Raw genomic sequence first — 41,207 nt, 5'->3', positions numbered from 1 at the left:
GCCGGCGGGCGCGCCGTGGCCGCGCACGACGACGGCGCGGGAGCCCGGCCCGCGCCTCGCGGAGAGCCCGGCGAACAGCCCGGCGATGAGGCGCGCCCCGGGCACGAGGCCGACGCCGCGCTCGCCGGCGCCGAGCTCGTCCTGGACGGCATCACCGGCATCGGCGGCAGGGGCGGCCTGCGTCCGGCGGCCGCCCGGCTGGTGCGCCGGATCACCGCACCCGTCCTCGCCGTCGACCTGCCCAGCGGCGTCGACGCCGACACCGGCGAGGTGGACGGCGAGGCGGTGCGGGCGTCCGCCACCGTCACCTTCGGGGCCTGGAAGCCCGGCCTGCTCATCGAACCGGCCCGCGGCCACGTGGGCGCCGCGCGGCTCGTGGACATCGGCCTGGCGCCGCACCTGCCGGACACGCCCGACGCGCAGGCGCTCCAGCACGCCGACGTCGCCGCCCTGCTCCCCGTGCCCGGGGCGGACACGGACAAGTACCGTCGCGGCGTCGTCGGCGTCGCCGCCGGCTCGGCCCGGTACCCGGGCGCGGCCGTGCTGGCCGTCTCCGGGGCGCTGCGCGGCGGGGCCGGGGCCGTGCGGTACGTGGGATCGGCCGCCGCCGAGGTCATCGCCCGGCACCCCGAGACGCTGGTCACCGGCGGGGCGCCGAAGGCGGCCGGGCGCGTGCAGTCCTGGGTCGTCGGCCCGGGGCTGGGCGCCGGGGAGCAGGCCGAGCGCGCGGCGCGGGAGGTACTGGAGTCCGAGGTGCCGGTGCTGGTCGACGCCGACGGCCTGCGGCTCGCCGACCCCGACCTGGTGCGGGCGCGCCGGGCCCCGACGGTCCTCACCCCGCACGCGGGCGAGGCCGCCGCGCTGCTGGACACCTCCCGGGACGCCGTCGAGGCCGGGACGCTGCACGCCGTGCGGGCCCTCGCCGACCGCTACCAGGCCACCGTGTTGCTCAAGGGCGCCGCCACGCTCGTCGCCGGGCCCGGGAGCGGGCCCGTGCGCGTCAACCCGACCGGCACCGGCTGGCTCGCCACCGCGGGCAGCGGTGACGTGCTCTCCGGGCTGATCGGTGCCCTCCTCGCCGCCGGCCTGCCCGCCCGTGACGCCGCCTGCGCGGGTGCCTACCTGCACGGTGTCGCCGGGCGCCTGGCCGCCGTCCCGCCCGCCGCGTCCGACGTCGCCGCTGCCCTGCCCGCCGCCTGGCACGAGGTCCGCACGTCCGTGCACGAGGTCCGCACATCCCCGCACGAGGTGCGCACGTCCGCGGCACGGTGACGCCTGAGACACTGGTGCGGTGAACAGCACCACCGCCGCCCGTCCTCCCCGTGTGCGCGCCGAGGTCGATCTGGCCGCCCTGCGCTCCAACGTACGCGCTCTGCGGGCCCGGGCGGCCGGCGGCGCCGGGTTGATGGCGGTGGTGAAGGCGGACGCCTACGGGCACGGGATGGTGCCCTGCGCCCGCGCCGCGCGGCAGGCCGGGGCCGACTGGCTGGGCACCGCCACCCCCGAGGAGGCACTGGAGCTGCGCGCGGCCGGTGACACCGGCCGCATCCTGTCCTGGCTGTGGACGCCGGGCGGGCCCTGGGCCCGGGCCATCGAGGCGGACGTCGACGTCTCGGCCAGCGCCGGCTGGGCGCTGGCGGAGATCGTGACCGCCGCCCGCGCCACGGGCCGCACCGCCCGGGTGCACCTCAAGGCCGACACCGGGCTCGGTCGCAACGGCTGCCAGCCCGCCGACTGGCCCGAGCTGGTGGCCGCCGCCCGGGCCGCCGAGGCCGAGGGCACCGTGCGCGTCACCGGGCTGTGGTCGCACTTCGCCTGCGCCGACGAACCGGGCCACCCCGCGACCGCCGCCCAGCTCGCGGCGTTCGAGGAGGCGCTGTCGGTCGCCGAGCGGGCCGGGCTGCGCCCCGAGGTCCGGCACCTGGCCAACTCACCGGCCACCCTCACCCTGCCCGCGTCCCACTTCGACCTCGTGCGCCCCGGCGTCTCGGTCTACGGGCTCTCGCCCTCGCCCGAGGTGGGCGCCCCGGAGGACTTCGGGCTCCGCCCGGTGATGCGGCTCAGCGCCGACCTCGCCGTCGTCAAGCGGGTGCCCGGCGACCACGGCGTCTCCTACGGTCACACCTACCAGACGCCGGGGCCCACGACCCTCGCGCTCGTCCCGGCCGGTTACGCGGACGGCATCCCCCGGCACGCGTCCAACGTGGGGCCCGTCCTCGTCGCGGGGAAGCTGCGCACGGTCGCCGGACGGGTGGCGATGGACCAGTTCGTGGTGGACCTCGGCGGGGACACCGCCGAGGCGGGCGACGAGGCCGTGCTGTTCGGCCCCGGGGACGAGGGCGAACCGACCGCGGAGGACTGGGCCCGCGCGGTCGGCACGATCGGGTACGAGATCGTCACCCGGGTCGGCGCCCGGGTGCCCCGGGTCTATCTGCACGAGACCGCCGAGGGCTGACGCGTCGCACCCGTGTGAGGCCGTCGCGCGTCGGGCGGACCGCCTACCATCGGGGCCATGACGACGGCCATCACACAGTCCCGGATCACGGTCAGCACGCCCGAGCGCATGCGGGAGCTGGGCCGCGTGCTCGCCACCCTCGTGCGCGCCGGTGACCTGGTGCTGCTGACGGGCGAGCTGGGAGCCGGCAAGACGACGCTGACCCGCGGCCTGGGCGAGGGCCTCGGCGTGCGCGGAGCCGTCACCTCACCCACCTTCGTCATCGCCCGTGTCCACCCCTCGCGCTCCGGCGGGCCGCCGCTCGTCCACGTGGACGCCTACCGGCTGGGCGGCGGTCTCGAGGAGATGGAGGACCTCGACCTCGATGTCACGCTGCCCGAGTCGGTGGTGGTCGTGGAGTGGGGCGAGGGCAAGGTCGAGGAGCTGACCGAGGACCGGCTGCACGTGGTCATCGAGCGCAGGCTCGGGGCCGGGCCGGACGCGGAGGAACAGGCGGCGGCGGGCGAGGACGACGAGCGCGTGGTCACGGTGACCGGGGTGGGCCCGCGCTGGACGGACGTGGACCTCTCCACGCTCGGGTGACGCTGTAAAGCGGCGCACGCGGACGATGCCACGACGGAGTGACGCGGGTGTGTCACTCCGTCGAGTCATGTCGGGCGTCATGTCGGCCGTCACGTCGGGGGTCATGTCGGGCGTCACGTCGGGATGACTTTCCGACAGGCTGTCGGCAACGTGTTGCGCCCGTCGCCGGGGCGTGGTTAGGTACGCCTAAGTCGTCGGGCGTGAGGAGGGGACCATGCCGGAACGCGAGACCACACCACGAACCGCCCCACAGGCGCCGCCGTTCGGCGAGCTCCTGGCCTCCTGTGCCGCGGCGCGGGCCATCTGCCGCCCGCCACGCGAGGAGCCGCCCGCGGGCGCGCCCCGCGCCGCCGAGGACGACGTCCGCTGAGCCGTCTCCGCCGCTCTGCCCGCGTCTCCGTCGCCCTGTGCGCCGTCCGGGCGCGGGCTACCGGACGACGACGACCGGGGTGTCGAGCGTCGCGAACTCCCACATCGCCGCGCCGTCGGCGCGGCTCTCCCGGATGCCGCCCGTCTTCTTCCCCGGTTCCGCCACGGGCTGCCGTCCGTCCTCCACCGGGGCGCTGAAGCCGATGCCCGTGCCCGCGAGGGTGGTGAAGCGGACGACGTGCTGCACCGGTACGCCGTCCGTGCCGGTCACGCGCTCGTCCCGCGACGTCACCGTGTAGACGCCGGCCACGGGGTCGAGCGTGCCCGGGGTGACCCCGTACGTCCGCAGGACCGATCCGTCGGCGCCGACCAGCCACACCCGGTCGTCCGCGAGCGAGTAGACCACCCGCCGGCCCTCGCCCGACTCCGCGGGGAGGCCCGGGGCCTCCTGCTCCGGTCCGGCGCTGGGGGAGGGGGACGCGGCCGGCTCGGCCTGCCGGCCCCTCGGGGCCTCGTTCTGCGCGGCGGAGGCCTGGTAGGCGAAGAACCCGATGACGGCCATGGCCACCGCGGTCAACCCGGTCACGAACGTTCCCGCGCTGTTCCGTGCCACCGGGTTCACCCCTCGACGCCTTCTCGCTGCCTCGTGCCGCCGCGCGTCCGTTCGCGTTCGGTCTTCGCCGAGTTCGCTTCGCCGACGCACGCGCACTGATCGTCAGGCTGACGGTAGCAGCCCGACCGTGCCCCATCAGGACAGCCCGGACACCGCACCCCCGGGCGCGCCGTAGGCTTGCCCCGTGCTGTTGCTCGCTCTCGACACCGCGACCCCCGCCATCACCGTCGCCCTCCACGACGGCGAGGCCGTGCTCGCCTCCCGCCACCAGGTCGACGCCCGCCGCCACGGTGAGCTCCTCCTGCCCGCCGTACACGCCACGCTGTCCGAGGCCGGCCGGACGCTGCACGACGTCACCGGGCTCGTCGTCGGCGTCGGCCCCGGCCCCTACACGGGGCTGCGGGTCGGCCTGGTGACGGCCGCCGGGTTCGGCGCCGCCCTCGGCATCCCCGTGCACGGCCTGTGCACCCTGGACGGCATCGCCTACGCCGCCGGAGCCGCGGGGGTCGGCGGCCCGTTCGTCGTCGCGACCGACGCCCGCCGCAAGGAGGTCTACTGGGCCCGCTACGCCGACGCCAGGACCCGTGCGACGGAGCCGAGCGTCGACCGGCCCGCCGACATCGTCGAGCAGGTCACCGACGTGCCGTCCGTCGGCGCGGGCGCCCTCCTCTACCCCGACACCTTCACCGGTGTCCGCACGGACGGCCCCGAGCACCAGTCCGCCGCGGCCCTGGCCGCCCTCGCCGCCGAGAAGCTGGCCGCGGGCGAGCCGTTCCTGCCCCCGCTCCCGATGTACCTGCGCCGCCCGGACGCCAAGGTGCCCGCCGGGTACAAGGTGGTCACGCCGACGTGAGCCCCGTGCCGGACGCCCCGCCCGCCTCCGACGCCGTCACCCTGCGGGAGATGCGCTGGTGGCACGTCGAGCCGGTGCTGGCACTCGAACAGGAGCTGTTCCCCGAGGACGCCTGGTCGACGGGGATGTTCTGGTCCGAGCTGGCGCACGCCCGCGGCCCGGGCGCCACTCACCACTACACCGTCGCCGAGGCGGCCGACGGCCGCCTCGTGGGCTATGCGGGGCTGGCCACGACCGTCGACGGCACCGGGGACGTCCAGACCATCGCCGTCGCCCCCGACCAGCAGGGCACCGGTCTGGGCGCCCGTCTCCTCGCCGATCTGCTGGCCGCCGCCACGGCCTTCGAGTGCCACCAGGTGCTCCTGGAGGTGCGCGTGGACAACCTGCGCGCCCAGCGCCTCTACGAGCGGTACGGCTTCGTCCCGGTGGGCGTCCGGCGCGGGTACTACCAGCCCGGCAACGTGGACGCCCTGGTCATGCGGCGTGAGCACGGCGCCCCGACGACACCCACCGACCCCGGCGCCCCGAGCGCCTCCAGCGACCCGAGCTAGGAACGACTGCAGATGACCCCCGACGAGCCCCTTGTCCTCGGCATCGAGACCTCCTGCGACGAGACCGGTGTCGGCGTCGTCCGCGGCCACACGCTGCTGGCCGACGCCGTCGCCTCCAGCGTCGACGATCACGCCCGCTACGGCGGCGTCGTCCCCGAGATCGCCAGCCGGGCGCACCTGGAGGCCATGGTCCCGACCATCCAGCGGGCCCTGGACCAGGCCGGGGTCGCCGCCTCCGACCTCGACGGCATCGCCGTCACCGCGGGCCCGGGCCTCGCCGGCGCGCTGCTCGTCGGCGTCTCGGCGGCCAAGGCGTACGCCTACGCCCTCGGCAAGCCCCTCTACGGCGTCAACCACCTCGCCTCGCACATCTGCGTCGACCAGCTCGAGCACGGCGCGCTGCCGGAGCCCACGATGGCGCTCCTGGTCAGCGGCGGGCACTCCTCGCTGCTGCTCGCCCCGGACATCACGGCCGACGTCCGGCCGCTGGGCTCGACCATCGACGACGCGGCGGGGGAGGCCTTCGACAAGGTGGCCCGGGTGCTCGGCCTCGGCTTCCCCGGCGGCCCGGTCATCGACCGCTACGCCCGCGAGGGCGACCCGGGCGCCATCGCGTTCCCGCGCGGCCTCACCGGCCCACGGGACGCCCCCTACGACTTCTCCTTCTCCGGTCTCAAGACCGCCGTCGCCCGCTGGATCGAGGCCCGGCGGCGGGCGGGCGAGGAGGTGCCCGTCGCCGACGTCGCCGCCTCGTTCCAGGAGGCCGTCACCGACGTCCTGACCCGCAAGGCGATCCGGGCCTGCCGGGACGAGGGCGTCGAACATCTGATGATCGGCGGCGGCGTCGCGGCCAACTCCCGTCTGCGGGCCATGGCCGAGGAGCGGTGCGCAGACGCGGGGATCACCCTGCGCGTCCCGAGGCCGAAGCTGTGCACGGACAACGGTGCGATGGTCGCGGCGCTGGGAGCGGAGATGGTGGCCCGCGGCCGGGACGCCTCCGGCTGGGACCTGCCGGCCGACTCCTCGCTTCCCGTCACCGAGCCTCACGTCCCGGCGACCCCCGAGGCACCCGGCCACTCCCACTCCCACTCCCACGGTCACGCGCACACGCACGATCACGTGCACGAGCTGAGCAGGAAGAACCTCTACGAAGCATGACGGGCGAGACGGGCGAGACGGGCGTGACGGGCAGGACGAGCGGGAGCGACGGGACGACGGCGCTGATGTGGGAGGCGCGCGCGGCCGACGGGCGGGGCGCGGAGCTGCTGGCCTGGGTCCGCGCCCAGCCGCTCGTCCCCGAGCCCGCGCGCCGCGAGACGTACACGGCGCCCGGCGACCGCGTCCTCGTCATCACCCACTGGCCCGAGGCCGGAGAGCCCGGTGAGCTACCCGACCCGCCGGGGGAGTTGCTGTACCGGCCGGTGCACCGCTGGCGGTTCACGCGGGTGGAGTAGCCGGGCCGTTTGTCGGCGCGCAGCGCGTCGGCCCGCCGTCCGTCAGTCGTGCTCCGAGGTGACGTGGAACAGCGCGCCCTCCGCGTCGCGCAGGGTGGCCACCCGCCCGAAGTGGGACATCGCGGGCGGCGTCACGATGCTGCCCCCGGCCGCGTCCGTCCGCCTCGCCACCTCGTCGACGTCGTCCACGCAGAAATAGACGTGCCACTGCGGCCGGATCGTGGGGTCCGGGGCCTCCTCCACGGCTCCGCCCCACAGGTCGGCGACGTGGTGGCCGTCCACGGACACCACCACGTGATCGGCCTCGAAACGGACGCTCAGCCGGTCGGGCGCGTGGGTGTCCCAGGCGAACACCCCGCCGTAGAACATGGCCGCCCCGAAGGCGTCCCCCGTGCGGAGCTGGAGCCGGGCGGGCGCGCCCGCCTGCCGCCGCACCCACCAGCCGCGCACGGGCTCGCCCTCCCACACCCCGAAGCGGGCGTCCTGCAGGTCCGCCGCCCACAGCACCCTGCCCGTGCCGAAGGCCAGCGGCCCCACGGCCACCGTCCCGCCGCGCTCCTGGATGCGGCTCGCCATGACGTTGGCGTTCTCCGCGCGGAAGTACGCGGTCCACGACGGGGCGAAGCCGCCCCGTCCCTGTGAGCTCACCCCCAGACCGGCCACGGGCTGCCCGTCCGCCAGGGCGAGCTGGTAGCCCTTCTCGTGGTCCCGGAAGCCGGGCCGGTACTCCCAGCCCAGCGCCCGCGCGTAGAACTCCTGAGCACCCTCCAGGTCACGCGTCATGAGAGCCACCCAGCACGGCGCGCCGTGCACGGACCCCGGAGTGTCGGGCACTCCGCTCACCTCACTCTGTGCCGCCGCCCTTGCATGTCCCGCTTCCACCTTCCGACCGTGGAGCCGGGAACGCCACACGAGGGCGACCGCCCGCGCGGGAGCCGGACCGCGCCGGCCCGGGACGGCGACCGCCTGGGGCCCTACACGGGGTGGCCGAGCAGCATGGACGGCGCCCCCGCCACCCGGGTGAGGAACACCGTCGCCGAGTGCGGACCCGACGGCTTCACCTTGCGCCGCAGCTCCTCCGGCTCCACCGCCGAGCCCCGCTTCTTGACGGTGAGGACGCCGACCCGCCGTTCCCGCAGCAGCGCCCGCAGTCGCTTCACGTTGAACGGCAGCACGTCCGTCACCTCGTAGGCCCGCGCGTACGGTGTCGGCGCGTGGACGTCGGACGTCACGTAGGCGATCCCGGGGCTGATCAGCCGCCCGGCCACGTCCCGGGCGACGTCCGCGACGAGGTGCGCGCGGATCACCGCTCCGTCCGGCTCGTACAGGTAGCGGCCGACGGGCCCCGGCTCCGGGTCGGGCAGCCCGGCGCCGAGCAGCGAGTGCTCCCTGGACCGGCCGTCCCCGCCGGGCAGGAGGGTGGCCCGGAAGCGCGTCGGCGCCGCGCCCTCGCCGAACCACAGCACCGCCTCCTTCACCTCACCGGCGACCGAGATCCACTCCGCCTCCGCGTCCTCGGGCAACGCCTCGTGCGGTACGCCCGGCGCGATCTTCAGGGCGGCGTGCGGCACCCCGCGGGCCGTCTCCAGCGCCCAGGACAGGGGTGGCGAGTACGCCTCGGGGTCGAAGACCCGGCCCCGGCCGCCGCGCCGCGCCGGGTCCACGAACACGGCGTCGTAGCCCTCGACGTCGACCGTCGTGACGTCGGCCCGGCGCACGGTGACGCGGTCGGCCAGTCCGAGCGCCGCCGCGTTGGCCTCGATGACGGCGCAGGTCAGCGGGGAACGGTCGACGGCCAGCACCTCCACCCCGGCGCGGGCCAGCTCGATGGCGTCTCCACCGATGCCGCAGCACAGGTCGGCGAGCCGCCGCACACCGCGTCCGGCCAGCCGCCGCGCCCGGTAGGCGGCCACCGAGGAGCGGGTCGCCTGCTCGACGCCGTCCGGGGTGAAGAACATGCGCGCGGCGTCCTCGGCGCCGAACTTGGCCACGGCCCGCTGCCGCAGCCGCGCCTGGCCGAGCGCGGCGGAGACCAGCGCGGGCGGATGGCTGCGGCGGAGCCGGGTCGCGAGCGTCAGCTCGTCGGCCGGGTCGTGGTCGCGCAGCCGGTGGAGCAGCTCGGCGCCCTCCTCGGTCAGGAGGGCCCGGAACGCGTCGACGGCCTCTGTCTCTGCCTCTGCGCCGGTGTCGTTCGGTGTGTCGGGTGATGCGGGTACGGCCACCCGGCCCATTCTGGCCTGCTCGCCGGAGTGCCGTCGCCCTTCGGGCGCGGTGGGTTGGCACCATCCGGAGTTATGTCGATCATCAGACAAGTAACACAAAATGATCGAGAGTCTCCACGGACCTGGCGGCATCTCCGGCGCGGCGTCGGAGCCGGAGCCCTCGCCGCGCTCGCCGTCTCCTGCGCCGCCGTCGCCGGAATCGGACACCTCCCCGACGACGACGGCGGCTCGCTCCTGGACAAACCGCTCGCCGCGGCCGTCGAGGGCCTGCCACTCGGAGCCGCCCAGCGCGTCGGCGCCGAGTACGCCGCCGCCTCCCTCACCGCCTACGCCGACGGACTCGCCCGCGCGGAGACCCGCCGCGTCGCGGCGGCCACGCGCTGGGGTCTGGCCGAGCCGCCCCTGCTCCCGCCCCCGCCGCCGGCCACGAAGCCGGAACTCACCAGCACCCCCGGCCTCGTCTCCGGCACGGGGCTCCCGCCCGTTTTCGTCCGGGTGCCCACCGACCAGAAGGTCGTCTTCCTCACGATCGACGACGGCTGGCACAAGGACCCGCGCTTCGTCCGGATGCTCCGCGAACTACGCATCCCCTACAGCGCCTTCCTCTCCGACTACGTGGCCGCCGAGGACTACGACTACTTCCGCCGCATGCAGCGCGACGGCGCGGGCGTCCACAACCACACCCTGAACCACAAGGAACTGCCCACGCTGTCCTACGAGCGGCAGCGCGAGGAGATCTGCGGCATGCAGAAGGTGCTGAAGACGGAGTTCGGCGCACCCTCGCGGCTGTTCCGCCCGCCCTACGGCGCCTACGACCGCGAGACCCTGCGCGCCGCCGCCTCCTGCGGCGTCGAGGCCGTGCCCCTGTGGGCGGAGGAGGCCTGGGCCAAGCGCTTCGACTGGGCCCGCCTCGACCGCGAGTTCCACCCCGGCGACATCATCCTCACCCACTTCCGCGGCCCCGAGCAGTGGGGCGGCACGATGAACGACATGCTGCGCCGCACGCTGAGGACGGCCACCGAGCAGGGCTTCGCCCTGGCCCGCCTGGAGGACTACGTCTGACGGCCGGGCCGCTACCGCCAGTCGTCCACGACCGCGGCGGTCGCGGCCACCACGGCACGAGTCCGGTCGGCGTCCTCGCGCACCGTTCGGCTGAGTTCGACGTGGAGGAACGGCACGCCCCGCTCCGCCGACGCCCGCCCCTGGACGTTGCCGCGGCCCTCCAGCACACACCGCCGCGCCCAGCCGCGGCAGACGGCGAACCCGTCCGCGTCCAGCCTGTCGGCGAGCCCGCGGGCGGACGGCTGTGCGGCGTCGCCTCTTCCGGTGGATACGACGACGTCCTCGCCCGGTACCGAGTCGTCCGCGAAGCCGTGCATCTGCACACCCGGCAGATCGCGTCGGACGAGCTCCTCGTGGACGGCGTGGAAGACGGAGGTCCGCTGATGGGCCACGTCGGCCACGCCGTCCTCGCCCGCCCTGCGATGGGCCCCGGCCAGGATCAGAACGCCACCTGGGCGCGCGCGCAGCACGTCGACGCCGAGGAGCTCGGTGTCCAGATCGGCCACGGGGTGCGGGATCTGTACCGACCAGTGGGCCCGGGTACTCAGGTCCAGGTACACGCGCCCCCAGCCCCGTCGCCGTTCGGCGCCTCCGGCGGCGTCCGCGATCTCCGCGGTGCGGCGCCCGGTGGCACTGTCGGTGAAGGTGCGTACGACGAAATCAACCTCCGCCAGACGTCGCGCCGCGCCGTCCACGTCTCCGTCGATCACGAGGCCGACGCCCGCTGCGACCGTCTCCCGGTGTTCTCGGGAGGGCCGGTGGTACCCGGTGCCGTCGTGGAAGCCCGCCGTCAGGTCGGCGACCCGGTCCCGCAGGTCGACCCCCGCCGCTGGCCCGGCGTCGTCACCTGACGCCCTGTCGGCCTCCCAGGGCTGCCACAGTGTGGTCAACGCCACGAATGCCGCGAGCGCCGTGATAACCGCCGAAACGACGACTGTTCGTGAAATCGTTATCCCTGAGGTGCGGTGGGAACTCATGTTCATACGACAATATCGGAGTGAATAGACGCTCCCTCCTCTCGTCGCGCACGGCCGCTCTCGCCTCCGCACTCCTGGCATCCTCGCTCGTCGCCGGATGTGGACTGCTGGGTTCCGAGGGGTCGCAGGCGCCGAGCGGGAAGTCGTTCACCGTCGCGGCCGCGGGGGACATCCTGATCCACACCCCACTCGTCGAACAGGCCCGCGACGACGCCCTCGCCAAGGGCGGTGACGGTTACGACTTCGACGCCGTCATGGCCGGTGTCCAGCCGGTCATCAGCAAGGCGGACCTTGCCGTCTGCCACCTCGAACCGGTGCTCGGCGAGCCCGAGGGACCCTTCCGGAGCTTTCCCGACTTCCTGGTGCCGCCGCAGTTGGCCGACAGCATCAAGGGCGTCGGCTACGACACCTGCTCCACGGCCTCCAACCACGTACTCGATCACGGTCCGGCCGGAGTCGAGCGCACCCTCGACGTCCTGGACGAAGCGGGACTCCAGCACACGGGTTCCGCCCGCAGCCGGAAGGAGGCCGACACCCCGCTCATCATGGACGTGAAGGGGGTGAAGGTGGCGCAGCTCTCCTTCGCCTACGGGTTCAACGGCCGGGAGCTGCCCGAGGACAAGCCCTGGCTCGCGAACAGGACCTCGTTCGAGGCCATCGCCCGGGCGGAGGAGCGAGCCCGTGACGCGGGTGCCGACGTGGTGCTGCTCAGCATCCACTGGGGTCAGGAGCACCGGCCCGACCCCAGCGCCGGACAGCTCGCGCTGGGGCGTCGGATTGCCGAGGAGACGGGCATCGACCTGGTCATCGGGCACCACGCGCACGTCGTCCAGCCGATGGAGAAGGTGGACGGGACCTGGATCGCCTACGGCCTGGGCAACCAGGTGGCCCGTCACGACGTGCCCACCGGGCTGACGGAGGAAGGCGCCATCGGCTGGTTCGAGTTCTCCGAGCGGGACGGCGAGTGGCATGTCGAGGCACGCTTCGTCCCCACGCTGGTGGACATCCCCCCGGCCCCGGAGACCGACGCCGCCGACGGGGAGCCCCAGGAGCTGACGGGCGGGGTGACCGATCACCGTCTGGTGGACGTGGCCCGGGAGCTGGACGACCCGGACGGGCTCGGCGAAGTGCGGCGGGCCCGGTACCGACTGGCCTTCGAGCGCACCAAAGGCACCCTGCTGAACCGCGGCGCCGCCGACGACGGGCTCGCACCTCTCCGCGAGGTGCCCGCTGGGTGAACCCCTCCTCATCGCCCTGACGCCCTGACGGCGTCGCACCGGCGGGACGGATGCTTCATCGAACTGTTATCGCTGAGGCGTACAACTTTCCGTCCGGTGCGCCCGTCCAATGACTCGGCCCGGGTGGATGCGTTGTGCCACGCACCTCGTGCCTCCCCTCTCCCGTACGGCCCCTGACCCATGTCCACGAACAGAAGAGGAGTTCCTCCGGTGCCCGCTTCGCGGCCGAAGCGGCGGCACAAAGTCCGCCGAAGAGCGGACATGTCGCTGCTGGGTGGCATCCGGCCCCCCATCGCCGTCTTCTCGGTGATGCTCCTCTCACTCGTCGCCGTCACCGCGCTGAGCCTCGGCTCGGTGACCAAGGACAAGCTCTCCGAGGCGGTGCTCACCTCCCAGCAGCACTTCGCCGAGGACGGTGCCATCGCACTGCGGGCCTCCCTCGACGAGAGTGCCACCGACCTGAAGCGGTCCGCCGGACTCTTCAACTCCTCCGCGGAACCCGTTTCCCCCGACGCCGTCCTGGACAAGATCGGCAACGTCTACCAGAAGTGGCGGGGAACGGCGATCATCGAGGTCGGCTCCGGGAAACTGCTCGCCGCCCGGGGTGAGACGCTGCCGCTGACCGTCGTCGACGCCTCGGAGCTCGCCGGGAAGGACGGCCCGCGGGCCAGGATGGTGCGGCTCGCGGGCGGTGGAACGCGACTGCTCACGTTCGCGCTGCTGACGCCCGAGGGGAAGCCGCAGCAGCTCCTGATCGCCTCCAGCACCCTGAGCGTCCCGGGCGTCAGCCTGGGCGACTTCCGGGCCGTCGCCGTGATCGACGCCGAGGGCGAGGTGCTGAGCCAGGACGGCATACCGGCGCCCGAACAGGTCGGCGAGAGCCAGCGCGCGGATGTCGAGGCTCGCCGCGAGCAGCTCGCCGACTTCGCCGGGGAGGCGCACCGAGCGGCCGGCCAGCATCCGGTGACATCCAAGGAACCCGGCTCCGGCGGCTTCGCCGGGGTGAGCGGCAGCCTGCTCGGCGACGTCCGCGGCGGGGAGCGTTCCGTGGCCGGATACGCCACCCTCGCCCCGGCCGCCCCCGGCGAGCCGACCCTCGCGTCGAGCCTCGGTCTGACGGTCGTCGCCGCCGTGGAGGTCGGCGTGGACCCCACCCGCACCACCGAGCCGCTGGCCGGTGCCGTGGCCGCCGCCGCGTTGCTGCTGATCGGGGCCGTGGCGGTCGGGGTGCTCCTCGGCGTCGTCCAGCGTCCCGTCCTGCGGATGTTCCTGGAGAGCCGACGGCTGGCCCGCGGAGACCTGCAACGGCCCGTGCGCGTACCCCGCTCGGGTGAGGCGGCGCGCATCGGGGCGGCCCTGGAGAGAATCCGCCACCAGTTGCTCGACCCGCGGGACGCCGGACAGCCCGGGGCGGCGGGAGGGGCCGGGCCGCTGAGCCGGATCGGCACCCGCGCCATCCTGCTCGTCTGCGCCGCACTGCTGCTCGCCTGGGTGGCGCCGATCATGCTGGTGCTGAACCAGGCCGACACCACGGCCGTCGTCCCGCACCAGCTCGTGGCCGACCAGCGGGAGCGGACCGAGACGCTCAGCGACCGGGTGCGCCGGTCCCTCAACGAGGGACACGCCGACCTCACCTCCGTGGCCACGCTCATAGGTGACGAGACCTCACCGGAGGACATGACGACCGTTCTGGAACGCACGGTGTTCGAGCACGGTCGCTACGCGTCGCTCTACGTCCTGGCGCCGGACGGCTCGGTGTTGGCCCGTACCGGCGGGAAGCCGCGTCATCCGGAAGGCCGCGGGCCGGCCGACGTCCCGATCGACGTCATCGACGACGGCAAGAGACCCGTCGTCATCGGTTACGCCGAGGTGCCGGGGCGCGCGGGTGCGTCGGTGGTGGGCGAGTTCCGTTCCGACTTCCTCAACGCACTGGTCAAGCGGCCCGGGCTGGGCGAGGTGCGGGTGGTGGACGCCGAGCGCCGGACGCTGGCCGGTAACGGCGGCTTCGTCGCCTTCGCCTCCCTGCCCGGCGACCGCCTCGACACCCTCGTCGTGGGCACCGGGCAGCGGGTGGGCCTGAACCCCCGGCCCGGAGGCGTGCTCTACCGCGACGGCGACGGCGCCGAGCTGGCGGCGGCGGCGCCCTTCGTCGGGGGAGGGGCGGTCGGTGACCTGGGCTGGACGGTCGTGAGCTGGCAGGAGGCCGACCACCTGGCCATTCCCGAGTACAAGCTGGAGAACCGCACGATCCTCGCGGGAATGCTCGTCCTCACCGCCACGATCGCCTGCGTCGGCTGGCTGTACATCATCGTGGCCCGGCCGCTGCGCGAACTCGCGGCCCAGGCGGAGCGGCTCGCCGACGGCGACCGGCGCACCGTGCTCTACCCCCGCCACCACGACGAGGTGGGCGCCGTGACCCGCAGTCTCGAACTGATCCGGCAGCGGCTGCTCGAACAGCGCAGGGACAGCGAAGCCGTCCGGGCCGGAAGGAACTGATCAGCCGTGCTCTTCCTCTACATCGTGCTGGTGCTCTTCTGCGCGGCCCTGCTGGTCGCCGGGGTCGTCGAGCAACGCCGCCACTACACCAACCTCGATCTCATCCCCACCCGGGTCCTGGTCAACGGCATCCGCGGCAAGAGCTCCATCACCCGGCTGTGCGCCGGCGCCCTGCGGGGCGGAGACCTGGTGACGGTCGCCAAGACGACGGGCACCGCGGCCCGGTTCATCCATCCCGACGCCACCGAGGAGCCCGTCTACCGCAAGTTCGGGATCGCCAACGTCGTGGAGCAGATCGGCATCGTGCGCCGGGCCGCCACCTACCGCCCCGACGCGCTGGTGATCGAGTGCATGGCGGTCATGCCCGCGCTCCAGGAGATCAACCAGAGCAAGCTGATCCGCTCGACGATCGGCGTGCTCTGCAACGTCCGCGAGGACCACCTGGACGAGATGGGCCCGACCCTGGACGACGTCGCCCGCTCGCTGAGCCGGTCCATGCCCGAGGGCGGCATCTGCGTCACCGCGGAGAAGGACCGTTTCGCCATCCTCCAGGAGGAAGCCGCCGCCCGCGACTGCCGGCTGGTCTACGCGGACCCCGACTCGGTCACCGACGAGGAGCTGCGCGGTTTCACCTGGTTCACGTTCAAGGAGAACGTGGCCATCGCGCTGACGGTCGCCGAACTCCTCGGCGTGGAGCGCGCCACCGCACTCCAGGGCATGTACGACGCGCCCCCGGACCCCGGTGTGCTGTCGGTGGAGCGCTACCGCACCACCGACGGCAAGCGGCTGCGCTTCGCGAACGTCTTCGCCGCCAACGACCCCGAGTCGACGCTGATGAACATCAACCAGCTCCTCGACCTCGGGGCCATCGAGCGGCCGCTGCACGTGGTGATCAACTGCCGCCCGGACCGGGTCGAGCGCAACGGCCAGATGGGGCAGATCATCCCCGACCTCGCCCCCGAGACCGTGTTCCTCATCGGCCACCCGACCAGGAGCGCGCTCGACGCGATGCCGGCCGAGTGGCGCGGGCGAGCCGTCGACCTCGGTGGTGACCGGCGCGAGGCCGCCGATCTCATGTCCGGGCTGCTCGACCGGCTCGGCCCGCGCGCCTCCCTCGTCGCCATCGGCAACATCCACGGACAGGGCGAGGTGCTGCTGGAGGAGCTCGCGGACCTGCCCCCGGACGACGAGCCGGACGACGGCCCGGACCCCTCGGCGCTGGCCGCGGAGCCGGACCAGGCGCCCTTCCCGCCGCACCTCGATCCGTACGCCGCCTACTCGGGGCCCTACGAAGCCCGATACCAGCGGCAGCCGCCGATGCCCGGGGTGCCGGAACCGGCACCCGCCCCGTACCCCGAACCGGGCTACCGTCCAGGAGAGACCCGTTGATCCCCGCCGTGCTCACCCCCGAGATCGCCGCGATCGGCATCGCGCTCGGGCTGATGTTCTCGCTGCTCTGCTACCTGACGACGAACCTTTCCCCCGGCGGCATGATCACGCCCGGCTGGCTCGCGCTGACCCTGGTCGAGGACCTCCAGCACGCGGCGATGGTCGTCGGCGTCACGGTTCTCACCTACGTCTGCACCCTGCTGGTGCAGCGGTACGTGATCCTCTACGGCAAGCGGCTGTTCGCCGCCGTCGTGCTGATCGGCGTGGTTCTCCAGGGCGGGCTCACCATCGTCCTCACGCGCGAGTTCCCGCTGATGTACTCCAACCAGACCCTGGGCTTCATCGTGCCCGGTCTCATCGCCTACCAACTCGTACGCCAGCCCAAGGGCGCGACGCTCCTCGCCACCGGCTCGGTGACGTTGATGACGTACGTCGTCCTGACCGCCGGAATCCTGCTCGGCTTCATGCCGACGGCGTGACGGCGCCGACCACCACCGCGTTCTTTCCCCGGAGCTGATCGATCCCATGGCCACCAAAGCCAAGCGAACCTCCCGCCCCGTCCTACACGCGATCACGGTTGTCTCCCTGCTGGCCGCCAGCGGCTACCTGACCGTGGCGCTGCGCGCCGAGGAGCAGGCGAAAGTGCCCACCGTGCAGGCGGTCACCGACTCCCCCGAGCTCAAGAAGGCCGGGCTGGGCGACGCCCCCGGCGAGCGGACCTGGGAGCGGCTGAAGAACCCGGACCGCAGCGTGCTCCGGGGCGAGGACGGGCGGGTGCTCGCCACGTTCACCGACGGCTCCCGCACGGCGACGCTCACCGGACCGAGCCGCACCTTCGGTGAACCGGCCAACACCCGGAGCCAGGTGGTCACCGAGAACTGGGTACGGCTGATGCCCGAGCACTGGCGCAAGGGTGCCGAGAAGGAGCAGTGGTTCAAGGACTGGTTCGCCGAGTACTTCGGCAGCGAGGAGGACGACCTCTTCGCGCTGGCCTTCCAGTACGTGGAAGGGGCGCCCGTCAAGGAAGACGGCGAGGGCATCGCGTACGCGGGCGACGCGCAGTTCGGCCCGCTCAACCCCGAGAGCCGGGGTGGGGCCGATCTCCGGCTGGAGGACTCGGACTTCTACGACTACCTCGGCATCCCGTACACGTTCCGGGACGGGACCACGCAGTATCCCGAAGCCGGCCGGGCCCGCGCCGTCGACTGCTCCGGCTACATGCGGCTGGTGCTCGGCTACCGGGCCCGCTACCCCCTCGCCGCGAAGGACGGGGTCGGCGACGGCCTGCCGCGTACCGCGGACGCGATGGCGAGGTCCGACCTCGGCACAGATGTCATCGAGCTGAGCGGCGAGCCCCCGCTCTACGAGCGGCCCGACTCCACCAGCGTCCTGCAACCCGGTGACCTGGTCTTCTTCTGGCTGGACAGCCGCACCGGCAAGCGGCTGGACCACGTCGGCCTCTATCTCGGAGTGGACACGGACGGGCACAAGGTCTTCGTGTCCAGCCGGGAGGAGCTGAACGGTCCGACGATCGGGGACAAGGGCGGAACCGCGCGGCTGGACGGCAACGGTTACTACGCCACGGCTTTCCGGAGCGCCAAGCGCCTGTAGCGGCCCGCCCCGGCAGCGCTTCGCCAAGCGGACGGAGCGCGACGCGCGCCGGGAATTGGCACTCCGCTTGACCGAGTGCTAACCGAGGCATAGTCTCACCGTTGGCACTCTCCGCAGGGGAGTGCCAGGCGCGACGGGAAGGTCCGGCACCCGCGACGACGGATCGACCAGGTCGCCACCTCTAGACATAAGACCCCGTGAGATCTCCGAAGGGGGAGGTCGGATCGTGACGACCGCCAGCTCCAAGGTTGCCATCAAGCCGCTTGAGGACCGCATCGTGGTCCAGCCGCTCGACGCCGAGCAGACCACGGCCTCGGGCCTGGTCATTCCGGACACCGCGAAGGAGAAGCCCCAGGAGGGCACCGTCCTGGCCGTGGGCCCGGGCCGCTTCGAGGACGGAAACCGCCTGCCGCTCGACGTCAAGGTCGGCGACATCGTCCTGTACAGCAAGTACGGCGGCACCGAGGTGAAGTACAACAACGAGGAGTACCTCGTCCTCTCGGCTCGCGACGTGCTCGCGATCATCGAGAAGTAAGGCACCCCGCACGTCCGCGTGCTGATCCGCGCCCTGGTTCCCCGTCACAGACAGCCGGGGCAGCCAGGGCGCGGTTCGCTTGTCATACGCCCAAGAAGCCCTGAGAGGACCTCTCTACGCCATGGCGAAGATCCTGAAGTTCGACGAGGACGCCCGTCGCGCCCTGGAGCGCGGCGTCAACAAGCTGGCCGACACCGTCAAGGTGACGATCGGCCCCAAGGGTCGCAACGTCGTCATCGACAAGAAGTTCGGTGCGCCGACCATCACCAACGACGGCGTCACCATCGCCCGCGAGGTCGAGGTCGAGGACCCGTACGAGAACCTCGGTGCCCAGCTCGTGAAGGAGGTGGCGACCAAGACCAACGACATCGCGGGTGACGGCACCACCACCGCCACCGTGCTGGCCCAGGCCCTCGTGCGCGAGGGGCTGCGCAACGTCGCCGCCGGCGCCTCCCCGGCCGCCCTGAAGAAGGGCATCGACGCCGCCGTCCAGGCCATGTCCGCGGACCTGGTCTCCTCCGCCAGCCCGATCGACTCCAAGGCCGACATCGCTTCCGTCGCCGCGCTGTCCGCCCAGGACAAGCAGGTCGGTGAGCTGATCGCCGAGGCCATGGACAAGGTCGGCAAGGACGGTGTCATCACCGTCGAGGAGTCGCAGACCTTCGGCCTGGAGCTGGACTTCACCGAGGGCATGGCCTTCGACAAGGGCTACCTGTCGCCCTACATGGTCACCGACCAGGAGCGCATGGAGGCCGTCCTCGACGACCCCTACATCCTGATCACCCAGGGCAAGATCTCGGCCATCGCCGACCTGCTGCCGCTGCTGGAGAAGATCATGCAGGCCGGCGGCTCCCGCCCGCTGCTGATCATCGCCGAGGACGTCGAGGGCGAGGCCCTGTCCACCCTCGTCGTCAACAAGATCCGCGGCACCTTCAACGCCGTCGCCGTCAAGGCGCCCGGCTTCGGTGACCGCCGCAAGGCGATGCTGGGCGACATGGCCACCCTCACCGGCGGCACCGTCGTCGCCGAGGAGGTCGGCCTCAAGCTCGACCAGGTCGGCCTGGACGTCCTGGGCTCCGCCCGCCGCGTCACCGTCACCAAGGACGACACCACCATCGTCGACGGCGCCGGCAAGAGCGAGGACGTCGAGGGCCGCGTCGGCCAGATCAAGGCCGAGATCGAGGCCACCGACTCCGACTGGGACCGCGAGAAGCTCCAGGAGCGCCTCGCCAAGCTGGCCGGCGGCGTGTGCGTCATCCGCGTCGGCGCCGCCACCGAGGTCGAGCTGAAGGAGAAGAAGCACCGTCTGGAGGACGCCATCTCCGCGACCCGCGCCGCGGTCGAGGAGGGCATCGTCTCCGGTGGTGGCTCCGCGCTCGTCCACTCCTCGAAGGTGCTGGCCGACAACCTGGGCAAGACCGACGACGAGGCCACCGGTGTCGCCGTCGTCCGCCGCGCCGTCGTCGAGCCGCTGCGCTGGATCGCCGAGAACGCGGGCCTGGAGGGCTACGTCATCACCTCCAAGGTCGCCGAGCTGGACAAGGGCCAGGGCTTCAACGCCTCCACCGGCGAGTACGGCGACCTGGTCAAGGCCGGCGTCATCGACCCGGTCAAGGTGACCCGCTCCGCGCTGGAGAACGCCGCCTCGATCGCCTCCCTGCTGCTGACGACCGAGACCCTGGTCGTCGAGAAGCCGGCCGAGGAGGACGAGGCCGCCGCGGGCCACGGCCACGGCCACGCCCACTGAGCCACCCGCTCACCGGGCCGGCGCGCGCTCGCGCCGTCCGGCTCACGACAGGCCCTCACCCGCTGCCCGGGTGGGGGCCTGTCGGCTCTCCGCACCCCGTGCCGGGCCGTGCGCCCGGTGCGCGCCGCGCCCGAGCCGCGTCTAGCCGGGCATCTCCACCAGCCCGAGCTCGGCGAGCAGTCGGGCGTTGTCCCAGTTGAACCAGCCTTCCGCGATCTTGCCGTCGCGGAATCGGAACGTCACCTGGCCGGTGAGGCTGAACTCCTTGCCGGTGGGCGCCAGGCCCATGAACTCGCCGACGTGCCGTCCGGTGGCGGTGAACCGCACGCAGACCAGGTCGCCGTCGGCGGCGGCGCTGTCCACGGTGAACCGGGGCTCGAACGGGACGATCTCCCGGTTCAGGTTCTGCCGGAGCTGCTGGAGCCCGTGCACGACGCCCTCCGGGTTGGCCGGATCGTGCTCGGTGTAGTCCTCGTGGAAGTACTCCTCCAGGGAGGCGAAGTCGCGCTGGTTCAGCAGCTCCTCGAAGAGCTGCCGCGCCGTCCCCTTGTTCAGCTGCTCGTCGCGCACGACGTCGAGGTCCGTGAACTGCGGCATCTCGTCGCAGAGCGCGACCATCTCCTGGAAGATCCGGTCCGTCTCGGGCAGGTTCGAGTTCCGCATGGCCTCCTCGTAGGAGGGGAACTCGACGATCTCCACGAGGTGCGTGGAGCTGGAGCGGTCCTTGCCCACCATCGCGTGCGTCGCGGTGCGCTTGCCCCGGGTCGCCTCGACCCAGGAGTCCAAGAGCCTGTTCATGTCATCGACTCGGTTGGTCTTACAGTCGATGAGCTGGACGAATGTCATGACGGCCCCCTATTGGCCCATCATCGAAACAGTCGGACCATTCCAGGCTATGTCCGTCCCGGTCGGGTTTCCTGCCCAGCCGCGGGACGGAGAGGGCCGGTTCCGCGGCCCTCGCGCACCGCCCCCGCGCGAAACCTTCCCCACGCCCGGCGCCGGACCGGAGCCGGCGGCGCTACTTCGGCCCGTACTTGCGCCCCGACGTGGATGAGACCCGGCCCATCAGCCCGCGCGGCACCAGCTTGCTCGCGCCGAGCAGCGTCTTGTAGCGCGCGTCCGGGACCGAGAGCGTGCGGCCCCGGGCCAGGTCCCGCAGGGCGGCGTCCACCACGCGGTCGGCCTCCAGCCACATCCACCCCGGCACGTTCGACGTCGACATCCCGGCCCGCTCGTGGAACTCGGTGCGCACGAACCCCGGGCACAGGGCCATCAGCCGCACCCCCGAGCCCGCCAGGTCCTGGGCCGCGCCCTGGGTGAACTGCACGACCCAGGCCTTGCTGGCCCCGTAGGTGCCACGTGGCACGAACGCGGCGACCGAGGCCACGTTCACCACGCCCCCGCGCCCACGCCCGCGCATCGCCTCGGCCGCGGCCGAGGTCAGCCGCAGCACCGCCTCGACGTGCAGGCGCAGCATGCGCAGCTCGTCCTCCTCCGACACCTCCAGGTAGCGGCCCTTGGAGCCGAATCCGGCGTTGTTGACGAGCAGGTCGACCGGGTGGCGCCGGTCCGAGAGCCGCTCGGCGACCGCGGCGATGCCCTCCTCGGTGCTCAGGTCCGCCCGCAGGGTGGAGGCCTCGACGCCGTGCCGGTCGTGCAGCTCGGTCGCCTGCCGGGCCAGCCGCTCGCCGTCCCGGGCGACCAGGACCACGTCGTGCCCGTCCCGCGCCAGCCGCCGTGCGAACGCGGCGCCGAGACCGGCCGTCGCTCCTGTGATGAGTGCAGTCGTCATACCGCGAACCGTAAACGGCCGAGGCCGTCAACGCCCCGGCGGGCTCCCGTCTTTCGGACGCGCTCCCGCGCGGGTGCCGGTGAACGGCTCCGACCAGGCCTGGGCCTGCCCGTAGGAGGGCACGCCACCGAGGTCCGCCGCCCGCGTGGCGTCGTCGTCCAGGACGCCGCGCGCCACCTCGACCGCCTGGTGGACGGCCGCGCGGAAGAGCAGTGAGCCCGTGCTCACCCGGGCCACCCCCCAGGCGGCGAGCTCGGACACGCTCGGTCCACCGGGTGTGAACAGCAGGTTGAGCGGAGCCGCGCACGTCCCCGTCACCGAGCGCACGGCCCGCTCCCCCCGCAGCCCGGGGACGAAGAGGCCGTGCGCCCCCGCCTCCTGGTAGGCGCGCAGCCGGGCCTCCGTCTCGCCCTCGTGGCCGGGCAGCCAGTACGTGTCGGTGCGGGCGTTCACGAAGAGCGAGGGTGCCGAGCGGAGCACGGCCTGCAGCACGGCGCACTGGTGGGAGACGTCGGTGAGCGTGCCGTCCGGGCGTCCGTCCTCGATGTTCACACCCGCGATCCCGGCGCGTTCGAGCCGCGCGGCCAGGGCGGCCACGTCCTGCGGGTCCGTGCCGAAGCCGTTCTCGATGTCGACGGTCACCGGGACGGGCAGCCGGGCCAGGCTCCCGGCGAGCCGCAGCGTCTCCTCCCGCGCGGCACCCGCGGCGTCCGGCAGGCCCGCGGCACCGGCCACGCCGAGGCTCGTCGTCCCGACGGCGGCGAACCCGGCGGTCACGAGCGCGGCGGCGGAGGCGTGGTCCCACGCGTTGGGCAGCACCAGGGGTCTTCCGGGTCGGTGCAGGGCGCGGAACTCCTCGAACCGGCTCACCGGTCGAGCGCCTTGCGCCGTACGGACTCGGGCAGCGCGTCGCCGGCGGCGAGCAGCTCGGGGAGCAGTGCCTGCTCGGTGGTCATCGCCCGGAACATGAACGAGACGGTCACCTTGTGGTCGGGGCGGTGCACGACGTCGAGCGTGTCCCCCGCGCGGACCTCGCCCTCCTCGATCACGCGCAGGTACGGACCGGGGCGCCCGGCCTGGGTGAAACGCCTGACCCAGCCCCGCTCGTCGAGGTGCCCGGCGAACGTCCGGCAGGGGACGCGCACCGAGGACACCTCCAGCAGCGCGCCGTCGCCGATGCGCCAGCGCTCGCCGACCAGCGCCTCGTTCAGGTCGTAGCCGGACGTCGTCAGGTTCTCCCCGAACGCGCCGGAGGGCAGCTCGCGGCCCAGCTCGCGCCCCCAGGCGTCCAGGTCCTCCCGGGCGAAGGCGTACACCGCCTGGTCGTCCCCGCCGTGGTGCCGCAGGTCCCCGATGGCGTCTCCGGCGAGCCCGCTGCCGCCCGTCCCCCGCGGACCCGGCGCCGCGACCCGCACGGGGCCCGGCACCGGCACCTTGCCGATCCCCGTCAGCCCGCCCGGGGCGGAGGTGTGGTCGGACGTGAGCAGGGAGCCGAGATTCACCGAGAGTACGCGCATGCGGCCAGAGTAGATCGCGGGCCCGTACCCGCTGAGCCGCTGTCCGGTGGGCGATGTCAAAGGCGGCCTTATGGTTGAGTCATGCTCGAAGCCCGCCACCTGAGGGTGCTGCGTGCCGTCGCCACGACGGGCTCCTACTCCGCCGCGGCCCGGGAGCTGGGCTGCACGCAGCCCGCCGTGAGCCAGCAGATGCGTTCGCTGGAGCAGTCGGCCGGCACCCCGCTGCTCTACCGGGCCGGACGCGAGACCCGGCTGACCGAGGCGGGGGAGGCCCTCGTCCGGCACGGCGCCACCGTCCTCGCCTCGCTCACCGCCGCCGAGGAGGAGGTCGCGGCCATCGCCGGCCTGCGTGCCGGACGCGTGCGGCTCGTCTCCTTCCCCAGCGCCAGTTCCACGCTGGTGCCCGGAGCGGTGGCGGCGCTGCGCGCCGAGCACCCCGGCACCCGGGTGTCGCTCGTCGAGGCCGAGCCGCCGCGCTCCGTCGAGCTGCTGCGGGCGGGGGAGTGCGACGTCGCCCTGGCCTTCCGCTACCCGGACACCGCCGCGCCGGACGCCGCCGAGTGGGCCGACCTCGTCGTCCGGCCGCTGCTCACGGACCGGCTCGTGGGGCTCGTGCCCGACGGCCACTCCCTGGCCGGCGCACCGTCCGTCCCCTTCGCCCAGTTGGCCGGGGAGCCGTGGATCGCCGGGTGCCCGCGCTGCCGCCGCCACCTGGAGGAGGTCTGCGAGGCGGCGGGCTTCACGCCGCGCATCGACTTCGCGACGGACGACTACCCCGCCGTGGTGGGCCTGGTGGGCGCCGGGCTCGGCGTCGCCGTGCTGCCGGAGCTGGCCGTGGAATCGGTACGGCCCCGGGGTGCCCGCACGGTCGCCGTCACGCCCGAGGTGCGGCGGGAGGTCGTGGCCCTCACCCTCCCCGATCTCGCCCGCGTCCCCGTCGTGGCCGCCACGCTGGAGCACCTCGCGTCGGTCGCGGCCGGCGGCCCGGCCGAGCCCCCCACCCCCGGCTGACGCGCCCGGCCCGCCCGGGCGACGCGCCCGGCTGACCCAAACGGGGGACGGCGGTCTGGCCCGGAACACGCCGTACGGCCGAGGCGACACGCCCACCGGGGCGGAAAGCACAGCGAGGCCCACCCTCGCAAATACGTTTCTGCGAAGGTGTGCCTCGCCGCGGTTCGGGTCGGTGCTAGGTGCCCGCCGCCGCCTCGGACTGCTCGGAAGCCTGCGCGGACGGCGCCGGACGGTTCGTCGACACCAGGCGGTGCCGGGCCCGTCCCATCAACTCCTCGCGTTCGTCCTCCGTGAGTCCTCCCCAGACGCCGTACGGCTCCCGCACGGACAGTGCGTGGGCGGCGCACTGCGCCCGGACCGGGCAGCGCATGCACACCTCCTTCGCCGCCGCCTCACGCGCGCTGCGGGCCGCTCCGCGTTCCCCTTCCGGGTGGAAGAAGAGGGAGCTGTCGACACCGCGACAGGCGGCCAGGAGCTGCCAGTCCCACAGGTCGGCGTTGGGGCCCGGAAGGCGGGAGAAATCTGCCATTGCTCGTCCTCTCGGAGCGTTGCTGTGGCTGCTGGACGGGCTGGTCGGCGTGGTCTCCGGCGGCCCGTGGCCCGGGCGCCGGCCGGAACGGCCGCCGGGTGCCCGCGCTCTGTGGGTCGGGTGGGAGGACGGTCCGCCGACCGTCCATCCATCGAGTAGTCGTGTGAGTAGCTGTAAATATGACTCTTTGCGAATTTAGCCACGGACGCCACAAAGTGGAAGCAAAAGCGCCCAAATAGGGCACAGTGGTCCAAGGCGCGCTGCACGACGGGGTGCGCCCTGAGGGCGCTCCGGTCCGGTGCCGCGCGCGTCCTTCTGGGTGTTCACGCCCACACGTAGAGTGCTGGATGCGGGTGGAGTAGCCCGTAACTCTTTCGGGTGACCGTCGTTGAGAGTGCGGAGGCGGTTGGCAGAACAGCGAGAACCCCGGCACGCCGCCGGGGAGACGCCCCGCAAGGAGGGGCGGAAGGCGATCAACCGCACAGGTGACGATTCGTAACAGCCTGGAGGCACAAGGTGATGCGCATCAGCAGCGGGGGGCGGCCATGACTTCCGTCCTCGTTTGCGACGACTCTCCGCTCGCCCGGGAAGCGCTGCGCCGTGCGGTCGCGACCGTTCCCGGCGTCGAGCGCGTGACGACGGCGGCCAACGGCGAGGAAGTCCTCCGCCGCTGGGGAGCCGACCGCTCCGACCTCGTCCTGATGGACGTCAGGATGCCCGGCCTGGGCGGTGTGGAGACGGTCCGCCGGCTGCTCTCCGCCGACCCCGGCGCGCGCATCATCATGCTCACCGTCGCGGAGGATCTCGACGGTGTCGCCCTCGCCGTCGCCGCCGGCGCCCGCGGCTACCTGCACAAGGACGCCTCGCGCGCCGAGCTGCGGGCCACCGTGACGCAGGCCCTCGCCGACCCGACGTGGCGGCTCGCCCCGCGGCGGCTGCGCTCCGCGGAGATGGGTGCCGCGCCGACCCTGACCGCCCGGGAGATCCAGGTTCTCGAGGGCATGAGCCACGGGCGGTCCAACGCCGAGATCGGCCGTGAGCTGTTCCTCTCCGAGGACACCGTCAAGACCCACGCCCGGCGTCTGTTCAAGAAGCTGGGCGCCTCCGACCGCGCCCACGCCGTCGCCCTGGGCTTCCGCTGGGGCCTCGTCCGCTGACCGTCCGCCGCACCGTGGTCCGGGGGCGCGGCCACCCGCTCGTCCGGGTCCGCCCCGCCCCCGCCGGTCCCCGTCCTCCCCGCCCGGGCTCCGCACCAACGCGCGCGATGCCGCATCCTTGGTAGGTGACTCCTCTCCGGCCGGCGCCGGAGACGGGCCGGCGGCAGTCGGCCGGCACGGTGCGAAGCAACCCGAAAGGGGGAGGGCAGGCGGGATGGCCACGGGCGCACTCCGACATAACGCTTCAGGGCACAACCAGGGCCGCGGTGCGGCGGACGCCTCGGGCTCGGTGCACCATGGACCGATGCGCGACGACACCACAGCGGGCCCCGCCGTCGGGCCCCCGGACCGTGGTTCGGGCATCGGAGCCGTCGTGCGGCGCGCCGTCGAGGGGGACGAACAAGCCACCCACGACCTCCTGGCCCACGTCCACCCCCTCGCCCTGCGCTACTGCCGCACGAGGCTGAGCAGACTTCCCGGGGACGCCCGGCACTTCGTGGACGACCTCGCGCAGGAGGTCTGCCTCGCCGTGCTGTGCGCCCTGCCGCGCTACCGGGACACCGGCAAGCCCTTCGAGGCGTTCGTCGTCGCCATCGCCCAGCACAAGGTCGCCGACCTCCAGCGCGCCGCCATGCGCCACCCGGGATCGACGGCCGTGCCCTCGGACGAGATGCCCGAGCAGCCCGACGACAGCCTGGGGCCCGAAGAGCGCGCCCTGCTGAGCAGCGACACCGAGTGGGCCAAGAAACTCCTCGCCAACCTCCCGGAGCACCAGCGCGAGCTCATCCTCCTGCGCGTCGCCGTCGGCCTCACCGCCGAGGAGACGGGCCAGGTGCTCGGCATGTCCCCGGGGGCCGTCCGCGTCGCACAGCACCGCGCCCTGTCCCGGCTGCGCGCCCTCGCCGGGCAGTGATCCGGGCAGTCGGGTGACCAGCGTCATCCAGCCGTACTTTCACATGAACACGGGGTCCCCCGATTGGCCGTTAGCATGGGGGCACGTGCACGGGCAAGACCACCAGGGAAGGTGTCATGACTGACAACGTCGACGGAGTGCCTGAGAAATTCGCGCGGCTCGGGCTGACCTACGACGACGTCCTGCTGCTGCCCGGTGAGTCGGACATGGCCCCCCAGGACATCGACACCGCCTCGCATGTCTCCCGCAACGTCCGGGTGAACATCCCGCTGCTGTCCGCCGCCATGGACAAGGTCACCGAGGCGCGCATGGCCATCGCCATGGCGCGGCAGGGCGGCGTCGGCGTCCTCCACCGGAACCTGTCCATCGAGGAGCAGGCCGCCCAGGTCGACCGGGTCAAGCGCTCCGAGTCCGGCATGGTCACCGACCCCATCACCATCCGGCCCGACGCCACCCTGCGCGAGGCCGACGAGCTGTGCGGCCGGTTCCGCATCAGCGGCGTCCCCGTGACCGACGCGGCGGGCAAGCTCCTCGGCATCGTCACCAACCGCGACATGGCCTTCGAGCTGGACCGCACCCGCGAGGTGCGCGACGTCATGACGCCGATGCCGCTGGTCACCGGGAAGGTCGGCATCGCGCGCTCCGACGCCATGGAGCTGCTGCGCCGCCACAAGATCGAGAAGCTCCCCCTGGTGGACGACGAGGGCCGCATCAAGGGCCTCATCACCGTCAAGGACTTCGTCAAGGCCGAGAAGTACCCCAACGCCGCCAAGGACGCCGAGGGCCGCCTGCTCGTCGGCGCCGCCGTCGGCGTCGCCGGTGACGCCTACGAGCGCGCCCAGGCCCTCATCGAGAACGGCGTCGACTTCGTCGTCGTCGACACCGCGCACGGCCACTCCCGGCTCGTCGGGGACATGGTCGCCAAGATCAAGTCCAACCACGCCGGAGTGGACGTCATCGGCGGCAACATCGCCACCCGCGACGGCGCCAAGGCCCTCGTGGACGCCGGCTGCGACGGCATCAAGGTCGGCGTCGGCCCCGGCTCCATCTGCACCACCCGCGTCGTCGCCGGCATCGGCGTCCCGCAGGTCACCGCCATCTACGAGGCCGCGCTCGCCGCCCGCGAGGCCGGCATCCCCGTCATCGGCGACGGCGGCCTCCAGTACAGCGGCGACATCGCCAAGGCCCTCGTCGCCGGCGCCGACACGGTCATGCTCGGCAGCCTGCTCGCGGGCTGCGAGGAGTCCCCGGGCGAGCTGCTGTTCATCAACGGCAAGCAGTTCAAGTCCTACCGCGGCATGGGCTCGCTCGGTGCCATGCAGTCCCGCGGCGAGCAGCGCTCCTTCTCCAAGGACCGCTACTTCCAGGAGAACGTCAGCGGCGACGACAAGCTGATCCCCGAAGGCGTCGAGGGCCAGGTGCCCTACCGCGGCCCCCTCGCCGCCGTCGTCCACCAGCTCGTCGGCGGGCTGCGCCAGTCCATGTTCTACGTCGGCGGACGCACCGTCCCCGAGCTCAAGGAGCACGGCCGGTTCGTGCGGATCACCGCCGCCGGGCTCAAGGAGAGCCACCCGCACGACGTCCAGATGACCGTCGAGGCCCCCAACTACTCGCGGGGCTGAACCACCCCCCGGGTGCCTCCGCCGCCCGCCGTACGAGACGCGATGCGGCCCCCACGCCCCCGTGCGGGATACTGGGGGCCGCACAGCCGTAGGGAAGGGCAGCAGCAGTGACAGAGATCGAGATCGGGCGCGGCAAGCGCGGGCGCCAGGCATACGCCTTCGACGACATCGCCGTCGTGCCGAGCCGCCGCACGCGAGACCCGAAGGAGGTCTCCATCGCCTGGCAGATCGACGCCTACCGCTTCGAGCTGCCCTTCCTCTCCGCGCCCATGGACTCCGTCGTCTCGCCGCGGACGGCCATCCGCATCGGCGAGCTCGGCGGCCTCGGCGTCCTCAACCTCGAGGGCCTGTGGACGCGCTACGAGGACCCGGAGCCGCTGCTCGCGGAGATCGCCGAACTCCCCGAGGAGGCCGCGGGCCGCCGCCTCCAGGAGATCTACGCCGAGCCGATCAAGGAAGAGCTGATCGGCCGCCGGATCAAGGAGGTGCGGGACGCCGGCGTCATCACCGCCGCAGCGCTCTCCCCGCAGCGCACCGCGCAGTTCTCCAAGGCCGTCGTGGACGCCGGGGTCGACATCTTCGTCATCCGCGGCACGACCGTCTCCGCCGAGCACGTCTCCTCGGCCGCCGAGCCGCTGAACCTCAAGCAGTTCATCTACGAGCTCGACGTCCCCGTCATCGTCGGCGGCTGCGCCACCTACACCGCCGCCCTCCACCTGATGCGCACCGGCGCGGCCGGCGTCCTCGTCGGCTTCGGTGGCGGCGCCGCCCACACCACGCGCAACGTGCTCGGTATCCAGGTCCCGATGGCCACCGCCGTCGCCGACGTCGCCGCCGCCCGCCGGGACTACCTCGACGAGTCCGGCGGCCGGTACGTCCACGTCATCGCCGACGGCGGCGTCGGCTGGTCCGGCGATCTGCCCAAGGCCGTCGCCTGCGGCGCCGACGCCGTCATGATGGGCTCCCCCCTCGCCCGCGCCACCGACGCCCCGGGCCGGGGCCACCACTGGGGCATGGAGGCCGTGCACGAGGACGTGCCGCGGGGCAAGAAGGTCCACCTCGGCACCGTCGGCACCACCGAGGAGATCCTCACCGGGCCCTCCCACACCCCCGACGGTTCGATGAACTTCTTCGGCGCCCTCCGCCGCGCGATGGCCACCACCGGCTACTCGGACCTCAAGGAGTTCCAGCGCGTCGAGGTCACCATCGCCCCCAGCCGCTGAACACCTCCGGGGCCCGCCCGTCCGCACCGCCGCCGGGCGGGCCCCGCGCCGCGCCGGACGAACCGGGTCCGGGCCCGCTGCGCCGGGCCCGGACCCGGCGCGGCGCACAGCCCCCGGGGCCCAGGGCTCCGGGGGCTGTGGCGTCGTGGTCGGAAGGCGCTCCGGGGACGTCCGGGAACCTTTGCGGACGCCGCCCGCGGGCGAGGAGACGTCAGGCGACGTGAGGTGACGTCAGGGCTGCTGGGGGGCGCCCAGCAGCGGCGCCCGCACGGGGGCGGCGAGGCCGACGAAGACGACCATCTCATGGCCCCCGGGGTTCGTCTGCAGCGGCACCGTCTCCCAGTTGTTCGCCAGCCAGAGGTTGCCCGACGGGTCGATCTGAAGGCCCGTCACCCGGGAGAGGCCGTCACTGGTGTAGCCGGTGTCGGCCGGGGAGATCGCCTGACCGGTCCGGTGTCCGGGCGGGCAGGCGGAACGCCGTGCCCCGCAGAGCTGGGCCACCCGGTGCCCGCCGAAGTTGGCCACCCACACCGTGTCGTCGCCGTCCACGGCGATGCCCCAGGGCAGGAACAGACCGCCGTTGGAGAACGGCTGCTCCGGCGTCGAGCCGTCGGGCCGGATCAGCGTGACGGACGCCGCGTCCGCACCGTCCCGCGGGTCCACGCCCTCGGTGGGCGGACCGTCCCAGCGCGTGCCCTCGCAGGGCGGGTCGACCAGACCGGAGTTGGCGACCCACACGTTCCCCAGGCTGTCGGAGGCGATCCCCATGGGCGCGGTGATCCCACCGCCCTCGATCGTCCGCAGGGGGCGGCCGTCGGGGGCCATCAGCAGCACGTTGTCCGTGCGGTTCCCCGTGGCCCAGGCCCGGCCCCGGGCGTCGACGGTGACGTCGAAGGGCTTCACGAACGAACCGTCCTCGGGCGCGATGCGCCGGGCGCGCCACGGCTGACCGTCGGGGATCCGGGTGACGCTGCGTCCGCCGCAGTTGGCGACCCAGATGTTTCCGGCCCGGTCCGAGGCCATGCCCTGCGGCTGGTCGATGCCGCCCTGCTGCCACCCGTCGACCGGGGACAGCGGCATCCCGTCCTGTCGGAACTGGGAGACACTGTGGTTCAGTCTGTCCTGGTCGTAGTCGCAGCCCCGGCCCTGGAAGCCGAAGTTGCCCACCCAGACGTCGCCGCGGGTGTCCACCACGGTGCCGAACCCCGCGCCGTACAGGCCGCCGCCCCGGAAGGGGGAGCCCTGCGCGCTCTCACCCGTCGGCGTCAGCTTCGAGAGCTGCTCGCCCCCGCACACCGTTCTCCGGGGGTCGCGGCCGAAGTGGTAGTTGTTCCCGATCCAGGCGTTGCCCTCGGCGTCGAACGCGACGGTTCCCGGGCCGTCCAGCTCGTGTCCGTTGCCGTCGTAGCGCAGCGCCAGCGTCCACGCGTCCGGGGCCGCGCCGAGCGCGGGGGTGTAGGGCTGCCGCGTGCGGGACAGGGCGAAGAGTCCGGCTACGTCGTCCCCGGGGTGGTGCGCGATGTCCAGGGCGGCCTGGAAGGTGTCCCGGGGGAGTTGACCCCCGGTCGGCCGGGCCAGGCGGAAGAGCTCGCCGCAGGTCTCGCCCGCCACGCACCCGGCGAGGAGGTTCGCCAGCGAGTTGAAGGCCCGCAGGGTCGAGGTCTCCGAGCCGTTCGGCGGTGCCGCGAGCACCGGCGAGACCCGCCCGGTCTTGACGTCGGCGAGGTTGTGTGAGGTGCCCGCCGCGTTCTGCAGGCCCGGATGGGTCCCGGCGATGTCGGAGCCCTCGGCGAACTGCGCCATGGCGTACGCCGTCGCCACCGTCGTCCGCTCGTTGACGACGGTCGGGGTGGGCTGCGGTTCCGGCAGCAGCACCGACGTCAGCCGGACGGGACGGCGTCCCTCGCCGCCCGTGCGCCCCTGCGCCCCGCCGCTCCCGCGCACGGGCTCGGCGTCCGCGACGAGGTACAGCACCGCGTCCTCGTCCTTCGGACGCCGGTAGCGGACGGCGAACCGGCCCTCGGCGTCGCTCTCCGCACGTCCCAGCGCCTTCGCCTCACCGCCTCGGTGGTCTCCGGCCTGGTACAGGGTCACCCGGGCGAAGGGCACCGGGGAGGACCCGGTGCTCACGGTCCCGCGTTGCAGCAGTTTCCCGGGGTGGCCCTGTCCGGTGGCACTCAGTTCGGCCGAGGCGGCGGTGGCCGGCAGGGTGGCCAGCAGCGCTCCGAGCAGCGCGACGGCACTTCGACGCATGGTCAGGTGATCCTCTCCGTCCCGGAGCGGTTCCCCGGCCGGGGCGCTCCTCCGCCCGGCCGGCGCGGGACGTAGCGAGGCTGACACGCGACCACGGCGGCACTCCGGCTCTCGGCCTCGAACCGCCGGACTCCTCACCGGTTCGGCGGGCCGGGCCCCGGTGTTCCGCCCCGCCACGCGGCACCGGGGTCGTCCGGCCGTCCGGCCCGCCCGGGCCCTCAGCGCCCCGCGGGGGCGGAGCCGTCGGCGCACAGGCGCAGGGCCAGCTTCGGCAGACCGCGCAGCAGCTCCGGGTCGTTGGCGAGTTTGGCCAGGAGGACGGTGCCCTCCAGCTGGGCCACGATGGCGCGGGCCGTGGGGAGGGCGGCGGCCGGGTCGTCCGCGTCCAGGGCCGCGGCCACGAGCCCGGCCTGCTCCTCGAAGATCTCGTTCAGCCGCTCGCGGACCTCCGCCTCCCGTCCGCTGAGCTCCAGCGCGAGGTTGCCGAACAGGCAACCGCGCACCGAGCCCGTCCGCCGCTTGGCGTCCTCCTGCGCCTCACGCATGACGTCGAACAGCCGGGACAGCTGCTCGGCGAGTTCGGCGTCGGGGGCCAGCGCGGCCCGCCAGGCCACGCGCTCGTCCTCCCAGGTGGCGTCCACCGCGGCCAGGGTCAGCTCCTGTTTGGAGGCGAAGAAGTGGTAGAAGCTTCCCTTCTTCACCTCCGCGTGGGCGCAGATCTCCGCCACGCCCAGGGCGCCGTATCCGCGCTCGCGCAGCAGCTCTCCCGCGGTCTCCAGGAGCCGTTCCCGCGCGGTGCTGGTTCGTCCCATGGAGATCAGTATATGGCCGGTCAACTTTCCCGATGGGTGAACCGGGCTGGCAAATAGTTGACCGGTCGTCTATGTTCTTGACCGGGGCCCCGCCGGGCTCCGGCCACCCGCTCACAAGGGAGCTTCTTCAGCATGTCCGTACCTGTCCCCGCCGTTTCCGCCCCGGCCACGGTCGCCGTCGCCTACCACAGCGGCTACGGCCACACCGCCCGGCAAGCCGAGGCCGTCGCAGCCGGAGCCGCTTCGGTCGAGGGCGTCACCGCCCTCCGGCACGACGTGAGCGACCCTGATGACGCGCTGCTCGCCTCCCTGGACACCGCCGACGCGGTGATCTTCGGCTCGCCCACCTACATGGGCAGCACCTCCGCCGTCTTCCAGCGCTTCGCCGAGGCGACCGCGTCCCGCTGGCAGGAGCAACGCTGGTCCGGCAAGCTCGCCGCCGGCTTCACGAACTCCGCCGGCGTGAACGGCAACAAGGACAACACCCTGATGGCCCTCGCCGTCTTCGCCGCCCAGCACGGTATGACCTGGGTCCCGCTCGGCCTGCTGCCCGGCGGTGAGTACTCGGCCGCCGGGACGCCCGACGACCTCAACCGGCTCGCCGGCTTCACCGGTGCCATGGCCCAGTCACCGTCCGACGCCGGGCCCGAGGACGCCCCCCGCCCCGGTGACCTGCGCACCGCCGAGCACCTCGGCGCCCGCGTCGCCCGCGCCGCGCTCACGCTCGTCCACGGTCGCGCCGCCCTCGCCGAGCGGGTGCCCGCGTGACCGCCGCACGACCGGTGCCGCTCCCGGAAGGACTGCGGCTGCGGTACCCCATCGTGCAGGGGCCCTTCGGGGGCGGGCTGTCCACCGTCGCCCTCGCCGCCGCGGTCGCGGACGCCGGGGGGCTGGGCGGCTATGGCGCCCACATCCTCACGCCGGACGACATCACCGCCACCGTCAAGGCCCTCCACGCCGCCACCGACGGCCCCTTCGCCGTCAACCTGTGGGTGCCGCAGGAGGGCGAGGAGACCCGGCCGTCCGCCGCCGAGACCGCCCGCCACCTGGAGCGGCTCCGCCCCTACTACCGGGAACTCGGCATACCCGAACCGGATCTCGGGCCGGAGAGCGGGCCACCGGTGCCGGGGTTCGCCGAGCAGCTCGACGCCCTGCTGGCCGCCTCGCCGCCGGCGGTCAGCTTCGTGATGGGCGTGCCGCCGAGAGAGGCGGTGGACCGCGCGCGGCGACAGGGCACCGTCGTGATCGGCACCGCCACGACGGTGGCGGAGGCCGAGGCGCTGGAGGCCGGCGGGGTGGACGTCGTCGTCGCCTCCGGGGCCGACGCCGGTGGACACCGCGGTGCGTTCCTCAGGCCGCTGCGGGAGTCTCTGGTCGGCACGCTGGCCCTGGTCCCGCAGGTGGTCGACGCCGTGTCGCTGCCGGTGATCGCGGCCGGTGGCATCGGCGACGGACGCGGTGTCGCGGCGGCCCTCACCCTCGGGGCGAGCGCCGTCCAGATCGGCACCGGCTTCCTCGCGACCGACGAGGGCGGGGCGGCGGCCGCGCACCGTCGGCTCCTGGGCACGCCCGAGGCCCGCTCGACGGTGCTCACACGGCTGTTCTCCGGCCGTCACGCGCGGGGCATCCCCAACCGCGTCGTGCGGGAACTGGCCGACGCCGAGGACGCGGTTCCCGCTTACCCGGTGCAGAGCGAACTCATGCAGCCACTGCGACGGGCGGCGGCGGAGCGCGGGCGGCCGGAGCTCATGAGCCTGTGGGCGGGACAGGCCGCGGCGCTGGCCACCGGCGGTGGTGCGGCGGCGTATCTGGACCGCCTCGTGCGGGAGGCCGGGGAAGCCCTGGGGCGTCCGCTGTAGCGCCTGGGCGTCCAGGGCTGGCCCGGCCTCACCCGCGCCAGCCCTGGACGAGGCGGCGGCCCATGGCCGGACACCGGGCGGGGGAGGAAGGGTCGACGGGTGTCAGGAGAGGGCCTTGGCCAGGCGGCGGAGGCCCTCCTCGATCTCCTCGGGGGAGTGGGTGGTGAAGGACAGGCGCAGGGCGCTCGGGTCGGGCGGGCCGGTGAAGAACGGGGCGCCGGGCACGTAGGCGACCTCGTACTCGATCGCGGTGTGCAGGAGTTCGGCGGCGTCGCGGTCATCGGGCAGGGTCGCCCACACGAACATGCCGCCAGCGGGCCGGTTCCACCGGCTGCCCGCCGGGAGCGCGGCGGGCAGTCCGTCGAGGAGGGCGTCGCGGCGGGCCCGGTAGGCGTCGCGGACGGTCCGGACGTGCGCGTCCAGGTCGTTGTCGCGCAGATAGCGGGCGGCCACGGCCTGGTCGACGGTGGAGGTGTGGAGGTCGGCCGCCTGCTTGGCGATGACGCAGGGCTGGCGCAGCGGAGCGGGGGCGCGGAGATAGCCCAGGCGCAGTCCGGGGGCCATGAGCTTGGAGAAGGAGCCGAGGAGGATGACGCGGTCGGACGCGGCCGGGGAGGCGGCGATCCAGGGCACCGGCTCGCCGTCGTAGCGGAGTTCGCCGTAGGGGTCGTCCTCGACGATCCAGAGGCCGTGCCGGGCGGCGGTCTCGGCGACGGCGGTGCGGCGCGCGGCGGGGAGCGTGCGTCCGGTGGGGTTCGAGAAGGTGGGGACGAGGTAGAGCAGCCTGGCCGGCTCGCGGGCGGCGATCTCCTCCAGCGCCTCGGGGATGATGCCGTCGTCGTCGGTGGGGACGGGGACGACGCGGGCCTCGGCGAAGTCGAAGGTCTGGAGGGCGGCCACGTAACACGGGTCTTCGACGAGGACGACGTCACCGGGTTCGAGGGTGGCGGTGGTGACGACGTTCAGGGCCTGCTGGGAGCCCGTCGTGACCACGATCTCGTCCGCGCCGGTGGGCAGCGCGCGGGCGGTGAGGCGCCCGGCTATGACCTCGCGCAGGTCGGCGTCGCCCTCGGAGGTGGAGTACTGGAGGGCGCGGCGGGGCTGTTCGGTGAGAACGCGGTCGAAGGCGGCCCGGAGGCCGTCGACGTCGAACAGTTCCGGGGCGGGCAGCCCTCCGGCGAAGGAGATGACCTCGGGGCGTGCGGTGAGCGCGAGGAGGTCCCGGACGGGGGAGGAGGCGACGTTGGCGAGCCGGGAGGCGACTGCGGGCGGCGGGACGGCAGGCGACATGCCGCCAGCATATGGAGACGGGCTGTGCTGTCCAGCCAGTTGAATGCTCAATTCCCCTGAATCTGGGGCTGGTTGTTCGTGTTGGCGGGGCCCGCTGGCCCGGTTCGGGGTGGTCAGAGGCGATGGGCCGTGCCGGTGGGCGTGGTGCCCCGGGTGTCCAGGAGGAGCTGGGCCTTGGCGGCGAGCCCGGCCAGGTCGTAGGTGCGGTGCGGCTGGAGCAGGAGGGTGAGGTCGGCGGCCCCCGCGGTGTCGTAGAGGCTGTCGGCGCGGGGGATGGGGCGGCCGGCGACGCGCCACTGGTGGACGTGCGGGTCGTGGTAGCTGAGTTGGGCGCCGAGTTCGAGGAGCCGGGTGGCGATCTCGCGGGCGGGGGAGCCCGTCTCGTCGGGGAGGTCGGGCTTGTAGGTGACGCCGAGGAGGAGGACGCGGGCGCCGCGGGCCGACTTGCCGTGCTCGTTCAGCAGCGTCGTGGCCCGCTGGATGACGTACCGGGGCATGCGTTCGTTGACCTCGCGGGCCAGCTCGACGAGGCGCAGCGGGTGGCCGAGGGTGCGGCCTTGGCGGGCCAGGTAGTTGGGGTCGATGGGGGCGGTGTGGCCGCCGACGCCGGGGCCGGGCCGGAAGGGTGCGAAGCCGAAGGGCTTCGTCTCGGCGCAGCGGATGACGTCCCACAGGTCGACGTCCAGGTCGTGGCAGAGGATCGCCATCTCGTTGGCGAGGGCGATGTTGAGGTGGCGGTAGTTGACCTCCAGGAGGTGCGTCGTCTCGGCCTCGCGCAGCCCCCGTGCGCGGACGACCTTGTCGGTGAGGCGGCTGTAGACGGCGGCGGCGGCCTCGGTGCAGGCGGGGGTGTAGCCGCCGATGACGCGGGGGACGGCCGCGTAGCGGAACGCGCGGTTGCCGGGGTCCAGGCGGGCCGGGCAGACGGCCAGGTGGAAGTCCCGCCCCGCGCGGAGGCCGGAGCCCTCCTCGAGCAGGGCGCGGATCTCCGTCTCGGTCGTGCCCGGGTAGACGGCCGACTCGACGACGACCGTGGTGCGGGGGCGCAGGTGCGCGGAGAGCGTCGTGGCGGCGGCGCGGACGGCGCCCAGGTCGAGCACGCCGTCGCCGCCCAGTGGTGTCGGGGCGCACAGGAGGGCGGTGCGGACGCGGCCGAGGGCGGCCGGGTCGCCGGTGGGCCGGAAGCCGGTGGAGAGCATGCGGCGGATGTCGGCGGCGGTGAGGACACCGGGGTGCGGTGGACGGCCCGCGGCCAGGTCGGCGACGACGGCGGGGTCGGGGTCGTAGCCGAGGGTTCCGATGGACGCCGCTGTGGCCGCCTGGGCTGCGGGGAGGCCGAGATGGCCGAGGCCGAGAACGGCGAGATCTGCGGGCATGGCGACGAGTCCCTTCCCCTGATGTGTGTCCCCTGGCGGTCTGCATGACTCTGCATGATGAGCCGTTACGTCAGGTTAAGCGCATATATGACAGATATGGTGGATTGCGCGGGCTGTGGACAGTGCGAGGGTCAGCGTCGGTGCCATGGGGGAACATCGACGTGTAGGCCCCGGGACGGTGCGACACCACGGGAGGCAGCGGTGAGGACAGCGACGCTTGGGCCGGTCGAGAGGGCGGAGTCCCTCGCCCGGATGGCCGAACGAGAGCTGGACGTTCTGGTGGTGGGCGGCGGCATCGTCGGCGCGGGTGCGGCCCTGGACGCCGCCACGCGCGGGCTGTCCACCGGCATCGTCGAGGCGAGGGACTGGGCCTCGGGCACGTCCAGCCGGTCCAGCAAGCTCATCCACGGCGGCCTGAGATATCTGGAGATGCTGGACTTCGCGCTGGTCAGAGAGGCGCTGAAGGAGCGGGGGCTGCTGCTGGAGCGCATCGCGCCGCACCTGGTGAAGCCCGTACCGTTCCTGTACCCGTTGCAGCACAAGGGCTGGGAGCGGTGGTACGCGGGATCGGGCGTGGCCCTGTACGACGCGATGTCGGTGTCGTCCGGGCACGGTCGCGGGCTGCCCCTCCACCGGCACCTCAGCCGGCGCCGGGCGCTGCGGGTGGCCCCGTGCCTGCGCAAGGACGTGCTGGTGGGCGCGTTGCAGTACTACGACGCCCAGGTGGACGACGCGCGGTACGTGGCGGAGCTGGTGCGGACGGCGGCGTCCTACGGCGCCCTCGCGGCGAACCGGGCACGCGTCGTCGGCTTCCTGCGCGAGGGGGAACGCGTTGTCGGAGCCCGGGTCAGGGACGCCGAGCTGGGCGGGGAGTTCGAGGTACGGGCACAGCAGGTCATCAACGCCACCGGGGTGTGGACGGACGACACCCAGGGCCTGATCGCGGAGCGCGGCCAGTTCCACGTGCGGGCGTCCAAGGGCATCCACCTGGTCGTTCCGCGGGACCGGGTGAACTCCTCGACAGGGCTGATCCTGCGCACAGAGAAGAGCGTGCTGTTCGTCATCCCCTGGGGGCGGCACTGGATCATCGGTACGACGGACACCCGCTGGGAGCTGGACAAGGCGCATCCGGCCGCGTCCAGCGCCGACATCGACTACCTGCTGGAGCACGTCAACACCGTGTTGTCGACGCCGCTCACGCGGGACGACGTGGAGGGCGTGTACGCCGGCCTGCGGCCGCTGCTCGCGGGCGAGTCGGAGGCGACGAGCAAGCTGTCGCGGGAACACACCGTCGCCCACCCGGTGCCGGGCATGGTGGTCATCGCGGGCGGCAAGTACACGACGTACCGGGTGATGGCCAAGGACGCGGTGGACGAGGCCGTGCGCGGGCTGGACCACCGGGTGGCCGACTGCTGCACCGAGGACGTCCCGCTCGCCGGGGCCGAGGGCTACCACGCGCGGTGGAACGCCCGCGCCCGGATGGCCGCCCGGGCCGGGCTGCACGTGGCCCGGGTCGAGCATCTGCTGAACAGATACGGAACGCTGGCGGAAGAAGTCCTCGACCTGATCGCGGCGGACCCCCGGCTGGGCGAACCGCTGCCCGCCGCCGACGACTACCTCAAGGCCGAGATCGTCTACGCCTGTTCGCACGAGGGCGCCCGGCACCTGGACGACGTGCTCACGCGGCGCACGCGCATCTCCATCGAGACCTTCGACCGGGGCACGCGCAGCGCGCGGGAGTGCGCGGAGCTGATGGCCGAGGTTCTGGGCTGGGACGCGGAGCACGTGGAGCGCGAAGTCCGGCACTACGAGAAGCGGGTGGAGGCCGAACGCGAGTCCCAGCTCCAGCCCGACGACCAGACGGCGGACGCGGCGCGGCTCGGCGCCCCGGAGATCGTGGACGGCTGACGGGCGGCCCCGCGGCGCCCACGGCACGGGCCCCTGCGTCGGCCTGCGCTCGGCCCCTTGCGGCGGCCCGTCCCCTCGCGGCGGCCCGCCCCCTCGCGGCGGCCCGCGACGGCCTCGCTCCGGTCCTCGGTCACCACCACCCTTTCCCGTCGGGGCTGTTCCGTTCCCTCCCCGGGCATGGGGGACAATGAGGCGACTTGCTGGGCGGGCGATCGCGAGGGGAAGCATGGGCGAGGACGACGGCAGGACGGCCAGGGCCGACGCCGCCACCGGGGACACGGCCGCGGGCGCCGCCACCCGTGGGGAGGGCTCCGAGCGTAACGACGCCGTCGACGCCCGGCAGGTTGCCCGGAGCGCGGAGCCCGCGGCCAGGGGCACGGCAGCCAGGGGCACGGCCAACGGCGCTGACGGAGAGTCGGCGGCGGCCCCCGCCCACCCCCCGCCCGCCCCGGGCCGGGTGAGCGACGCGTCGGACACCGCGCGTGCTGAGGACGCCGGGGGCGCCGAGGACGCGGCGGGCGCTGACGACGCCTCGGGCGCGGACGACGCCGCGACGCCCGCCAAACCGGAGGCCGCGGCACCGGAGACGACGGAGGCCGCCGACGACGCCGAGCCCGACGCCCGGCCCGAGGCCGCCGACGAGGCGCCGGGGTCCGACGCCCCGTCGGGCCGGGAGCCGGAGGCGGCCAAGCCGGTCACCGCCGCGCCGGGGCGGGAGACGGGCCGGCTGCTCGCGGGCCGCTACCGCCTCGGCGGCGTGCAGGGCCGCGGCGGCATGGGCACCGTGTGGCGGGCGCGGGACGAGATCCTGGGCCGCACCGTCGCGGTGAAGGAGCTGCGCTTCCCCTCCGACATCGACGAGGACGAGAAGCGCCGCCTCATCACCCGCACCCTGCGCGAGGCGAAGGCCATCGCCCGCATCCGCAGCGGCAGTGCGGTCACCGTCTTCGACGTCGTCGACGAGGACGACCGCCCGTGGATCGTCATGGAGCTGGTCGAGGGCCGCTCCCTGGCCGACGTCATCCGCGAGGAGGGCCCGGTGACGCCGCGTCGGGCGGCCGAGATCGGCCTGGCCGTCCTGGGCGTCCTGCGCGCCGCGCACCGGGAGGGCATCGTCCACCGGGACGTGAAGCCGTCCAACGTGCTCATCGAGCAGGACACCGGCCGCGTCGTGCTGACGGACTTCGGCATCGCCAAGGTCGAGGGCGACCCATCGGTGACCTCCACCGGCATGCTCGTCGGCGCGCCCTCCTACATCTCCCCGGAGCGGGCGCGCGGCGGGCGCCCCGGCCCGCCCGCCGACATGTGGTCGCTGGGCGGCCTCCTCTACGCGGCCGTCGAGGGCACGCCGCCCTACGACAAGGGCTCGGCGATCGCCACGCTCACCGCCGTCATGACCGATCCGCTGGAACCGCCGCGCAACGCCGGTGAGCTGGAGGAGGTCATCTACGGGCTGCTGCTGAAGGACCCGGCCAAGCGGCTGGACGAGGCGGGGGCCCGCGCGCTGCTCCAGGCCGTGCTGGACGCCCCCGAGGAGCCCGGCCCCGCGGGGCCGGGCGGGACGCGGACGGTCGCGCTGCCCGCGGCCAAGCTGACGAAGGGCGAGCGGGCCTCCGGTGCCGCCGCCTCCGGCGCCCCTGCCGCCGCCGGGCGCGAGGAGACGAGCGCCGCCTCGGCCGGGAAGGGCGAGCCGAAGCGCCAGCCGCTCGCCGCGTTCGTCACCACGGCCGGCCGCTCGGGGGAGGGCGCGGGTGACGGCGGCTCACGGCGGCGGCCGTCCGGTGCCGTCAT

At 73.6% G+C, this 41,207-nt stretch carries 38 protein-coding genes (1 of these 38 only partly in view); 25 read left to right on the top strand and 13 right to left on the bottom strand.

Annotated elements, in window-relative coordinates:
• The 4 genes from HPT28_RS08060 to HPT28_RS08045 form a co-directional block, all read left to right on the top strand.
• A partial coding sequence (locus tag HPT28_RS08060; protein ID WP_219090265.1) for an NAD(P)H-hydrate dehydratase occupies positions 1-1,272 on the top strand: 1,272 nt, incomplete at its 5' end.
• Positions 1,273-1,291: 19 nt separating this feature from the next.
• Positions 1,292-2,455, top strand: a complete 1,164-nt coding sequence (gene alr / locus HPT28_RS08055) for an alanine racemase (RefSeq protein WP_219090264.1) — start codon at positions 1,292-1,294, stop codon at positions 2,453-2,455.
• A gap of 57 nt (positions 2,456-2,512) precedes the next feature.
• A complete protein-coding gene (tsaE, locus tag HPT28_RS08050; RefSeq protein WP_219090263.1) occupies positions 2,513-3,037 on the top strand; it encodes a tRNA (adenosine(37)-N6)-threonylcarbamoyltransferase complex ATPase subunit type 1 TsaE in 525 nt (174 codons plus the stop codon).
• A 214-nt stretch (positions 3,038-3,251) separates the two neighbouring features.
• Positions 3,252-3,407, top strand: a complete 156-nt coding sequence (locus tag HPT28_RS08045) for a hypothetical protein (RefSeq protein ID WP_219090262.1) — start codon at positions 3,252-3,254, stop codon at positions 3,405-3,407.
• Between the two features lie 57 nt (positions 3,408-3,464).
• Here HPT28_RS08045 and HPT28_RS08040 read toward each other — a convergent pair whose 3' ends face one another.
• Positions 3,465-3,992 carry a hypothetical protein gene (locus tag HPT28_RS08040; RefSeq protein WP_374226933.1) on the bottom strand — a complete coding sequence of 176 codons (528 nt, stop codon included), beginning with the start codon at positions 3,990-3,992 and terminating at the stop codon, positions 3,465-3,467.
• Between the two features lie 211 nt (positions 3,993-4,203).
• Here HPT28_RS08040 and tsaB point away from each other — a divergent pair, with 211 nt between their 5' ends.
• From tsaB to HPT28_RS08020, 4 genes are read left to right on the top strand one after another with little or no spacing between them, the layout of a single operon-like run.
• Positions 4,204-4,872, top strand: a complete 669-nt coding sequence (tsaB, locus tag HPT28_RS08035) for a tRNA (adenosine(37)-N6)-threonylcarbamoyltransferase complex dimerization subunit type 1 TsaB (protein WP_219090260.1) — start codon at positions 4,204-4,206, stop codon at positions 4,870-4,872.
• 50 nt (positions 4,873-4,922) lie between these two features.
• Positions 4,923-5,423, top strand: coding sequence for a ribosomal protein S18-alanine N-acetyltransferase (rimI, locus tag HPT28_RS08030; protein ID WP_219090274.1), 501 nt, complete (start codon positions 4,923-4,925; stop codon positions 5,421-5,423).
• 12 nt (positions 5,424-5,435) lie between these two features.
• Positions 5,436-6,581, top strand: coding sequence for a tRNA (adenosine(37)-N6)-threonylcarbamoyltransferase complex transferase subunit TsaD (gene tsaD / locus HPT28_RS08025; RefSeq protein WP_219090259.1), 1,146 nt, complete (start codon positions 5,436-5,438; stop codon positions 6,579-6,581).
• Complete coding sequence (locus HPT28_RS08020) at positions 6,578-6,877, top strand: hypothetical protein (RefSeq protein WP_257578229.1); 300 nt, start codon at positions 6,578-6,580, stop codon at positions 6,875-6,877. Before tsaD ends, HPT28_RS08020 begins: the two co-directional genes overlap by 4 nt.
• A gap of 42 nt (positions 6,878-6,919) precedes the next feature.
• On the opposite strand, the gene HPT28_RS08015 is transcribed toward HPT28_RS08020, so the two are convergent.
• Positions 6,920-7,660: a VOC family protein gene (locus HPT28_RS08015; RefSeq protein WP_219090258.1), complete on the bottom strand. Its 741-nt coding sequence runs from the start codon at positions 7,658-7,660 to the stop codon at positions 6,920-6,922.
• A gap of 191 nt (positions 7,661-7,851) precedes the next feature.
• Positions 7,852-9,108, bottom strand: coding sequence for a methyltransferase domain-containing protein (locus HPT28_RS08010; protein WP_219090272.1), 1,257 nt, complete (start codon positions 9,106-9,108; stop codon positions 7,852-7,854).
• A 63-nt stretch (positions 9,109-9,171) separates the two neighbouring features.
• Between HPT28_RS08010 and HPT28_RS08005 the strand changes: the two genes are divergently transcribed.
• Positions 9,172-10,161, top strand: a complete 990-nt coding sequence (locus HPT28_RS08005; protein ID WP_219090257.1) for a polysaccharide deacetylase family protein — start codon at positions 9,172-9,174, stop codon at positions 10,159-10,161.
• 11 nt (positions 10,162-10,172) lie between these two features.
• Here the strand turns inward: HPT28_RS08005 and HPT28_RS08000 are convergent, their stop codons facing one another.
• Positions 10,173-11,057 carry a hypothetical protein gene (locus HPT28_RS08000; protein ID WP_308119128.1) on the bottom strand — a complete coding sequence of 295 codons (885 nt, stop codon included), beginning with the start codon at positions 11,055-11,057 and terminating at the stop codon, positions 10,173-10,175.
• A gap of 101 nt (positions 11,058-11,158) precedes the next feature.
• Between HPT28_RS08000 and HPT28_RS07995 the strand changes: the two genes are divergently transcribed.
• The 7 genes from HPT28_RS07995 (at position 11,159) to groL (ending at position 20,154) form a co-directional block, all read left to right on the top strand.
• Positions 11,159-12,376, top strand: coding sequence for a CapA family protein (locus HPT28_RS07995; protein ID WP_308119127.1), 1,218 nt, complete (start codon positions 11,159-11,161; stop codon positions 12,374-12,376).
• Positions 12,377-12,637: 261 nt separating this feature from the next.
• Positions 12,638-14,872: a HAMP domain-containing protein gene (locus HPT28_RS07990; RefSeq protein WP_219090255.1), complete on the top strand. Its 2,235-nt coding sequence runs from the start codon at positions 12,638-12,640 to the stop codon at positions 14,870-14,872.
• Positions 14,873-14,878: 6 nt separating this feature from the next.
• The gene (gene pgsB / locus HPT28_RS07985) at positions 14,879-16,261 is read left to right on the top strand and encodes a poly-gamma-glutamate synthase PgsB (RefSeq protein WP_219090254.1); all 1,383 of its coding nucleotides are present in this window, start codon (positions 14,879-14,881) and stop codon (positions 16,259-16,261) included.
• A complete protein-coding gene (locus HPT28_RS07980) occupies positions 16,258-16,740 on the top strand; it encodes a poly-gamma-glutamate biosynthesis protein PgsC/CapC (RefSeq protein WP_219090253.1) in 483 nt (160 codons plus the stop codon). Before pgsB ends, HPT28_RS07980 begins: the two co-directional genes overlap by 4 nt.
• Before the next feature lie 46 nt (positions 16,741-16,786).
• Entirely contained in the window at positions 16,787-17,872 is a 1,086-nt protein-coding gene (locus HPT28_RS07975) for an NlpC/P60 family protein (protein WP_219090252.1), read from the top strand.
• A 226-nt stretch (positions 17,873-18,098) separates the two neighbouring features.
• Positions 18,099-18,407 carry a co-chaperone GroES gene (gene groES, locus HPT28_RS07970; protein ID WP_077059501.1) on the top strand — a complete coding sequence of 103 codons (309 nt, stop codon included), beginning with the start codon at positions 18,099-18,101 and terminating at the stop codon, positions 18,405-18,407.
• A gap of 121 nt (positions 18,408-18,528) precedes the next feature.
• Positions 18,529-20,154 carry a chaperonin GroEL gene (groL, locus tag HPT28_RS07965; RefSeq protein ID WP_219090251.1) on the top strand — a complete coding sequence of 542 codons (1,626 nt, stop codon included), beginning with the start codon at positions 18,529-18,531 and terminating at the stop codon, positions 20,152-20,154.
• Between the two features lie 141 nt (positions 20,155-20,295).
• On the opposite strand, the gene HPT28_RS07960 is transcribed toward groL, so the two are convergent.
• The 4 genes from HPT28_RS07960 to HPT28_RS07945 all read right to left on the bottom strand — a co-directional run bounded on the left by HPT28_RS07960 (position 20,296) and on the right by HPT28_RS07945 (position 23,463).
• Complete coding sequence (locus HPT28_RS07960; RefSeq protein WP_219090250.1) at positions 20,296-21,000, bottom strand: ester cyclase; 705 nt, start codon at positions 20,998-21,000, stop codon at positions 20,296-20,298.
• A 172-nt stretch (positions 21,001-21,172) separates the two neighbouring features.
• A complete protein-coding gene (locus HPT28_RS07955) occupies positions 21,173-21,946 on the bottom strand; it encodes an SDR family oxidoreductase (protein WP_219090249.1) in 774 nt (257 codons plus the stop codon).
• Positions 21,947-21,973: 27 nt separating this feature from the next.
• On the bottom strand, positions 21,974-22,816 hold the full coding sequence (locus HPT28_RS07950; protein ID WP_219090248.1) for an isocitrate lyase/phosphoenolpyruvate mutase family protein: 843 nt from the start codon (positions 22,814-22,816) through the stop codon (positions 21,974-21,976).
• Positions 22,813-23,463 carry an MOSC domain-containing protein gene (locus tag HPT28_RS07945; RefSeq protein ID WP_219090247.1) on the bottom strand — a complete coding sequence of 217 codons (651 nt, stop codon included), beginning with the start codon at positions 23,461-23,463 and terminating at the stop codon, positions 22,813-22,815. The genes HPT28_RS07950 and HPT28_RS07945 overlap by 4 nt, the downstream gene beginning before the upstream one ends.
• A gap of 81 nt (positions 23,464-23,544) precedes the next feature.
• Between HPT28_RS07945 and HPT28_RS07940 the strand changes: the two genes are divergently transcribed.
• The gene (locus tag HPT28_RS07940) at positions 23,545-24,474 is read left to right on the top strand and encodes a LysR family transcriptional regulator (protein ID WP_219090246.1); all 930 of its coding nucleotides are present in this window, start codon (positions 23,545-23,547) and stop codon (positions 24,472-24,474) included.
• A 175-nt stretch (positions 24,475-24,649) separates the two neighbouring features.
• On the opposite strand, the gene HPT28_RS07935 is transcribed toward HPT28_RS07940, so the two are convergent.
• Entirely contained in the window at positions 24,650-25,003 is a 354-nt protein-coding gene (locus HPT28_RS07935; RefSeq protein ID WP_219090245.1) for a WhiB family transcriptional regulator, read from the bottom strand.
• 545 nt (positions 25,004-25,548) lie between these two features.
• On the opposite strand from HPT28_RS07935, the gene HPT28_RS07930 reads away from it, so the two are divergent.
• The 4 genes from HPT28_RS07930 (at position 25,549) to HPT28_RS07915 (ending at position 29,918) form a co-directional block, all read left to right on the top strand.
• Positions 25,549-26,160, top strand: a complete 612-nt coding sequence (locus HPT28_RS07930) for a response regulator transcription factor (RefSeq protein WP_028426699.1) — start codon at positions 25,549-25,551, stop codon at positions 26,158-26,160.
• A gap of 304 nt (positions 26,161-26,464) precedes the next feature.
• On the top strand, positions 26,465-27,073 hold the full coding sequence (locus tag HPT28_RS07925; protein ID WP_257578228.1) for a sigma-70 family RNA polymerase sigma factor: 609 nt from the start codon (positions 26,465-26,467) through the stop codon (positions 27,071-27,073).
• Positions 27,074-27,189: 116 nt separating this feature from the next.
• Entirely contained in the window at positions 27,190-28,695 is a 1,506-nt protein-coding gene (gene guaB / locus HPT28_RS07920; RefSeq protein WP_219090243.1) for an IMP dehydrogenase, read from the top strand.
• Positions 28,696-28,802: 107 nt separating this feature from the next.
• The gene (locus tag HPT28_RS07915; RefSeq protein WP_219090242.1) at positions 28,803-29,918 is read left to right on the top strand and encodes a GuaB3 family IMP dehydrogenase-related protein; all 1,116 of its coding nucleotides are present in this window, start codon (positions 28,803-28,805) and stop codon (positions 29,916-29,918) included.
• Positions 29,919-30,149: 231 nt separating this feature from the next.
• Here HPT28_RS07915 and HPT28_RS07910 read toward each other — a convergent pair whose 3' ends face one another.
• Both HPT28_RS07910 and HPT28_RS07905 read right to left on the bottom strand, forming a co-directional pair.
• On the bottom strand, positions 30,150-32,171 hold the full coding sequence (locus HPT28_RS07910; protein WP_257578227.1) for an NHL repeat-containing protein: 2,022 nt from the start codon (positions 32,169-32,171) through the stop codon (positions 30,150-30,152).
• A 218-nt stretch (positions 32,172-32,389) separates the two neighbouring features.
• The gene (locus HPT28_RS07905; RefSeq protein ID WP_219090241.1) at positions 32,390-32,983 is read right to left on the bottom strand and encodes a TetR/AcrR family transcriptional regulator; all 594 of its coding nucleotides are present in this window, start codon (positions 32,981-32,983) and stop codon (positions 32,390-32,392) included.
• A gap of 132 nt (positions 32,984-33,115) precedes the next feature.
• Here HPT28_RS07905 and HPT28_RS07900 point away from each other — a divergent pair, with 132 nt between their 5' ends.
• Together HPT28_RS07900 and HPT28_RS07895 are read left to right on the top strand one after the other, a co-directional pair.
• Positions 33,116-33,751 (top strand): flavodoxin family protein, encoded by a 636-nt coding sequence (locus HPT28_RS07900; RefSeq protein WP_219090240.1) that lies wholly within the window; start codon positions 33,116-33,118, stop codon positions 33,749-33,751.
• A complete protein-coding gene (locus HPT28_RS07895; protein WP_219090239.1) occupies positions 33,748-34,842 on the top strand; it encodes a nitronate monooxygenase family protein in 1,095 nt (364 codons plus the stop codon). The genes HPT28_RS07900 and HPT28_RS07895 overlap by 4 nt, the downstream gene beginning before the upstream one ends.
• Before the next feature lie 102 nt (positions 34,843-34,944).
• Here the strand turns inward: HPT28_RS07895 and HPT28_RS07890 are convergent, their stop codons facing one another.
• The gene (locus HPT28_RS07890) at positions 34,945-36,132 is read right to left on the bottom strand and encodes a PLP-dependent aminotransferase family protein (protein WP_219090238.1); all 1,188 of its coding nucleotides are present in this window, start codon (positions 36,130-36,132) and stop codon (positions 34,945-34,947) included.
• Between the two features lie 113 nt (positions 36,133-36,245).
• Positions 36,246-37,508 carry a nucleotide sugar dehydrogenase gene (locus HPT28_RS07885; RefSeq protein WP_219090237.1) on the bottom strand — a complete coding sequence of 421 codons (1,263 nt, stop codon included), beginning with the start codon at positions 37,506-37,508 and terminating at the stop codon, positions 36,246-36,248.
• Positions 37,509-37,709: 201 nt separating this feature from the next.
• Between HPT28_RS07885 and HPT28_RS07880 the strand changes: the two genes are divergently transcribed.
• The gene (locus HPT28_RS07880; protein ID WP_219090236.1) at positions 37,710-39,416 is read left to right on the top strand and encodes a glycerol-3-phosphate dehydrogenase/oxidase; all 1,707 of its coding nucleotides are present in this window, start codon (positions 37,710-37,712) and stop codon (positions 39,414-39,416) included.
• 226 nt (positions 39,417-39,642) lie between these two features.
• Positions 39,643-41,207: the 5' portion of a serine/threonine-protein kinase gene (locus HPT28_RS07875; RefSeq protein WP_219090235.1), read on the top strand. Its footprint extends 772 nt past the window's final position; the window shows 1,565 of its 2,337 coding nt (coding positions 1-1,565); its start codon is at positions 39,643-39,645; the stop codon falls past the right edge of the window.

The organism is Streptomyces sp. JJ38 (assembly GCF_019303475.1).
Classification (GTDB): Bacteria; Actinomycetota; Actinomycetes; order Streptomycetales; family Streptomycetaceae; genus Streptomyces.
The sequence above is the reverse complement of the archived record's forward strand: the minus strand, read 5'-3'. Positions and strand labels throughout refer to the sequence as shown.

Excerpts from the sequence above, each read along its gene's own strand:
- tsaE (WP_219090263.1), top strand. The coding sequence starts at position 2,513 with ATGACGACGGCCATCACACAGTCCCGGATCACGGTCAGCACGCCCGAG.
- HPT28_RS08045 (WP_219090262.1), top strand. The coding sequence starts at position 3,252 with ATGCCGGAACGCGAGACCACACCACGAACCGCCCCACAGGCGCCGCCG.
- rimI (WP_219090274.1), top strand. The coding sequence starts at position 4,923 with ATGCGCTGGTGGCACGTCGAGCCGGTGCTGGCACTCGAACAGGAGCTG.
- tsaD (WP_219090259.1), top strand. The coding sequence starts at position 5,436 with ATGACCCCCGACGAGCCCCTTGTCCTCGGCATCGAGACCTCCTGCGAC.
- HPT28_RS08020 (WP_257578229.1), top strand. The coding sequence starts at position 6,578 with ATGACGGGCGAGACGGGCGAGACGGGCGTGACGGGCAGGACGAGCGGG.
- HPT28_RS08015 (WP_219090258.1), bottom strand. The coding sequence starts at position 7,660 with ATGACGCGTGACCTGGAGGGTGCTCAGGAGTTCTACGCGCGGGCGCTG.
- HPT28_RS08010 (WP_219090272.1), bottom strand. The coding sequence starts at position 9,108 with ATGGGCCGGGTGGCCGTACCCGCATCACCCGACACACCGAACGACACC.
- HPT28_RS08005 (WP_219090257.1), top strand. The coding sequence starts at position 9,172 with ATGTCGATCATCAGACAAGTAACACAAAATGATCGAGAGTCTCCACGG.
- HPT28_RS07990 (WP_219090255.1), top strand. The coding sequence starts at position 12,638 with ATGTCGCTGCTGGGTGGCATCCGGCCCCCCATCGCCGTCTTCTCGGTG.
- HPT28_RS07975 (WP_219090252.1), top strand. The coding sequence starts at position 16,787 with ATGGCCACCAAAGCCAAGCGAACCTCCCGCCCCGTCCTACACGCGATC.
- groL (WP_219090251.1), top strand. The coding sequence starts at position 18,529 with ATGGCGAAGATCCTGAAGTTCGACGAGGACGCCCGTCGCGCCCTGGAG.
- HPT28_RS07960 (WP_219090250.1), bottom strand. The coding sequence starts at position 21,000 with ATGACATTCGTCCAGCTCATCGACTGTAAGACCAACCGAGTCGATGAC.
- HPT28_RS07955 (WP_219090249.1), bottom strand. The coding sequence starts at position 21,946 with ATGACGACTGCACTCATCACAGGAGCGACGGCCGGTCTCGGCGCCGCG.
- HPT28_RS07945 (WP_219090247.1), bottom strand. The coding sequence starts at position 23,463 with ATGCGCGTACTCTCGGTGAATCTCGGCTCCCTGCTCACGTCCGACCAC.
- HPT28_RS07940 (WP_219090246.1), top strand. The coding sequence starts at position 23,545 with ATGCTCGAAGCCCGCCACCTGAGGGTGCTGCGTGCCGTCGCCACGACG.
- HPT28_RS07935 (WP_219090245.1), bottom strand. The coding sequence starts at position 25,003 with ATGGCAGATTTCTCCCGCCTTCCGGGCCCCAACGCCGACCTGTGGGAC.
- HPT28_RS07930 (WP_028426699.1), top strand. The coding sequence starts at position 25,549 with ATGACTTCCGTCCTCGTTTGCGACGACTCTCCGCTCGCCCGGGAAGCG.
- HPT28_RS07925 (WP_257578228.1), top strand. The coding sequence starts at position 26,465 with ATGCGCGACGACACCACAGCGGGCCCCGCCGTCGGGCCCCCGGACCGT.
- guaB (WP_219090243.1), top strand. The coding sequence starts at position 27,190 with ATGACTGACAACGTCGACGGAGTGCCTGAGAAATTCGCGCGGCTCGGG.
- HPT28_RS07910 (WP_257578227.1), bottom strand. The coding sequence starts at position 32,171 with ATGCGTCGAAGTGCCGTCGCGCTGCTCGGAGCGCTGCTGGCCACCCTG.
- HPT28_RS07905 (WP_219090241.1), bottom strand. The coding sequence starts at position 32,983 with ATGGGACGAACCAGCACCGCGCGGGAACGGCTCCTGGAGACCGCGGGA.
- HPT28_RS07900 (WP_219090240.1), top strand. The coding sequence starts at position 33,116 with ATGTCCGTACCTGTCCCCGCCGTTTCCGCCCCGGCCACGGTCGCCGTC.
- HPT28_RS07890 (WP_219090238.1), bottom strand. The coding sequence starts at position 36,132 with ATGTCGCCTGCCGTCCCGCCGCCCGCAGTCGCCTCCCGGCTCGCCAAC.
- HPT28_RS07885 (WP_219090237.1), bottom strand. The coding sequence starts at position 37,508 with ATGCCCGCAGATCTCGCCGTTCTCGGCCTCGGCCATCTCGGCCTCCCC.